At 74.3% G+C, this 51,959-nt stretch carries 41 protein-coding genes and 2 pseudogenes; 15 read left to right on the forward strand and 28 right to left on the reverse strand.

The genetic code is table 11. The annotated features are described in order from the left end of the window. The coding region (locus IR158_RS01150; protein WP_291808403.1) for an aminoacyl--tRNA ligase-related protein at positions 1 to 859 on the reverse strand (859 nt) is incomplete at its 3' end. Positions 860 to 977: 118 nt separating this feature from the next. On the opposite strand from IR158_RS01150, the gene IR158_RS01155 reads away from it, so the two are divergent. Next, positions 978 to 2,117, forward strand: coding sequence for a diacylglycerol kinase family protein (locus IR158_RS01155; protein WP_291808406.1), 1,140 nt, complete (start codon positions 978 to 980; stop codon positions 2,115 to 2,117). A gap of 55 nt (positions 2,118 to 2,172) precedes the next feature. On the opposite strand, the gene pheA is transcribed toward IR158_RS01155, so the two are convergent. After that, positions 2,173 to 3,123: a prephenate dehydratase gene (gene pheA / locus IR158_RS01160; RefSeq protein WP_291808489.1), complete on the reverse strand. Its 951-nt coding sequence runs from the start codon at positions 3,121 to 3,123 to the stop codon at positions 2,173 to 2,175. 139 nt (positions 3,124 to 3,262) lie between these two features. Between pheA and IR158_RS01165 the strand changes: the two genes are divergently transcribed. Then, the gene (locus IR158_RS01165; RefSeq protein WP_291808409.1) at positions 3,263 to 5,647 is read left to right on the forward strand and encodes a hypothetical protein; all 2,385 of its coding nucleotides are present in this window, start codon (positions 3,263 to 3,265) and stop codon (positions 5,645 to 5,647) included. Here IR158_RS01165 and IR158_RS01170 read toward each other — a convergent pair. Both IR158_RS01170 and IR158_RS01175 read right to left on the reverse strand, forming a co-directional pair. After that, positions 5,604 to 6,476, reverse strand: coding sequence for a glycosyltransferase family 2 protein (locus tag IR158_RS01170; RefSeq protein ID WP_291808412.1), 873 nt, complete (start codon positions 6,474 to 6,476; stop codon positions 5,604 to 5,606). The two genes, IR158_RS01165 and IR158_RS01170, sit on opposite strands and share 44 nt — an antisense overlap. 70 nt (positions 6,477 to 6,546) lie before the next feature. After that, the gene (locus tag IR158_RS01175; RefSeq protein WP_291808415.1) at positions 6,547 to 7,371 is read right to left on the reverse strand and encodes a DUF5926 family protein; all 825 of its coding nucleotides are present in this window, start codon (positions 7,369 to 7,371) and stop codon (positions 6,547 to 6,549) included. A 76-nt stretch (positions 7,372 to 7,447) separates the two neighbouring features. Here IR158_RS01175 and pgm point away from each other — a divergent pair, with 76 nt between their 5' ends. Beyond that, positions 7,448 to 9,133, forward strand: coding sequence for a phosphoglucomutase (alpha-D-glucose-1,6-bisphosphate-dependent) (pgm, locus tag IR158_RS01180; protein WP_291808417.1), 1,686 nt, complete (start codon positions 7,448 to 7,450; stop codon positions 9,131 to 9,133). 391 nt (positions 9,134 to 9,524) lie between these two features. Here pgm and IR158_RS01185 read toward each other — a convergent pair whose 3' ends face one another. From IR158_RS01185 to IR158_RS01195, 3 genes are read right to left on the reverse strand one after another with little or no spacing between them, the layout of a single operon-like run. Further along, complete coding sequence (locus IR158_RS01185; protein ID WP_291808419.1) at positions 9,525 to 10,901, reverse strand: UDP-glucose/GDP-mannose dehydrogenase family protein; 1,377 nt, start codon at positions 10,899 to 10,901, stop codon at positions 9,525 to 9,527. A gap of 24 nt (positions 10,902 to 10,925) precedes the next feature. Continuing rightward, on the reverse strand, positions 10,926 to 12,521 hold the full coding sequence (locus IR158_RS01190; RefSeq protein WP_291808423.1) for a glycoside hydrolase family 26 protein: 1,596 nt from the start codon (positions 12,519 to 12,521) through the stop codon (positions 10,926 to 10,928). Further along, positions 12,514 to 14,061 (reverse strand): glycosyltransferase family 2 protein, encoded by a 1,548-nt coding sequence (locus tag IR158_RS01195; RefSeq protein WP_291808425.1) that lies wholly within the window; start codon positions 14,059 to 14,061, stop codon positions 12,514 to 12,516. Before IR158_RS01195 ends, IR158_RS01190 begins: the two co-directional genes overlap by 8 nt. A gap of 596 nt (positions 14,062 to 14,657) precedes the next feature. Between IR158_RS01195 and IR158_RS01200 the strand changes: the two genes are divergently transcribed. From IR158_RS01200 to IR158_RS01210, 3 genes and pseudogenes are all read left to right on the forward strand, one after another. Then, the gene (locus IR158_RS01200) at positions 14,658 to 16,004 is read left to right on the forward strand and encodes an MFS transporter (protein WP_291808426.1); all 1,347 of its coding nucleotides are present in this window, start codon (positions 14,658 to 14,660) and stop codon (positions 16,002 to 16,004) included. 87 nt (positions 16,005 to 16,091) lie between these two features. Then, positions 16,092 to 16,325, forward strand: a pseudogene (locus tag IR158_RS01205) (hypothetical protein); the annotation flags it as partial. Positions 16,326 to 16,468: 143 nt separating this feature from the next. Continuing rightward, positions 16,469 to 17,680, forward strand: a complete 1,212-nt coding sequence (locus tag IR158_RS01210) for a Fic family protein (RefSeq protein WP_291808427.1) — start codon at positions 16,469 to 16,471, stop codon at positions 17,678 to 17,680. A gap of 28 nt (positions 17,681 to 17,708) precedes the next feature. Here IR158_RS01210 and IR158_RS01215 read toward each other — a convergent pair whose 3' ends face one another. The 3 genes from IR158_RS01215 to IR158_RS01225 all read right to left on the reverse strand — a co-directional run bounded on the left by IR158_RS01215 (position 17,709) and on the right by IR158_RS01225 (position 19,989). After that, the gene (locus tag IR158_RS01215) at positions 17,709 to 18,992 is read right to left on the reverse strand and encodes an MFS transporter (protein WP_291808429.1); all 1,284 of its coding nucleotides are present in this window, start codon (positions 18,990 to 18,992) and stop codon (positions 17,709 to 17,711) included. Between the two features lie 74 nt (positions 18,993 to 19,066). Beyond that, the gene (locus IR158_RS01220; RefSeq protein WP_291808431.1) at positions 19,067 to 19,567 is read right to left on the reverse strand and encodes a gluconokinase; all 501 of its coding nucleotides are present in this window, start codon (positions 19,565 to 19,567) and stop codon (positions 19,067 to 19,069) included. Positions 19,568 to 19,644: 77 nt separating this feature from the next. Continuing rightward, positions 19,645 to 19,989 (reverse strand): YtxH domain-containing protein, encoded by a 345-nt coding sequence (locus IR158_RS01225; protein WP_291808433.1) that lies wholly within the window; start codon positions 19,987 to 19,989, stop codon positions 19,645 to 19,647. Positions 19,990 to 20,246: 257 nt separating this feature from the next. Here IR158_RS01225 and IR158_RS01230 point away from each other — a divergent pair, with 257 nt between their 5' ends. After that, positions 20,247 to 21,638 carry an APC family permease gene (locus tag IR158_RS01230; protein ID WP_291808434.1) on the forward strand — a complete coding sequence of 464 codons (1,392 nt, stop codon included), beginning with the start codon at positions 20,247 to 20,249 and terminating at the stop codon, positions 21,636 to 21,638. 25 nt (positions 21,639 to 21,663) lie between these two features. Further along, the gene (locus IR158_RS01235) at positions 21,664 to 23,394 is read left to right on the forward strand and encodes a sodium:proton antiporter (protein ID WP_291808436.1); all 1,731 of its coding nucleotides are present in this window, start codon (positions 21,664 to 21,666) and stop codon (positions 23,392 to 23,394) included. A gap of 20 nt (positions 23,395 to 23,414) precedes the next feature. Here the strand turns inward: IR158_RS01235 and IR158_RS01240 are convergent, their stop codons facing one another. From IR158_RS01240 to IR158_RS01275, 8 genes are all read right to left on the reverse strand, one after another. Next, on the reverse strand, positions 23,415 to 23,732 hold the full coding sequence (locus IR158_RS01240; RefSeq protein ID WP_291808438.1) for a hypothetical protein: 318 nt from the start codon (positions 23,730 to 23,732) through the stop codon (positions 23,415 to 23,417). A 234-nt stretch (positions 23,733 to 23,966) separates the two neighbouring features. Continuing rightward, positions 23,967 to 25,799 (reverse strand): M15 family metallopeptidase, encoded by a 1,833-nt coding sequence (locus IR158_RS01245; protein ID WP_291808440.1) that lies wholly within the window; start codon positions 25,797 to 25,799, stop codon positions 23,967 to 23,969. After that, positions 25,796 to 29,641, reverse strand: a complete 3,846-nt coding sequence (locus IR158_RS01250) for a S8 family serine peptidase (protein WP_291808441.1) — start codon at positions 29,639 to 29,641, stop codon at positions 25,796 to 25,798. The genes IR158_RS01245 and IR158_RS01250 overlap by 4 nt, the downstream gene beginning before the upstream one ends. A gap of 9 nt (positions 29,642 to 29,650) precedes the next feature. Next, on the reverse strand, positions 29,651 to 30,112 hold the full coding sequence (locus IR158_RS01255; protein WP_291808442.1) for a PASTA domain-containing protein: 462 nt from the start codon (positions 30,110 to 30,112) through the stop codon (positions 29,651 to 29,653). After that, positions 30,112 to 30,684: a hypothetical protein gene (locus tag IR158_RS01260; protein ID WP_291808444.1), complete on the reverse strand. Its 573-nt coding sequence runs from the start codon at positions 30,682 to 30,684 to the stop codon at positions 30,112 to 30,114. Before IR158_RS01260 ends, IR158_RS01255 begins: the two co-directional genes overlap by 1 nt. Continuing rightward, entirely contained in the window at positions 30,681 to 31,208 is a 528-nt protein-coding gene (locus tag IR158_RS01265; protein ID WP_291808447.1) for a hypothetical protein, read from the reverse strand. Before IR158_RS01265 ends, IR158_RS01260 begins: the two co-directional genes overlap by 4 nt. Further along, positions 31,205 to 32,134 carry a hypothetical protein gene (locus tag IR158_RS01270; RefSeq protein ID WP_291808449.1) on the reverse strand — a complete coding sequence of 310 codons (930 nt, stop codon included), beginning with the start codon at positions 32,132 to 32,134 and terminating at the stop codon, positions 31,205 to 31,207. Before IR158_RS01270 ends, IR158_RS01265 begins: the two co-directional genes overlap by 4 nt. 67 nt (positions 32,135 to 32,201) lie before the next feature. Further along, positions 32,202 to 32,975, reverse strand: coding sequence for a BTAD domain-containing putative transcriptional regulator (locus IR158_RS01275; protein ID WP_291808452.1), 774 nt, complete (start codon positions 32,973 to 32,975; stop codon positions 32,202 to 32,204). 156 nt (positions 32,976 to 33,131) lie between these two features. Here IR158_RS01275 and IR158_RS01280 point away from each other — a divergent pair, with 156 nt between their 5' ends. Further along, positions 33,132 to 33,368 (forward strand): hypothetical protein, encoded by a 237-nt coding sequence (locus tag IR158_RS01280; protein ID WP_291808455.1) that lies wholly within the window; start codon positions 33,132 to 33,134, stop codon positions 33,366 to 33,368. Between the two features lie 242 nt (positions 33,369 to 33,610). On the opposite strand, the gene IR158_RS01285 is transcribed toward IR158_RS01280, so the two are convergent. Continuing rightward, positions 33,611 to 35,974: an excinuclease ABC subunit UvrA gene (locus tag IR158_RS01285; protein WP_291808458.1), complete on the reverse strand. Its 2,364-nt coding sequence runs from the start codon at positions 35,972 to 35,974 to the stop codon at positions 33,611 to 33,613. A 173-nt stretch (positions 35,975 to 36,147) separates the two neighbouring features. Here IR158_RS01285 and IR158_RS01290 point away from each other — a divergent pair, with 173 nt between their 5' ends. Both IR158_RS01290 and IR158_RS01295 read left to right on the forward strand, forming a co-directional pair. Next, a complete protein-coding gene (locus tag IR158_RS01290; protein WP_291808461.1) occupies positions 36,148 to 38,259 on the forward strand; it encodes a SpoIIE family protein phosphatase in 2,112 nt (703 codons plus the stop codon). Between the two features lie 86 nt (positions 38,260 to 38,345). Continuing rightward, a complete protein-coding gene (locus IR158_RS01295) occupies positions 38,346 to 39,278 on the forward strand; it encodes a VOC family protein (protein WP_291808464.1) in 933 nt (310 codons plus the stop codon). A gap of 148 nt (positions 39,279 to 39,426) precedes the next feature. Here IR158_RS01295 and IR158_RS01300 read toward each other — a convergent pair whose 3' ends face one another. Together IR158_RS01300 and IR158_RS01305 are read right to left on the reverse strand one after the other, a co-directional pair. After that, positions 39,427 to 40,404 carry a bile acid:sodium symporter family protein gene (locus IR158_RS01300; protein WP_291808466.1) on the reverse strand — a complete coding sequence of 326 codons (978 nt, stop codon included), beginning with the start codon at positions 40,402 to 40,404 and terminating at the stop codon, positions 39,427 to 39,429. Positions 40,405 to 40,564: 160 nt separating this feature from the next. Beyond that, positions 40,565 to 41,086, reverse strand: coding sequence for a TrmH family RNA methyltransferase (locus IR158_RS01305; protein ID WP_291808467.1), 522 nt, complete (start codon positions 41,084 to 41,086; stop codon positions 40,565 to 40,567). Between the two features lie 250 nt (positions 41,087 to 41,336). On the opposite strand from IR158_RS01305, the gene IR158_RS01310 reads away from it, so the two are divergent. Further along, a complete protein-coding gene (locus IR158_RS01310; protein ID WP_291808470.1) occupies positions 41,337 to 42,380 on the forward strand; it encodes a 5'-3' exonuclease H3TH domain-containing protein in 1,044 nt (347 codons plus the stop codon). A 15-nt stretch (positions 42,381 to 42,395) separates the two neighbouring features. Here IR158_RS01310 and IR158_RS01315 read toward each other — a convergent pair whose 3' ends face one another. Then, positions 42,396 to 42,764 carry a VOC family protein gene (locus IR158_RS01315; RefSeq protein ID WP_291808472.1) on the reverse strand — a complete coding sequence of 123 codons (369 nt, stop codon included), beginning with the start codon at positions 42,762 to 42,764 and terminating at the stop codon, positions 42,396 to 42,398. Between the two features lie 322 nt (positions 42,765 to 43,086). Here IR158_RS01315 and IR158_RS01320 point away from each other — a divergent pair, with 322 nt between their 5' ends. Further along, the gene (locus IR158_RS01320) at positions 43,087 to 44,475 is read left to right on the forward strand and encodes an MFS transporter (protein WP_291808474.1); all 1,389 of its coding nucleotides are present in this window, start codon (positions 43,087 to 43,089) and stop codon (positions 44,473 to 44,475) included. Positions 44,476 to 44,657: 182 nt separating this feature from the next. Here IR158_RS01320 and IR158_RS01325 read toward each other — a convergent pair whose 3' ends face one another. The 3 genes from IR158_RS01325 to IR158_RS01335 all read right to left on the reverse strand — a co-directional run bounded on the left by IR158_RS01325 (position 44,658) and on the right by IR158_RS01335 (position 47,165). After that, entirely contained in the window at positions 44,658 to 45,317 is a 660-nt protein-coding gene (locus IR158_RS01325; protein ID WP_291808475.1) for an HIRAN domain-containing protein, read from the reverse strand. Next, complete coding sequence (locus IR158_RS01330; protein WP_291808476.1) at positions 45,295 to 46,230, reverse strand: hypothetical protein; 936 nt, start codon at positions 46,228 to 46,230, stop codon at positions 45,295 to 45,297. Before IR158_RS01330 ends, IR158_RS01325 begins: the two co-directional genes overlap by 23 nt. 260 nt (positions 46,231 to 46,490) lie before the next feature. After that, positions 46,491 to 47,165 carry a TetR family transcriptional regulator gene (locus tag IR158_RS01335; protein WP_291808478.1) on the reverse strand — a complete coding sequence of 225 codons (675 nt, stop codon included), beginning with the start codon at positions 47,163 to 47,165 and terminating at the stop codon, positions 46,491 to 46,493. Positions 47,166 to 47,282: 117 nt separating this feature from the next. Here IR158_RS01335 and IR158_RS01340 point away from each other — a divergent pair, with 117 nt between their 5' ends. Together IR158_RS01340 and IR158_RS01345 are read left to right on the forward strand one after the other, a co-directional pair. After that, the gene (locus tag IR158_RS01340; protein WP_291808481.1) at positions 47,283 to 48,761 is read left to right on the forward strand and encodes a DHA2 family efflux MFS transporter permease subunit; all 1,479 of its coding nucleotides are present in this window, start codon (positions 47,283 to 47,285) and stop codon (positions 48,759 to 48,761) included. A 196-nt stretch (positions 48,762 to 48,957) separates the two neighbouring features. Further along, entirely contained in the window at positions 48,958 to 49,158 is a 201-nt protein-coding gene (locus tag IR158_RS01345) for a hypothetical protein (RefSeq protein ID WP_291808484.1), read from the forward strand. 90 nt (positions 49,159 to 49,248) lie between these two features. On the opposite strand, the gene IR158_RS01350 is transcribed toward IR158_RS01345, so the two are convergent. The 3 genes and pseudogenes from IR158_RS01350 to IR158_RS01360 form a co-directional block, all read right to left on the reverse strand. Beyond that, positions 49,249 to 50,154 carry a siderophore-interacting protein gene (locus tag IR158_RS01350; protein WP_291808491.1) on the reverse strand — a complete coding sequence of 302 codons (906 nt, stop codon included), beginning with the start codon at positions 50,152 to 50,154 and terminating at the stop codon, positions 49,249 to 49,251. 125 nt (positions 50,155 to 50,279) lie between these two features. After that, positions 50,280 to 51,620 carry an LCP family protein gene (locus IR158_RS01355; protein WP_291808487.1) on the reverse strand — a complete coding sequence of 447 codons (1,341 nt, stop codon included), beginning with the start codon at positions 51,618 to 51,620 and terminating at the stop codon, positions 50,280 to 50,282. A gap of 115 nt (positions 51,621 to 51,735) precedes the next feature. Further along, positions 51,736 to 51,959, reverse strand: a pseudogene (locus tag IR158_RS01360) (hypothetical protein); the annotation flags it as partial.

A 51,959-nucleotide genomic window follows, 5' to 3' on the forward strand; every position in this document is an offset into this window, starting at 1 on the left:
CGACCTTGTGGAACTGGTGCACGCGGATGATGCCGCGGGTGTCCTTGCCGTACGACCCCGCCTCGCGCCGGTAGCAGGCGCTCCAGCCCGCGTACCGCAGCGGGCCGTCCGACAGGTCGAGGATCTCCCCCGAGTGGTAGCCGGCGAGCGCGACCTCGCTGGTCCCGACGAGGTACAGGTCGTCCGCCTCGAGCCGGTAGATCTCGTCGGCGTGCGCACCCAGGAACCCGGTGCCCGCCATGATCTCCGGCTTCACGAGCGTCGGGGTGATCGTCGGCGTGAAGCCGTTGCGCAGCGCGAGGTCCATCGCGGCGTTCAGCAGCGCGAGCTCGAGACGCGCCCCGATGCCCGTGAGGAAGTAGAACCGTGCACCGGAGACCTTGGCGCCGCGCGGGGTGTCGATCGCGCGCAGGCCCTCGCCGAGCTCCAGGTGGTCCTTGACGACGAAGTCCGGCCCGTACTCGGCCGCGAGGTCGCGGGGGGTGCCGACGTGCTCGAGGACCACGTAGTCGTCCTCGCCGCCGCTGGGGACGCCGTCCTCGATGACGTTGCCGATGCGGCGCGACAGCTCGGTGGCACGGGCCTCCGCCTGCTCGGCGTCACCCTGCAGCGCCTTGACCCGGGCGGCCAGCTCCTTGGTGTGCGCGAGCAGCGCCTGCTTCTCGTCGCCGGACGCCTGCGCGACCTGCTTGCCGAGGGACTTCTGCTCCGCCCGCAGCGTCTCGAACTCCGTCAGGGCCGAGCGCCGCAGCGCGTCGGCGTCGAGCACCTCGTCGACGAGGTGGGGGTCCTCACCGCGCGCCACCTGGCTGGCACGCACGACGTCGGGTTCCTGGCGCAGGAGCTGCAGATCGATCACCCCCCGACCCTACCGACCTCGCCCAGCGCATTCCCCCCGACGCCGCCGTCGGCCACCCCGGTGTGACGTGCGTCCGTCCGACCTGCGGGAAGGACCGCGCACCCGTAGATTGCGCCGCATGTCATGGGTCGAGTGGGTCGCGCTGGTCGCCGTCGTCCTGGCGCTCGTCGCCGTCGGGCTGGGCCTGTGGGTCTGGCGTCAGCAGCAGCGGCTCCACGCGCAGATCGCGCACCCCGCGCCCGCGCCGACGGCGGACGCCGAGCGCGCCCGCGGGAAGCTCGTGGCGTTCGTCGCCAACCCCTCCAAGCCCGACGTCGCCGAGCTGCGCGCAGCCGTCCGCAAAGCGGCCTCCGAGCAGTACCTGCCCGAGCCGATGTGGCTCGAGACGACGGTCGAGGACCCCGGCGTGGGCCAGGCGCGGCAGGCCGTGGAGGCCGGTGCGGACCTCGTGGTGGCCGTCGGCGGCGACGGCACCGTCCGTGCGGTCGCCGAGGCCCTCGCCGGCACCGGGGTGCCGATGGGGCTCATGCCGCTGGGCACCGGCAACCTGCTGGCGCGCAACCTCGACATCCCCCTGAACGACCCGCTGGCCGCGATGCAGCTCGCGCTCGACGGCAAGGACCAGCCGATCGACGTCGGGTGGCTCAAGGTCACGCGGTGGGAGTCGCAGGTCGACGACGACATCGCCGAGGCTGCGGACTCCCTGCCCGCCGACACGGACTTCCCCCGCGACCACATCTTCCTCGTCATCGCCGGCCTCGGGTTCGACGCCGCGATGGTCGCGGACACCGACAACGACCTCAAGGCCCGGGTCGGCTGGATTGCCTACTTCGTGGCCGGGGTGCGGCACCTGCACGGCCGCCGGCTGCGCGTCGACCTGACCCTCGACGACAAGGCCGCGCAGCACCTGCGCGCCCGCAGCGTGCTCATCGGCAACTGCGGCAAGCTGCCCGGCGGCATCACGCTGCTGCCCGACGCGATCATCGACGACGGCGTCCTCGACATCGCCGCGATCGACACCCGCGGCGGCATCGCCGGGTGGGCGCAGCTCTTCGGTGAGGTGGTGCTGCAGGGCGTCGGCGTGCGCAACGAGCTGCCCGCCAAGATCGGCCGCATCGACCACGCCCGCGCCCGCACGGTGCGGGTGGCCGTGCCGGGCGGTGAGCACGTGCAGGTCGACGGCGACATCGTCGGCCGCGCGAGCGAGATCACCGCCCGGGTCGACCCCGGCGCGCTCGTCGTGCGCGTCGCACCCTGAGCCCTGCCGCCCGGACGCCGCGGCCGCCTCCCGGTGGCGGGAGGCCGGGCCGCGGTCAGGCCGGGTCGCCGCCGCGCAGCCGGTCGAGCCACGCCCGCGCCTCGACGAAGTCCTGGTCCGACGTGCCCACGTGCACCAGCGGCGCGACCGCGTCGGCCCGCGGGTACGACCCGAGGAACCGCACGTACGGGCACCGGCGGTGCAGCCCCATGAGCACCTCACCCACGCGCTCGTCGGTGACGTGCCCCTCGGCGTCGATGGAGAACGAGTAGCGGCCCAGCGCGTCGCCGATGGGACGCGACTCGATGCGGGAGAGGTTCACGCCCCGCACCGCGAACTGCTCGAGCATCGCGAGCAGCGCACCGGCCTCGTTGTCCGGCAGGTGCACGACGAGCGTCGTCTTGTCCGCGCCCGTGGGTGCGGGGACCGGACCCGGCGGGCCGACGACGACGAACCGCGTCAGCGCCGACGGGTTGTCCGCGACCCGCTCGGCCAGCGGCTGCAGCCCGTACGTGGCGACGGCCGCAGGGGGGACGAGCGCGGCGTCGAACGCGAGCGCCCGTACCGCCGCCAGGTCCCCCGCCGCCTCCGCGAGCAGGGCCGCCGGGGCGGTGTTGCTCGTCGCGGGGACGTGCACGACGTCCGGCAGGTGGGCCGCGAGCCACCGGCGGCACTGCACCCACGCGTGCGGGTGCGCCGCGATGCGTCGGACGTCGGCGAGGTCCACGCCCGCCGGGGCGACGAGCGTGAACTGCACCGGCACGAGGACCTCGCGCTCGATGACCAGCGGCGAGCCCGCCGCCAGCGAGTCGAGCGTGGCGGTCACCCCGCCCTCGACGGTCGACTCGATCGCGACGACCGCACGGTCCGCCGTGCCGGCCCGGACTGCGGCGATCGCGGAACCCACGTCCGTCTGCGGCAGGTACACGGCCTCGTCGGGCGGCGCGACCTGACGCAGCGCCGCCTCCGTGAACGTGCCCGCAGGCCCCAGGTACGCGTAGCGCAGCACGGCGATCGACCCTCCCACCCGCGGGCGCGACGGCCCGTCGTCTCCTGCCCCGCGCGGCACCGGAGGGGTCCGGGGACGCGGTGCGACCGCGCGCGCGGCTCCGTCGAGCCTAGTCGGCGCCCTCTACCCTGGTGGGGTGCCCCGGTCCCTGCGCGCGCTCGCCGCTGCCCTGCTCGCCGCTCTCGCGGTGCTGCTGGGGAGCCCGGCGCAGGCCCTCGACCCGCCCGTCGCCGAGCCCGTGCCCGGCCCCGTGGTCCTCATCGGCGTCACGGGCCTGCGCTGGGACGACGTCGGGTCGCTCACGACGCCCGCGCTGTGGGGGCTGTCGCGCGAGGGCGCGGTGGGGGACGTCGCGACGCGCTCCGTGCGCGCGCGGGGCTGCCCCGCCGACGGGTGGCTCGCCGTCTCCGCGGGCAACCGTGCCGCCGACCTCCTCGCGGACGACAAGAAGTGCCGCACGCTGCGCGACCCGGGCGAGTCGGGCGAGATCCCCGGCTGGGACGACTACCTCGCGGGGGCACGGTCCGAGTCGTACGGCGCACGGCCCGGCATGCTGGGCGACCTGCTGGCGCGCACCGGCACCACCGCCACCGGCATCGGACCGGGCGCCGCCGTCGCGCTCGCGGGGTCCGACGGCGTGCCCGTCGGCGAGCACCTGCGCGTCCCCTCCGAGCAGCGCGGGCTCGCGCAGGCGGTGCGTGCCGCCGCCGAGGACTCCGAGCTGCTCGTGGTGGACGCCGGCGTGATCCGCGACCCCGGGCACGCGACCGTCCCGCGCCTGCCGTCCACGACGCCGAGCACGGTCCCCGAACCCGACGACGTCGCGCCCCCCGGCATGGGAGGCGCCGACGACGACCTGCCCGGGTCGGCGGCCATCGTCGAGCCGACGCGCGCGCAGCAGGCGGTCAACGTCGACGCCCGCATCGACGCCGTGCTGGACGGACTGTCGCGGTACGACGCCACGGTCCTCGTCGTGTCACTGGCCGACTCCGGCCGCTCCGCCCTGCAGGTCGCGGTCGCCACCGGCCCGCGGCCGCTCGGTCCGGGGTTCGCGGAGAGCCTGCTCACGTCGGGCTCGACCCGGCAGCCGGGCGTCGTGCAGGTCACCGACGTCACCCCGACGCTGCTGTCCCTGCTGCTGCTCGAGGACGAGGCACCCGCGCTGCCCGGCGCGCAGATCGTGCCGGTGCCCGGCCCCGCGACCGGCGGCGCGCGCGTGGCCCTGCTGCTCGACGTGCAGCAGGAGGCGAGCGCGATCGGGCTGGTGTACGGCTCGTTCTCGGCACGGCTCGTCCTGGCGCAGGCCGCGCTCTTCGTCGCCGCGGCCATCATCCTGGTCGCACGCGGCCGCGCCGACCGCGCTCCCCTGCGCCCCGCGCTGCGGGTCCTGAAGATCTGGGCGCTCGCGCTGGCGGCCGCGCCCGTCGCGTCGTTCCTCACCGGCCTCGTGCCGTGGTGGCGCGCGGACCGCCAGGTCGCGGCGTTCTGGGCCGTGCTCCTCGCGTGGATCGCCGTCATCACCGGCGCGGCGCTCGCGGGTCCGTGGCGCCGCCACGTGCTCGGCCCGGCGGGCGTCGTCGCGGGCGTCACGGTCGTGACCCTGGCCCTCGACGCCGTGACCGGCTCGACCCTCGTCATCGACTCCCCCATGGGCGCCCACCGGATCCTCGCCGCCCGGTTCTACGGCATGAGCAACCAGGCGTTCGCCCTGATCACGGCCGGCGGCGTGCTGCTCGCAGTGGTGGTCGCCGACACGTTGCTGCGCGCCGGACGGCGCAGGCTCGCCGTCGCGTCGGTGCTCGCCATCGGCGTCGTGCTCGTCGTGGTCGACGGGGCTCCCGCGTGGGGCGCGGACTTCGGTGGTCCGCCCGCGATCATCCTGGCGTTCGCCATGCTCGCGGTCGCCGTCAGCGGGCGGCGGGTGTCGTGGCGGCTCGTGCTCGTCGTCGGAGCCGTCGGCGTGGCCGTCGTCCTGGGGTTCGCCCTGCTCGACTGGATGCGTCCCGCCGCGGACCGCACGCACCTCGGCCGGTTCCTCGCCACCGTCCTCGACGGCGGCCTGTGGGACGTCGTGTGGCGCAAGCTCTCGGTGAACCTGCGCGTGCTGACGTCGTGGCGCTACCTGGTCCTCGCGATCGGCGGCGTCGCGCTGACGTGGCTCGTGCTCGCGGGCCCGCGCGCGCGCCGCGGCGGGCTGCTCGGCGCGGGCTCACCGCTCGCCGGCCTGCAGCGCGAGGTCCCGCTGCTGCGGCCCGCGGTCGCTGCGACGGGTGCAGCGCTGGCGGTCGGCTTCCTCATGAACGACTCGGGGATCGTCGTCCCGGCCACGGGCATCGCGCTCGCCGTGCCGTGCCTGGTCGCCGCGTCGGCGCAGTGGCGGCTGGGCGCGCGCACCGACGACGACACGGGTGGCGGCGACACCGACGCGGGTCATCCCCACGAGGGCGACCCGGACGCGGGGGACCCCGACGCGGACGTCAGCGACCCGGGCGCTGCTCCTGCGGCGACATCGTCTGCCTGACGCTCGACGCCGCAGCGCGCGCGCGACGGGCGTTCACCGCGAGCTGCACGTCCCGGTACTGGGCCGCCCGGTGCAGCTGGCCCTTGAGGTCGGTGCCCGACGGCCGGTGCCGCAGCTCGCACGGCACCTCCAGGACCCGGAACCCCAGGCGCAGCAGGTCGATCGTCATGCCGGCCTCGACGCCCCAGCCACGGGCGAGCGGCGTCGCGGCCTCGAACGCCTCACGCGTCAGGCAGCGCATGCCGGACAGCGGCTGCGTGGGCGTCCACCCGGTCATCGACGCGATGGCGCGGCGCGCGGCACCGACGACCAGCCCGCGCCCCCCGGCACCGGGCTGCGGCGGCAGCAGCGCGATCGTCAGGTCCGCGATGCCGTCCATGACGGGCGGCACGAGCGGCGCGGTGTTGACCGCCGTGTCGGCCAGGTCGCCGTCGATGAACAGCAGGTGGCGCGGCGGCCGGTCCGGGGCGTCGCGCATGGCGACGACGGCGGCACCCGTCTCCATCGCCGCGGCCTTGCCGCGGTTGTGCGAGTGCCGGACCACGACGGCGCCCGCCTCGCGTGCCACGTGCTGCGTGCTGTCCTCCGACCCGTCGTCGACGACGAGCACGAGGTCCACGTGCGGGATCGCGCGCGCCGAGCGCACGGTCGCGGCGATCCGGCGGGACTCGTCCTTGGCCGGGATGATGACGGCGACGCGCTGGCGCTGCTTGTTGCCACGGGCGGCACGCGCAGCGCGGTCGGCGGTCGCGACGGACGCGCTCGAGGAACCTGCGTCCGGGGTCGCGTCCGCCACCTGTCGAACGGCCTCGCTACCCGTGGGTGTCACGGTGCCCACCTTATCGACCGCAGGTGACAGGTCGCCTACCGGCCGGCGCGGCGACACCCGGACGGTGCCGTCAGCGCAACGTGACCTGCCGCGCGACCAGACCGGCGCGGGCCCGGCGGGCGTTCGCGTCCAGCGGCGTCTCGTCGGCCATCGCGGCCTCGAGGCGCGGCACGAAGTCGGCGAGGGGCTTCTCGATGTCGTCGGCCTCGGAGCCACGTGCCAGCTCCCACACCGGCACGACGATGCCGGCGGCACGGAAGTAGCCGATGAACTTGGCGTCGTCGAAGCCGGACTCGCGCTTCCCGTGCAGGCGCGACAGGCCGTCGAGGACGACCTGCTCGTCGGCGGGCTGGGCCCAGCGCAGGTACTCGCGGGAGCCCATGCGGCACCAGTACGCGGACTCGGCGGCGGCGAGGCGGCGCGTGTCGATGATGCCGGCGTCGGCCTCCTCGAGGGCGGCCTGCAGGTCGGGGGTGACGTCGGTGCTCGGGTCGAGCCAGTAGGCGAAGCTCTCCTGGACCGTGACCTCGAACGGCACGGACAGGTCGAGCACGTCCTGCAGGCGCGGACCCGGCGTGGGCAGGCCGATGGTCTCGATCGCGGTGCCCGGCTCGGCGTCCAGCGCGAGCAGCAGCGCGGTCGCGACGTCGCGGCTCGCGTCACCGGAGCTGGTGCCGGTCTGCAGCGCGACGAGCACCACGCCGTCGGTGCGGTGCAGCGCGGCCCAGCTGTTGGGCAGCACGGTGGTGACGACGACGTCGCGTGCGCCGTGCTCGGCGGTGGTGCGAGCGGTCGCGGTCGCGGCGGGCACCAGCTCGCGCAGCGCGACCCAGTCGGGCTCACCGGGGAGCCCCTCGAACGGGCGCAGCACGAAGTCGGGCGTGTTCTTGGCCATGCCCGCACCCTACCGACCCGCGAGACGTGCGGCCGACCGCGTGCGCCGTAGGGGTCGACTGCGGAAGGATCACCCCATGGATCCGCGCGCCGGCACCCTCGCCCAGCCTTCCGACCTCGTCGACCTCGACGCCCTGCTCTCCGCGTACCACGACCGCCAGCCCGACCTCGACGACCCCGCCCAGCGCGTCGTGTTCGGCACCTCCGGTCACCGCGGCTCCTCGCTCGACGGCGCGTTCAACGAGGCGCACATCGTCGCCATCACCGCCGCGATCGTCGAGTACCGGCGCGGTCAGGGGACCGACGGCCCGCTGTTCATCGGCCGCGACACGCACGCGCTGTCCGGACCGTCGTTCACCACGGCGCTGGAGGTGCTGGCGGCCGCGGGCGTCGAGGTGCACGTCGACGCCCGTGACTCGTGGACGCCGACGCCCGCGGTGTCGCTCGCGATCCTCACGCACAACGGCGCGGCGACGGGTGCGGGCGTCCGGACGCAGGGCCCCGGCCTGGCCGACGGGATCGTCGTGACGCCGTCGCACAACCCGCCGCGGGACGGCGGCTTCAAGTACAACCCGCCGCACGGCGGCCCCGCGGGGTCGGACGCGACCGGCTGGATCGCCGACCGTGCCAACGAGATCCTGCGGACCGGGTGGCGCAACGTGCCGCGGGTGAGCATCGAGCAGGCCCTCGCGGCGGACACGACCCGCCGGCACGACTACCTGACGTCGTACGTCGACGACCTGGCCAACGTGGTCGACCTCGACGCGATCCGCTCGGCGGGCGTGCGCATCGGCGCCGACCCCCTCGGCGGCGCGTCGGTCGAGTACTGGGGTGCGATCAGCGAGCGCTACGGGCTCGACCTGACGGTCGTGAACCCGCACGTCGACCCGCGCTGGGCGTTCATGACGCTCGACTGGGACGGCAAGATCCGCATGGACTGCTCGTCGCCGTACGCGATGGCGTCGCTCCTGGAGCGCATGCAGCCCGGCGCGGACGGCCGCGCGCCGTTCGACATCGCGACCGGCAACGACGCGGACGCCGACCGCCACGGCATCGTCACGCCCGACGCGGGCCTCATGAACCCCAACCACTACCTCGCCGTCGCGATCGCCTACCTGTACGGCGGCGCGCGGCCGGGATGGCCCGCCGGCACGGCGATCGGCAAGACGCTCGTGTCGTCCTCGCTGATCGACCGGGTCGCGGCGTCGCTGGACCGCCGGCTGCTGGAGGTGCCGGTCGGCTTCAAGTGGTTCGTGCCCGGCCTCATCGACGGGTCCGTCGGGTTCGGTGGCGAGGAGTCGGCCGGCGCGTCGTTCCTGCGCACCGACGGCACGGTGTGGACGACCGACAAGGACGGCATCGTGCCGGCGCTGCTCGCCTCGGAGATCCTCGCGACCACGGGCAAGAGCCCGTCGCAGCACCACGCGGAGCTCGTCGACCGCTTCGGGCGCTCCTACTACGCGCGCGTCGACGCGGCGGCCACGCGCGAGCAGAAGGCCACGCTCGCGGCCCTGTCGCCGGAGCAGGTCACCGCGACCGAGCTGGCCGGTGAGCCCATCACCGCCAAGCTGACGAAGGCGCCGGGCAACGACGCGGCGATCGGCGGGCTCAAGGTGACCACCGAGAACGCGTGGTTCGCGGCGCGCCCGTCGGGCACCGAGGACGTCTACAAGATCTACGCCGAGTCCTTCGTCTCCCCCGAGCACCTGGCCCAGGTGCAGGAGGCGGCCAAGGACGTCGTCGCCCAGGCCCTCCAGTCCTGACCCCACCCCACCCCGCCCCGCCGTGAGAGTGCAATCCAGCTCGTCCTGACGCAACTGGATCGCACTCTCACGCTCATGGGGGGTGGCGGCCCCACCCCGGGTCGTGAGAGTGCAATCCAGTCACTTTCACCACCCCCCTTGCGGTCGTGAGAGTGCAATCCAGTCGCTTTCACGCCCCTGGGCGCGGACTGGATTGCACTCTCACGCCTCTCCGGGGAGGGCGCGGACTGGATTGCACTCTCACGCCTCTCCGGGGAGGGCGCGGACTGGATTGCACTCTCACACCTCTCCGGGGAGGGCCCGGACTGGATTGCACTCTCACGCCTCTCCGGGGAGGGCGCGGACTGGATTGCACTCTCACGACCCGGGGTGGGGCCGGGGGGTGGAGCGGTCAGGCCGTGAGGCGGCCCAGGCCCGTGAACTCCCAGCCGGCTGCGCGCCACCGGTCGGCCGCCAGCTTGCCGCGCGCGTCGATGACGCGCGGGGTGCGGGTGAGGCCCGCGAGGCGCTGCGGGTCTGCCTCGACGAACTGCTTCCACTCCGTGAGGACGAGCAGCACGTCGGACCCCTCGACGGCCTCGTCGACGCTCGTGCCGTAGCCCAGCGTCGGGAAGGCGCGACGCGCGGTGTCGCCCGCCTCGGGGTCGTAGACCGTGACCTGCGCACCGCGCAGGTGCAGGGCCGCGGCCACGTTGAGCGCCGGCGAGTCGCGCACGTCGTCCGTCAGCGGCTTGAACGCCGCCCCGAGGACACCGATGCGCTTGTTGAGCACCGAGCCGCCGCAGGCCTCCAGGGCCATGTCGATGACGCGCTCACGCTGACCCATGTTGATCTCGTCGACCTGCTGCAGCAGCGCGGCCGCGCGGCTGGCGCCCAGCTCGGACGACCGGTGCATGAGGGCACGGATGTCCTTGGGCAGGCAGCCGCCACCGAAGCCCAGGCCGGCGTCGAGGAACTGCCGGCCGATGCGGACGTCGTGACCGAGCGCGTCGGCCAGGACCGTGACGTCGGCGCCGGCGGCCTCGCAGACACCCGCGATCGCGTTGATGAACGAGATCTTGGTGGCGAGGAACGCGTTGGCGCTGACCTTGACGAGCTCGGCGGTCGGCAGGTCCGTCACGACGACGGGTGAGCCCTCGGCGATCGGGGCCGCGTACACGGCGCGCATGACCGCCTCGGACCGCTCCGAGACGCCGCCGAGCACGATGCGGTCGGGGTGCAGGGTGTCGCCCACCGCCTTGCCCTCGCGCAGGAACTCGGGGTTCCACAGCAGCTCGGCGTCGATCCCGGCCGGGACCGTCGCGGCGACCAGCTCGCGCAGCCGCGCGGCCGTGCCGACCGGGACGGTCGACTTGCCGACGATGACGGCGTCCTTGGTGAGGTGCTGGGCGATGACGCGGGTCGCGTCCTCGACGTACGCGAGGTTCGCGGCGTGCGACGTGCGCTGCTGCGGGGTGCCGACGCACACGAAGTGCACGTCGGCGCCCGCGACGGCGGACGCGGCGTCGGTCGTGAACCGCAGGCGGCCGGTGGCCAGGGTCTTCTCCAGCAGCTCGGGCAGCCCGGGCTCGAAGAACGGGACCTTGCCGGCGGCGAGGGCGTCGACCTTGGCCTGGTCGACGTCCACGCCGACCACGTCGAAGCCGAGCTCGGCCATCGCGACGGCGTGCGTCGCGCCGAGGTAGCCGGTGCCGAAGACCGTGATCCTGATGTCCTGCGGGGCGGCGGCCCCGGCGGTACGGGCGGCGGTGGTGCGCTTGGTGCTCATGGGTCTCTTCTTCGTGTGAGGTGGTCAGGAGCCGGTGCCGAAGCCGGCGGAGGAGCGGCGGATGCCGTCGACGAAGGCGCGCTGCGAGTCCTCGCGCGAGGTGATCCGCCAGTCGTTGGTGACGCGCTGGCCACCGCTGATCGTCGTGACCGTGTGGTGGAACCAGGCGAACCCGACCACGTCGGCGTTCTGCGGTCTGGCCAGGGCCTCGAACAGGTCGGTGACCCACGCGGGCTTGTCGCCGCCACCGGTCTCGGACGCCCCGATCTCCGCCAGGAGGATCGGCTTGTCCGTGATGGCGCGCAGCTGCTCCAAGGACCGGTCGAACGTCCACGAGAAGGTGGGCGTCTGGTCCGCGTCGTACGGCGGGCGGTAGTAGCCCGACAGGCCGACCCAGTCGACGTACTCGTCACCGGGGTACAGGCTGCGCGTGTACTCCAGCGGCTGGTTCAGCTTGGGCAGGTTGTTGACGACGTTCGGCGCCCACACCCACAGCACGTGCTCGTTGGCGCCTTCCGCCTCGAAGATGTCGTGGACGTGCCGCCACATCCGCACGAAGTCGCCGCGGTTGTTGCCGTTGACCTGCTCGCCGTTCGTGCCCTGCTCGGCCCACGGGTACCAGCCGCCGTTCATCTCGTGGTTCAGGCGGATCGCGACCGGCAGGCCCAGCGCGGCGACGTCGCGTGCGTACTGGCGCAGGTAGTCGTCGAACGCGCCGTCGATGATGCGCGGCAGCGAGTACTCCGGCTCGGTCGGCTGGCCGTTGCTCGCCGCCATGGGCCGCGACTCCCAGGTCACCATGGGCAGGACGCCCTTGGTCCAGGACCGGGTGACGGCGTCCGGACGGAACGGGCTGTCCCAGCCCTGGAAGTACCCGCCGAGGTCCGGCTGGGCGCCGACGACGCTGGTGACCTCGTCGAACTCCGACCACGAGAACGGCGACTGCGCGGTGTAGAGGCCGAAGTACCGGTGCGTCGGGTGCACGATCGCGTCCCGGGGCGGTGCGGTCGGACGGACTGGCTTGGCGGCCTCGGCACGGGCGGCCGCCGCCTGCCGTGCGAACTCGACCTGCGCCTGGGCGACGGCCGCGCGGATGGCGGCGCCCTCCGCCTCGCCCCTCGCCGCGGCCAGCTGCCGCTCGAGCGCGGCCTTCTGCTGGGAGCGGGCCTGGGCGGCAGCCCTGTCGGCGGCGGCCTTCTGCCGGCCCTTGGCGGCGGCGGCAGCCTTCTCGGCCGCAGCCTTCGCCTTGCCCTGGTCCTGCGCCGCCGCCTTGTCGGCCGCGGCCTTCTCCTGGGCTGCGGCCTTCGCGGCGGCGGCCTTCTGCGTGCCGGACCGTGCGCCGGCGGCCCGCTCGGCCGCCGCCTTCTCCTGCGAGGTGCGCAGGTTCTCGATCTCGTCGTCACGGTCGGCGAGGATCGCCTCGAGGTCGGCCTTGTCCCGCAGGAGCTGCTTCTCGGCCGCCGTCCTCAACGGGCCGGGGGTGGCGCCGGACGGCGAGAGCCAGACGACACCGGTGATGACGCCCAGTGCGAGGGCAAGGACGAACGCCGACAGCTTGCCGACGACGCCGAGGTGGCCGTTCAGGGTCCACCAGTGCTTTCCGAGCGTGCGCTCAGACATAGACCACCGCCATGAGGGCGAACATGAGGAGACCGATCAGGTAGGGGACGAGGACGAGGGGGTTGCGCCGGCGTGGCGTCGCGGGCGCGGCCGGTGCCTGGGTGCGGACACGGCGGGCGGTGCGCAGGGCGACCCGGCCCGCGGGTGCGGTGCCGTCCTGCTCCGCGGCGCGCGACGTGGACGGCCCGGCCTGCGTCGGCACGAGCGACCGGTCCACGACGTCGACGGGCGCCGTGCGCGCAGGAGTGCTCGCGAGCTGCTCCATGAGGTCGACGTCGCCGGCGTCCTGCTGCCCGGCGGTGTAGGCCCCGGCGCGCGTGCCCCAGCCGGCCACGTGCGCCATCCGGAAGAACCCGATGAGGCGGATCGGCATGAGGAACAGCGTCGAGGTGATGATGAAGACGGGCAGGCGGAAGAAGTCCGACGGCTTCTCCTGCAGGTGGCGGATCTGCCGGATCGCCATGGACAGCACCGACGACACGACCATCAGGCCGATGACCCAGGCCAGACCCTGCATGCCGGTCGTGGTCTGCAGGATCGCCTGGTACAGGTTGATCCCCGTGCCGGAGATCCCGCGGTACACCCAGCCGGCGATGGTCCCGAAGAGCAGGAACGGCAGGATGATGTCGACGAGGAAGAAGATCGCCAGGACCGGCGCGTGGCCGAGCATCCAGGGCAGCATGCGCAGGGTGTTGTACTGGCTGCCGCGCGACCAGCGCAGCTGCTGCTTGTAGAGCTTCCTCAGCTCGAGCGGGGCGTCGGTGTAGACCAGGCTCGTGTGCTGGTAGACCGTGCGGTAGCCGGCCTTGAGCGTCAGGTTGGTCAGGGTGCGGTCGTCGGAGACCTCGAGGAAGACGCCGAGGAACTTCTCGGTCATGAACTTGTCCATGACCTGCATGAGGATGTGCCGGCGGAACGCGATGGTGCGGCCGGGGAGGCAGCCGACCTGGCCCAGCACGGACTGCGCGGGCATCGAGTACAGCGCCCGGGTGTTCTCGAGCCAGTCCGCCCAGCGGGTGATCCAGGAACGGTTGGGCTCGAGGATGCGCTGCCGGGTCGTGACGCCGCCGACGGACGCGTCGGCGAACGGCTTGACCAGCTCGGCGAGCGCGCCGTCCGTCCAGACGGTGTCGGAGTCGACGAGGACGGTGACGTCCCCGCGCGACATCTGGGTGCCGATCTTGACGGCGTTGCGCTTGCCGGGGATCGGCGTGTGCACGCGCTGCACGACGGGGCCGAACTCGTCGCACACGGCCTCGAGCCCCGGGTTGGGCGCGCCGTTGATGACGACGATGACCTCGTCGGGCTGCTGGTCGACGATGCGGCGCAGGACGTCGCGGAACAGGTCGAGCGGCTCGTCGACCACGGGGACGACGACGCTGGTGCTGATGTCGTAGGGGGCGGTGACCGGGCGGTAGCGCCGCGACAGCACCACCTTGAGGAGCCACAGAGCCCACACGACGGTCGAGAAGACGGCGAACAGGTAGATCTCGTTCTGCGCCTCGAACATGTGCCGTAGCTGGAGGATGAAGATGAACATGGGTCTCCTGTGCAGACCTTCGGACGTGGGGAGCTGGCCGACCTCGTCGACGTTGCAGCGGGGGACACCCGGGCAGCGCCCGGCTACCGGCCCAGGGGCCGAGGGCCGCGGGAGCTGTGGCGCCGGGGCGGGTGCGACCCGCCTCCGTCGTGCGCCGGTGCTGATGCGCCGCTGGTCTGCGGCGCGTCGTCGGTGGCTCTACCTTGCAGCCCGGCCCGGCCGTTGAGAACCACTTCAGACCTTCCGGATCGAAACGACGGATCGGACATATGTCCAGGTCGCTGGGGTACAAATCCGACGCGCCCGCAGGTCACCGCAGGAATTGCAGCCCGATGACGACGCCGCAGGTCAGCGAAAGATGTGACGTTAATCTCACCAAATGCGGATGAACTGGACGTCCGTTCAGAAGTCCGTTTCGCCCCGGCTCAACACATCTTCTCCTGAAAAGCACGCGGTGTCGTTGCTGAGTGATTCAGGCGCTTTTGGGCGGCCCTTGTTGGCCCCCGGTGGAGACGCCGGGCCGACGCACCCCGCGGACCGACGCCCGATGCGCACCTCGGGCGGACGATGTCCGTCGCGGATGCGACAGTGGAGCCATGCTCCAGCCCTACCGGGACGTCCTCGCGCGTCCTGGCGCACTCGCGTTCTCGGCCACCGGCCTCGTCGCCCGACTGCCCATGTCGATGGTCGGCATCGGCATCGTCCTCATGGTCTCGGCGCTGTACGACTCGTACGGCCTGGCCGGGCGCGTGTCCGCGGCGGTCGTGATCGCCCAGGCCGTCGGCGGACCGCAGCTCGCGCGCCTCGTCGACCGGCACGGCCAGGCGCGTGTCATGCGTCCGGCGATCGTCCTGTCGGCCCTGAGCCTGGTCGCGCTCGTCGTCGCCGCGTCGCTGCGCGCCCCCACCGCCTGGCTCTACGTGACCGCCGTGCTGGTCGGGGCGACCATCGGGTCGTTCGGGTCGCTCGTGCGGGCACGGTGGAACCACGCGCTCGGCGACGACCCGCGCCGTGTGCACACGGCGTACTCGCTGGAGTCCGCGGCCGACGAGCTCGTCTTCGTCGTCGGACCCGTCGCGGCGACGGTCCTGGCGACGAGCGTGTCACCCGTCGCAGGGCTGATCGTCCCGGTCGTCGCGATGGTCGTCGGAGGGCTCGCGTTCCTCTCGCTGCGCGACACCGAGCCGCCCACGGCGCCCGCGCACGAGCCGCGCCCGCGCGGCAGCGTGCTGCTGCGGCCCGCCATGATCGGCATCGTCCTGGTCTTCGTCGCCATCGGGGCGATCTTCGGTGCCACCGACGTCGCGACCGTCGCGTTCGCCGAGGAGTCCGGGCGCAAGGAGCTCGCGGGCGTGATCCTCGCCGTCTTCGCGCTCGGGTCCCTCATCTCCGGGCTGCTCTACGGCGCGCGGCACTGGGTCTCGCCGCTGCACCGGCGGTTCGCCATCGGCGTCGTCGCGCTGGCCCTGGGGGTCTGCGTCTTCTTCCTCGCGCAGTCCCTGTGGGTGCTCGCCGCGGCGATGTTCGTCGTCGGGTTCGCGATCGCGCCGTCCATCATCAACGGCAACGCGCTCGTCGCCGAGGTCGTGCCCCCCGGCCGGCTCACCGAGGGCCTGACCTGGGTCGGGACCGGCCTGAGCATCGGCGTCGCCGCCGGGTCGTCCGTCGCGGGCAGCCGCATCGACGCCGCCGGGTCGCACGCGGGGTTCCTGGTCGTGGTCGTCTCCGGTGTCGCCGCGCTCGTCGCGACGCTCGCCGCACTGCCCGCGCTGCGCCGCCACGCGACGCGACGCACCGACGCGCCCGCCACGTCGCGGGCCGCGGCACGGGACGCCCGCTCGATCGAGGACGAGCCGCCCAGCGCGACCGCGGGCGCGGCCGTCGCGGCGTGCGAGCTCGCGACCGACCGCACCACCGGCCCCCGCGGCGACAGCACCGACTGACGCTGCGGGTGCGCGGCCGTACGCCACGGCACACGATGCGGTGCACCCGCACCCGCACCCGTCACCGGACCCGACGCAGGTCCGCCCGCCCTGCGGCAGGCGTTCGCCCACGACGGCCCGGCGCTGATCGACCTGGTGACGGACCCCCGAGCACGGTCGATCCCGCCGAAGATCACGCGCAAGCAGGTCACGGGGTTCACCGCGGCGATGAGGACGGAGGTCCTCGGCGGCGGGCTCGGCGAGGTCGTGGCGACGGCGCGGTCGAACCTGCGCAACGTGCCGCGGCCGTGGTCTATCGATAAGCATATGTTGATTTGCTAATCTTCACGCGACGACGACGTACCGATCCGTGAGGAGCACCGCCCGTGGGCCGCTGGGAGCGCGTGACCGTGCAGCCCGACTTCCAGGGCCTCACCCGACGCGAGAGGACCGGTGGTACCTACCTCAGGTACCACCCCGATCCCATGCCGACCGAGCGGAGCGTGGTGAGCCCTGACGTGAGCGAGCTCGTCACGGACGCGTCCACGGCCGTGGCCACCCTGGGACAGCGCCTGCGCGGCAGGCCGGTGCCTCTGCTGTTCGCGACGCTTCTGCGCTCCGAGTCGCTCGCCTCCTCGTGGATCGAGGGCTTGCGCGAGACCCCACGCAACGTCATGGCGGCCCGGCTCGCCGATGTCGAGGGCACGCCCGGCACGGCACGGGACGTGCTGAGGAACATCGATGCGATGGCGTCGGGGATCGCCGCGCTGCGGAGCGCGACCTGGACCCATGAGGACATCCACGCGATCCATGCGACGCTCCTGCCGCGCGAGTCGCAGGGCCGGTACCGCACCGACCAGGTGTACGTCGGAGGGCGGACGCCGCTCACCGTGTCGTACGTCGCACCGCCGCACGACGAGGTGCCCGACCTCATGGCGGACCTGCTCCGTTACGTGGCGACGACGGGCGACCCCCCGCTCGTGGCCGCTCTCCTCGTCCACGCGCAGTTCGAGACCATCCACCCCTACGAGGACGGCAACGGCCGCACGGGCCGGGCACTCTTCCACGCCGTCCTCGCACGTGCAGGGCTCGTCGACCAGGGCGTCCTGCCGCTCTCCCTCGTCCTGCGCGACGACGTCGAGGCGTACGTCGCCGCCCTCACCGCGTACCGGCCAGGTGCGAGCGGTGCGGGTACCGCGGCGGAGGCCAGGCATGCGTACCTGCGCACGATGCTCGACATGGTGACCGACGCCGCGCGGATCGCGGGCGACATGATCGACGAGGTGGCGGCGGTCCACGCGCGGTGGACGCCGTATGTCGAGCGGCTGCGGACCGACTCCAGCGTCCACCGGCTCCTCGACCTGCTGGTCGAGCAGCCGGTCGTCACCCCAGGTCTCGTGCAGGACCGCCTCGGGGTGTCCCGCGTGACCGCCAACACCGCGCTCACCGAGCTGGTCCGGGTCGGCGTCGTCCAGCGCGCCGGGCACCGCTTCAAGCGGCAGCACGTCTACCAGGCGGGCGACGTCCTGGCACTGATGGACGCGTACGTCCCCGGCCCTGCGACCGTCACCTTGCCGCCACCGCCCGCGGTCCCGAGACGTCGGTACGGCGGCGAACGGTGCGGCCACCTGCTCCCGCGCAGACACGTCCCCTGCACGCTTCCGCTGGGGCACCCTGGCCCGCACCGGGCGCCCTGACCCGGGCGACCCAGCCCGGCACCCCCCGTCAGGGCGTCGGGTGGCGCGCGTCGTAGTCCCAGAACGTGCGCTGCGCCCGCACCAGAACCCACAGCAGCACGACGCACGCGGCCCCGCCGATCACCGCCGCACCACCCTCGCCCACGCGCGTCGACAGGGCGCCGAGCACCAGCTCGCCCAGGCGCGGGCCGCCCGCGACGACGACGACGAACACGCCCTGCAGGCGGCCGCGCATGTGGTCGGGGGTCGCGGTCTGCAGGATGGTCTGCCGGAACACCGACGAGACCGCGTCCGACGCCCCGGCCAGCGCGAGCGTCACCACCGCGAGCGCCAGCGCGACCGGCAGCACGCCGTCGGGCGTCGTGCGGCCGGCGGTGACGAGGACGGCCCCGAAGGCGACGATCGACAGGCCCCACGCTGTGATCGCGCCGGCGATGACGCGTCCCTGCCAGCGCACGCGCGCCAGACCACCGGAGAACAGGCCCGCGAGGATGCCGCCGGCGGCGATCGCAGCGGTCAGGACGCCCGTGGTCGTCTCGCCGCCGCCGAGGTAGAGGACACCCACGGCGGGGAACAGCACGCGCGGCATGGCGGTCACCATCGCGACGACGTCCACGAGGAACGTCATCCGCACGTTCGGCTGCGTGCCGAGGTAGCGCAGGCCGTCGACCACGGACCCCAGGCCGAGGCGCCGGCGGCGGTCGTCGGACGGCTCGGGCGGGACGGGCGGGAGCCGCAGCAGCGCCGCGAGCGCGAACGTGAACAGCACGGCGTCCACGGCGTACGCCCACACGTACCCGATGCCCGCCACGAGGGCGGCCCCGGTCAGCGGGCCCACCGTCAGCGCGACGTTCCAGCCCATGGTCTGCAGCGCGTTGGCCGCGGGCATGAGGCGCGCCTCGAGCAGCCGCGGGATGATCGCCGACCGCGCGGGCGAGTTCACGGCACCCGCGGCCGACTGCACCGCCACGAGGGCGTACAGCACGCCCACGTGCTCGTTGCCGACCGTGGCCTGCGCGACGAGCGCGAGCACGGCCACCCAGGACACGACGGACGCGACGACGGCGACCTTCCGGCGGTCGTAGTGGTCGACGAGCGCACCGCCGTACAGGCCGAACACGATCAGCGGCACGAGCGCGCAGATCCCGAGCACGCCGACGGCCAGCGTGGACGCGGTCAGCGCGTAGACCTGCAGCCCCACCGCGACGACGGTCAGCTGCGACCCCAGGTTCGCGACCGACAGGCCCAGCCACAGGCGGCGGAACGCGGGGCTGACCCGCACCGGGGTCAGGTCGACGAGCAGCGAACGCACCGCAGCACCCTACGTTGCTCGGGGCAACCGCCCGCGGGCGGGAACGGCCTGCGGGCCCGGGGCGGCCGGGGCCGTCAGACGAGCGCGGCGAGCGCGTCCGCGACGACGCGGTCGGCCGGACCCGCGACGGGCACGACCACGCCGTCCTCGTCCGGGCCGAGGGGCTCGAGGGTCGCGAGCTGGGACTCGAGCAGGCTCGGGGGCATCCAGTGACCGCTGCGGAGCGTGATCCGCTCGCGCAGGGCGTCGGCGGGCACGTCGAGCAGCACGAAGCGCACGCGCCCGTGCGCCTCGCTCAGCACGTCGCGGTAGGCACGGCGCAGCGCGGAGCACGCGACCACCGTGGAGGTGCCGGCCGCCGCGTGGGCGCTCATGGCGTCGCGCACGATCTGCAGCCAGGGCCACCGGTCGTCGTCGTCGAGGGGGGTCCCGGCGGTCATCTTGGCGACGTTGACCTCCGGGTGCAGGTCGTCACCCTCGAGGAACGGGCGGGCGAGCCGGTCGGCCACCGCCTGCCCCACGGTCGACTTGCCGGTTCCCGACACACCCATGACCACCACGTGCTCGACGTCCACGCGCCTACCCTGCCATCCCCGGAGCCCGGGGCCGGCCGGGACCCGGCGCACGCGCGGGGTCCCGGCCGGCGGGTGCGTCAGGCGCGACGGGTCTCCGGGTTGGCGTCGTCGGCGTCGACCAGCGGGCCGTCGGTCGGCTCCCACGACGACGTGTCGTACGACCGCTCGCCGTCCGACTCGTCCGACGAGCCGGAGAACCTCGACTTCGCCGTCGACACCGCCTTGTCCTTCAGGGCGCCGCCCTGCGTCTTCGCGAACTCCGTGGTCGCCCGCTCGGCGTCGTGGACGTAGCCCTGCACGCGGGGGTCGTTCCACGTGTCCGACGCCCAGGTCTTGATCTTCTCGAACTGCTGACGGCCGGCGCGGGTACCCAGCAGGTAGCCGACCCCGGCGCCGAGCACGAACGTGAGCTTGCCCTTCATGGGTGTCCTCCTTCGCACCGGCCGCTGCGGACCGGTGGTCGTGTGGTCGTACGAGGGCGGGCGGGCGGACCGGTGCGGCAGCGGGTCGTCGCCCCACCGGGCCACGTCGCCGGAGGCACCGAGCGTAGGGCCGCGACGGTCCGCCCGCGCGGTGAGCGCCGTGGGCGCCGGGCCCCGGCCTCGACGCGCGGCGACGGCAGGGCGGCGCAAGACTGACGAGCAGACCGGCCGCCCGGCCGGCTGACCCGGAGGCTGCCATGGTCGCCACCTCGCCCGCCCCCACCCCGGCGCTCAAGCGCTCGGTCGGCCGCCGGATGCTGCTGGTCTTCGTCATCGGCGACATCCTCGGCGCCGGCATCTACGCGCTCACCGGCAAGGTCGCCGGACAGGTCGGCGGTGCCATCTGGATCCCGTTCGTCCTCGCGTTCGGGCTCGCGGCGCTGACGGCCACCGCGTACGCCGAGCTCGTCGGCCGCTACCCCCGCGCCGCCGGGGCCGCGGTGTACGCGCAGCGCGCGTTCGGGCGGCCCTTCGTGACGTTCCTCGTGGCGTTCGCCGTGCTCATGAGCGGCATCACGAGCGCGAGCGCGGCGGCACGGGCCTTCGGCGGTGACTACCTGGCCGAGCTGGTCACCGTCCCCACGCTCGTCGCCGCCTGGGTCTTCGTGCTGGTCATCGCCGTGGTCAACGCCGTCGGCGTCTCGGAGTCCGTGCGCGTGAACCTCGCGCTGACGGTGATCGAGGTGACGGGCCTCGCCGTGATCCTCGTCATCGGCGCGCGCGCGTTCCTGTCCGGCGAGGGCGACCCGGGCAGGGCCATGACGCTCAGCAGCGACGGACCGGTGTGGATGGCCGTGCTGGGCGGCACCGCCCTGGCCTTCTACGCCCTGCTCGGGTTCGAGGACTCCGTCAACCTGGCCGAGGAGTGCCAGCACCCGCGCAGCGACTTCCCGCGCGCGCTGTTCGGCGGCATCCTCGTCGCCGGCGTGATCTACCTCGCGGTCGCGTTCACGACGTCGATGCTGGTGGACACCGCGACGCTCGCCGAGTCCACCGGCCCGCTGCTGGAGGTGGTGCGGGTCGCGGGCCTGGTGTTCCCGCCGTGGCTGTTCGCGGTCATCGCGCTCGTCGCGGTGTCGAACACCGCGCTCATCAACATGATCATGGCGTCCCGCGTGGTCTACGGGATGTCGCGCGAGGGCATCGTGCCGGGGTGGCTGGGCCGCGTGGACCGCCGCCGCCGGACGCCCTGGGTGGCGATCGCCTTCACGACCGTCGTCGCGCTCACCCTCGTCAGCACGGGCGACCTGTCGGGCCTCGCGGACACCACCGTGCTGCTCCTGCTGCTCGTCTTCGCCGTGGTCAACGTCTCGGTGCTCGTGCTGCGGCGACGCCCGGAGGACCGCGACGCCCGGATCGACGGCGACGGCCCGCGCGGCTTCCGGGCACCTACGTGGGCGCCCGTCCTGGGTGCGGTCGTGTCGCTCGTCCTGGCGTCCCCGCTCACGGGACGGTCGTTCGACGTGTACGCGCGCGCCGGGCTGCTGCTCGGCATCGGCGTCGTGCTGTACGTCGTCAACCGGCTGTTCGTCGGACCCGCCCGGCAGGCGGAGGCGATCGACGCCTCCGCCGCGACCGAGTCGTCCTGACCAGGGCCCTGCCGTGAGGTGATGCATGGACGACCCGGTCGTGTTCGCCGTCCTCGCCGTCCTGGTGATCGTGGCCGTCACGTCGTTCGCCCCCCGTGTGGGGGTCGCCGCGCCGCTGCTGCTCGTGCTCATCGGCATGGGTGTGAGCCTGCTGCCGTTCGTTCCGGCGATCGAGGTCGAGCCCGAGCTGATCCTCGCCGTCGTGCTGCCGCCCCTGCTGTACTCGTCGGCCACCAACATGCCGACCATGGACTTCCGGCGGGACCTGCGGACGATCTCCGCGTTCTCCGTCGTGCTGGTGGTGGTGTCCGCGGTCGTCGTCGGGTTCGTCCTGGACGGGCTCGTGCCGGGGATGGGCCTGGCGACCGGCATCGCGGTCGGCGCCGTCGTCAGCCCCACCGACGCGGTCGCGACGTCGATCGTCCGCAAGGCCGGCGTCTCACCGCGCATCGTCACCGTGCTGGAGGGCGAGTCGCTGCTCAACGACGCGTCCGCGCTGGTGCTGCTGCGCTCGGCGATCGTCGCGACGGCCGGCACGGTGTCGCTGTGGGGCGTCGCCGGGGACTTCGTGTACGCCGTGGTCGTCGCGGTCCTCGTCGGGTACGTCGTGGGACGCCTGCACGTCTGGGCACGCGGCCACCTGAGCCAGACGACGTCGAACGTCGCGCTGTCGTTCGTCGTGCCGTTCGTGGCGTTCCTGCCCGCGGAGCACCTGGGCGCCTCGGGGCTCGTCGCGGCGGTGACCGCGGGACTGGTCACCGGGTCGGCCGCGCCGCGCGCGCTGCGGGCCCGGGACCGCGTCACCGAGCACGCGGTGTGGCGCACGATCGAGCTGCTGCTCGAGGGTGCGGTGTTCCTCGTCATGGGCCTCGAGGTGTTCGCCCTGGTGGAGGACGTGGAGCACGCGCACGGCAGCGTGTGGACGGCTCTCGGGCTCGGCGCGGTCACCGCGACGCTCGTCGTCGCGCTGCGGTCCGTGTTCGTCGCGTGGTCGGTGTGGGAGCTCTCGCGCCGGGCCGACCGCACCCCGCAGGTGCGGGACTGGTTGACGCACGCCCAGGCGCGCCTGGACGCGGGCGAGGCGGTGTCACCACCGGCCGCCGGGCGGCGCGGCCGCGCCGGGCGCAAGCCCGCGCAGGGCCCCGAGGCACGCAGGCGCGTGCGCCGGCGCATCGCCGACATCGACTACCTGACGGCCGAGCGGTTCGGGCCGCGCGAGGGGGTCGTGCTGGTCTGGGCGGGCATGCGGGGCGTCGTGACGCTGGCAGCGGCGCAGTCCCTGCCGTCGGACACCCCCCAGCGGTCGCTCCTCGTCCTGGTCGCGTTCGTCGTCGCGGCCGGCACGCTGCTCGTCCAGGGCGCCACGCTGCCGTGGGTCGTGCGACGCCTGGACCTGACCGGCCGCGAGGAGGACGACGGCGAGGCGCTCGCCGCGCTGCACGGTGAGCTGCGGCGGGCCGCGGTCGAACGCCTCGACGACCCGCGCCTGCGGCAGCCCGACGGCACGCCGTACCCGCCGTCCGCGATCGAGCAGGTGCGCGAGCGGGTGATCGCGCTCGACACGGCGGCCGAGGAGGATGCCGAGCTGGCCGCGCGCGACCGGGCCACCGACCTGCGGCTGCAGGTGCTCGTCCTGCAGGCACAGCGTGCCGAGCTGCTGCACCTGCGCGACCTCGGCACGTACCCGTCGGCGGCGCTGGGGCGCGCGCTGGCGGAGCTCGACGCCGTGCAGATCGGGCTCGAGCTGCGGTCGTGACCGGCGCCCGGCTCCCGGCGTCAGAGGCCCGGGCGGGGCAGGTCGGCGAGCCAGGCGCGCACGGTCGCCTCGGCGCCGTGCAGGAGCTCCAGCACCGACGCCTGCGCGGCTGGGTCGTCGTGCAGGAGCCCGGCGACGACGCCCACGGCGGCGGCCGTCGTCAGCAGCGCGAGCGCCACGTCGCGGACGACGTGCCCGCGGCGGGCGGTGCCGTGCCGTGCCGTGGTGCCGCCGGAGCGCGTGTGCTGCGGCGGGCGCACCCACCCGGGGTCACGCGCGTGGTGCGCGGTCGCACGCCGGGGACGGCCCTGTCCGCGGCGGTCGACGATGGTCGCCATCCGGGCAAAATAGACAGATCACCCACGGGGCGCACCCCTCCCACGGCGAGTTGCCTGCAGACTCACCTGGACGAGTGACCTGCTCGACACGTCCGCCGAGCTCGCCCCGAACGGTGACGTGTGGTCCGGGTCCGCCGTGCGCGACGACCGCGCGTCACCCGACCCGGACCCGCGTCCGCTGCCGTAACGGCACCCTGCCGCCACGGCACCAGCGACGGGCGGGCCCGCCGACGCTCACGGCGGCGTCGGGACCGTCGCCGGGTCGATGCCCGCGGCGAGCTCCGCGGGCGTCGCGTCGACCTGGAAGTGCATCGAGTCGTGCGACGTGCGCCACCGGCCGCCCCACGCCCACACCCGGTGCCCCTCGCGCGTGCGGACCGCCTCGACCGCCGCGACCTGCTCGGGAGTGAGGACCGTGTCGGCGGTGCCGGCCGCGACCTCGGCGGCGCGCTGCTCGACCGTCGCGGCCGTCGCGAACCGGACCGGTGCGGTCGTCCGCAGCCGGTGCGGGTTCCACGCCGGGTCCACGTCGACCGCCGTTCCGTAGCTGTGCAGCGAGGCCACGGTCGTGCCGGCGATGCTGCGGCACGTGTAGGCCCACGTGCGACGGGCCCGGTAGCCGGTGGCGCGCAGCGCGGCGTCGAGCGCGGCGTACGCGTCGACCGCGAGCGGGTTGACGGGTGTGGTGTGGCTCAGCACCCGCACGCGCACCATGAGCGCGTCGGCGCAGCGGTACGCGGCCCACGCGGCGCGCAGCTCGGCCGTCGTGCGGGCCCGGCCCGCGGCCGGGGGCGGGCCGGGCGGCACGGGCGCAGGGGGTGCAGGGGCGGGGGGTGCAGGCGCCGGGACGGGCGGTCCGGGCCTGCCGGGCAGCGGGCGTCCCGCGGCGTCGACGACGTCGGCTCCGGCGTCCGCGAGCAGCCGCCACCCGAACGTCCGGGGGATCAGGCCGTGCTCGACCGTCGTCTCCTCCACCCGGTACCAGCGGCGCACCGCCACCGGGACGACGGACGCCAGGGCCGCCGCGAACGCCGTCGCGTGCCCGGTCACCTGAGGGTGCCGGTGCCAGAGCACCCGCAGCGCGGACGCGGGCGGCGTCCCGGTGCCGTCGCGGGCCACGTGCCGGGCTGCCCACGCACGGACCTGCGTCGGCGTGCCGTACGTCGTGTCGAACAGGTGGATCTCGTCGGGGTCGGCGCCGGCGGCGAGCACCCGCTCGACCGCCGCGCCGCCCCCGGAGTGCGCGGTCAGGACGAGTCGTCCGCGGGTCAGGCCGGGCAGGCCCGTGGCCGACGCCAGCTCACGCACGGCCACCTGCACCAGGTCGTCCAACGCGCCGGGACGTGCCAGCGCGGGGAAGTCGAAGCCGTCGCCGCCGGCACCACCGAACCATCGACCCCGTGGCAGCACGGCCAGCGTGGCGGTGGCGCGGCCGGGGGTGCCGGTGACGGGGTCCTGCCAGTCGAGGCCGGCGATCCGCTCCTTGTCCGCGAGGCGCATCGCGGCGCGCTGCCCGGAGTACCCGTGCAGGTGCACGACGACGTCGACGCGGGTCGCCCCTGCGGGCAGCGCCGTCCAGCGCAGCACGAGGTCGGGCGGGGCGCCGCCGTGCGCGCGCAGGAGGGCGACCGTCGCGACCTCGCGGCGGCCCGCCGCCGCACCGACCGCGGGCACGGGTCCGGGTGGCGACGGCGCGGGTGGCGGCGGCCCGGGTGGCGCGGGTGGGACCGGCCGCGGCGGCACACGCCCCGGCGCGGCCGCCGCGTCGAGCGCCGCCCACGTGCGCGGTCCGACGACGCCGTCGTGGTCCGCTGGGGTCGTCGGCATCGCCACCACCTGGAAGGCGCGCACGGCCGCGGCGGTTCGGGGGCCGAGGACGCAGTCCTCGGTCAGCGGCGTGCCGGGCACGGCCAGCGCGTTGAGCCGACGCTGCACGTCGCGCACGGCGGGGTGCACGGCCCCGGTCCGCAGCAGCCGCGGGCGCCCCTCCGGGGGCACCGGCACGTCCGGGCAGGGGCCGACCGCCTCGGCCGGCAGCACCTGCGTCGTCGCCAGGTCGCCGGTCACGGCAGCGACCTCGGTCCGGCGATCTGGCTGCCGAGGCCGCCCCACGTCCGCTCGATCCACCAGTAGCCGCGCGCGTCGACGGCCACGGCGTTCGTCGCCCGGGCGTCCATGTTGACCTCCAGCCAGTCGGTGACGAAGGAGCGGGAGCCGGCCGCGAGGCGGCGCCCGAAGGCGGTGGCGATGTCGTCGCCGCCACGGCTGTCGCACGGCGCGGCCGCGCCGTAGCCCAGGAGCGCGGCCAGGGGCCCTCCCCTGCCGGTGAGCAGCGTGGCCCACTCGAGGCCCGGCCCGGTCGGCGGCGAGGTCGACACGTCGACGTGCAGGACCGAGCACCCCGCGAGCACCAGGACGTCGACGTCCATGGGTGAGCGCCACCCCAGCGCGGCGGGGCCGATCCACTGGACGTACGTCCCGCGCTCGGGGCACTGCTTCGACTCGGTGTCGATCGCCAGCCTCCCCGAGCGCAGGCCGTGCCCGGAGTAGTAGACGAGGTCCGCCGGGCTGCGGACGAGCCGCGCGACCGGCGCCGGTGGCGTCCAGCCCGGCCGGGGTGCCAGCCGCGCGTCGAGCACCTCGACGCCGCCCGCGCGCAGGAGCGCCATCGCGTCCGGTGCCTCGCGCGCCGCGGAGCCGGTGGACGTGCCCGCGGCGGCCGTCGTCGGCTGGTCGGCGGCGCCGCGCGGTGCCCAGCCGAGCGCCGTCCGCAGGGCCGCGTCGCTCGTGCCCCCGGCACGGACCACCGTCGCCACCTCGGGGCGCGCGCGCTCCACCTGCAACAGCGGCCCGACGTCCGGCAGCGCGACCGCGCGCGTGTACCGGCTGCGTCCGGGGTGCGCGGCCTCGGGCGCCAGCCGCGTCAGCTCGACCGGCACGGGCACGAGCACCGTCGCGGCGCCGGCGGCACGGTTGGGCGGGCGCGTGGCCAGCGTGACCACGACGGTCCCGGGCATGGTGGCGACCGGCATGCCGGACGCCGTCACCTCGAGGTCGACGGTCGCGGTGTCGAGGCCGACGACCTCGTCCCACGTCAGCGCGCGCCCGAACCCGTCGGTGGTGAGGCGGAGCGCTGCCGTGACGACGGCCGGACCGCCGGGCACGGGCACCGCGACCGCGTCGAGCTGCTCCCACGTGTGCGGCCCGACCTTCGCGTCGTGCTCGCGGGGCTGTCCGGGCATCGTCACCCGCTGGAGCTCCACGACGGCGTCCGCCGTCCGGCCACCGAGGACGCAGTCCTCGACGAGCGGCGTGCCCGGCAGGGCCGGCGCACCGGCGGCGACCCGGTGCCGCGAGAACGCGTTGAGCTTGCGCTGCACCTCCCGCACCGCGGGGTGCACCGCGCCACGCACCAGGACACGCGGCCGGTCGCGGGGCAGCACGACGACGTCCGGGCAGCGGCCCGGCACGCTCTCCGCGTCACCGGGCGTGCCCCCGCGCAGGACCAGGACGTGAGCGGGCACCCGCCCGTCGCGCCCGACGACGTGGACGGGCTCGCGACGCCGGGTGGACCCCGCGGCGGTGCGGACCCCGTAGCCGCCGGGCAGCGGGACGAGCCGCGGGTCGACGACCAGGCTGAGCCCGGCGTGCGGCACACCGGCGGGCCGCACGACGACGACGTCCCCGACGGCGAGCGGGCGGGCCAGCACGGCCGTCGGCGCGGCGACGATCTGCAGCACACCGTCCCCGCGGTCCCCGGGGACCCCGCCGTGCACCCACGCGTCGAAGAGGTCGGCCGCGTCGCCGGGCGGCGCCGTGACACCGAGCGCGTGGAGCGCCTCGCGGTGCCACCACGGCGACGTCGCGGCCGCCGGCCCGTACGGCTCGGTGAGCGGCGCCGGTCCGAACGACGCGAGGCCGGGAGGCGTGGACGGCCCCCCGGCGGGCAGGTCGTCCGCGAGCAGGTCGTCCGAGCCGCCGCAGCAGTCACCGGACGCCGGGGCGGCGAGGGCCTCGGCGTCCGGCCACGGGTCAAGGCCGGGGCCGCCGGGGTCGGGCAGCGTGCCGTCAGCCACGTCGAGGTCCACGGCTGCGCCGTCGAGGGCTGACACGTCGGGGTGGGTCATGGCGTCCTCCTCGGACGGGCCGGTGGAACGGGGACCGCGCCGCGCGACATCGGTCGCGCGCACGGCGGCACGGGTCAGGGCGACCGCCCGCGCCGGGTCGAGGTACCCGGCGCCGAGACGCCCGGGCGGTACGTCGGGCCCGGGCCGCTCGCACGAGGCGAGCAGCAGCGCACGGGTCTCGGACACCAGCAGCGGCCGTCCCGCCGCCTCGAACATGAGCGCGACGGTCCCCGTGACGTGCGGCGCCGCCATGCTGGTGCCCGACATGCGGGTCGTGCGGGCACCCGGCGCGTCGCCGCGCGGCGTCGACCGGGCGCCGAGCACCGCCACGCCCGGCGCCGCCAGGTCGGGCTTGCCGCGACCGTCGCGCGTCGGCCCGTCGCTGGAGAAGGAGGCGGGGGGCCGTGCCGGGTCGTGCGCGTCGTAGGCGCCGACCGCCAGCGTGAGGTAGCCGTTGCAGATGCTGCCGAGCGTCACGCGTGGGTCGGCGTCGGCGTCCTGGAACCGCGTCTGGCACCCGGTGCAGCCGCTGTCGCGCTCGATCCACGCGTGCACCCGCCCGTCGACGACGTCCTGCGCGGTGAGCACGACGTCCCACGCGCGGACCGTGGGGTCGGGCTCGACGACCGCACGCCACTGGTGGTCACCGTTGCCCGGGTCGCGCTCCCGGTGCCGCACGCGCGCGACCTCACGGCCGGCGACGACGACGCGGCCGGACGCGCCCGGCGCCACCACGGCGCCGTGCCGCCCGTCGTCGCTGACGAGCTCGATGCGCAGCCGGTCCCGCCCGGGGTACCAGACGTCGATCTCGTTGGGCGTGCGGTCCCGCGGGTCGACCGCGATGCGCAGCGTGCGGCTGTCGCCCGCCCGCAGCAGGACGCCGGCGTGCGCGCGCCGGTCGTGGTAGTTGCCGCAGCTCTGCACGACGGCCGTCCCCGGCCGGGTCGCCAGGACCGTGTCCAGCGCCGACTCCACGAGCGAGCGCCCCGTGTGCTCGCCCGCGTGACGCCCGAGGCTGAGGTTCAGGACGCAGGGGCGGTCGCCCGCCACGTCGAGCACGAGCCGGACGGCCTCGAGCAGCTCGCTGCTCGAGCCGAGGGGCACGCCGGGCGTCGCCTGCCGCCCCAGGTTGACCGCGACGACCGCTGCGTCCGGCGCCAGACCCGCCACGATCGACGACGTGTGCGTGCCGTGCGCGCCACCGCCCGCGTCGAGGTCCGCCGGGTGGTACCCCAGCGCCCGGTACGGGTCGGTCGTGGCCAGCGCCCGCTCGATCCGCTCCCGCCCGAGCAGCCGCCCGTACCCGTACGGCTGCGGTGGCGCATCGCGTGCACCGGGTCCGGCCGGCCGCTGGTCCCACAGGGCCAGCAGGCGCGTCGTGCCGTCCGGTGCGCGCAGCGCCGGGTGCGCGACGTCGAAGCCCCAGTCGAGCACCCCCACCACCACGCCTGCGCCGGTGGGCGCCGCCGGGCCGTCGGGGACCGGTCCGGCGGCGTCACCGGGCAGGGCGTGCGCAGCGGCGAGCAGCGCCAGCTCCTCGGGCGACGACGGCTCGTGCAGCTCCGGCCCGTACGCCCGTGGCGCCTTCTCGCTGAGCGTGGCGTCGTCGTCGTGGACGGCCAGGAGGTCGGACCTGCGCACGCGCGCGCTGACGACGTCGCCGAACGACGCGACGACGCGCACGCCGGCGGGAGGCCGCCGCGGGTCACGGACCCGCAGCAGGACGGCGACCTCCTCGTGCGGCGGGCCCGCCTCGAGCAGGTCCTCGAGCGCGGGGTCCACGATCCCGGGCTACGTCGCCGAGGACGAGGACGCGCCGCCGCCCCGCCCTGCTCCCGCCGGCGGCTTGGTCGCCTTGAGGAGGTCCGCCACGCCCCGCTGGATCGTCGCCGTCCGCTCGTCGATGGTCCCCGTCCGCTGGTCGATCGACGCCACGTGCCCGTCGAGCGACGTCAGCCGCTCGTCGAGCCGCGAGACGAGCGCGCCGACGTCCACGGCGCCGGGTGGCAGCCCGGCCGAGACCCGCAGCACCAGCCGGCCACGCTCGGGCAGCACCTCGCCCGCCACCGGCAGCGTCGCGACGACCTCGTCCTTCGGGGCCTGCGAGTAGACGCGGACCTCCTGGACCGTCAGACGGAACGGCTCGAGCGCCGTGCGTGCGGCCTCGATCTGCGCGCCGACGACGTCGGGCACCTGCCACTGCGACGTACCCGCGGCCTGAGCGCCTCCGAGCACGAGCGCCGGGGCGGCCATCACTTCTTCCCCAGCACGCTGAGCATCAGCACCATCCCGAGCGGGTCACCGAACGGCCCGCGTGCGGCCGTGGACGCGTCCGGCGAGGTCGGCGGCTGCATGAGGAGCATGAGCGGCAGCAGCGTCGCGATCTGGTTGTCGGACGCGGTGACGACCTTGACCTCCTTGCCCTCGATGGTCGCCGTCTCCGTGCTCTGGCTGATCATCGGCAGGATGGCCGAGAGCATCTTGGTGGACTGCAGGTCCGCCTGGAGCGCGGTGGTGCTGCGCTTGCGGCCGTCGGCCTCCTTGCGGAGCCCGGTGGCCAGGCGGTCCTGACCTGTCGACAGGGTCGCGGTCTGCGACTGCAGCGTGCGGACCGCAGCACTGAGCGTCTCGATCTTCTGGTCCAGGCTCCGTGCCGTCTGCTGCACCTGCCCCTGGCTCGCCGGCTTGGGACCCGACTGGGGCACGAAGCTGCTCTGCCGCGGGGGCGTGCGCACGGTGCCCGTGCGACGCCGGCGGCGCTCGTCCATCTCGGCGTCGTCGAAGCCCTCCAGCAGGGCGTCGAGGTCGTCGCTGTACCCGTTCATGCGTTCTCCTCCTGGTTCACGACGACAGGACCGCCGCCGACCTGCGGCACCCGGTGGTCCCGGAGCCGGACGTGCGCACGCACCGCGGGGACGACCCACGCCGTGAACTCCTCGGGGTCGGGTGCCAGCGCACCCGGCCGGCCGCGACCACGGCACCAGCGGCACCCCGGGTCCTCGCCCCAGCACGCGGAGCAGGCCCCGACGGCGGCGGCGAACCGGTCGCAGCGCTCACCCGTGCGGGCGACCTCGGCGCGCAGCTCCCCGACACGCGCGGTGAGCCGGGCGACCAGGTCCTCGGCGGCGGCCAGGCCGGCGACGACGTCGTCCATGCCCCCGGTGTCGTCGGCGCCGTCGTCGGGACCGCCGTCCGCGGCGATCGCCGCCTCCAGCTGCGTCTGGCGCTGCTCGAGCAGCGCGGCCAGCACCCCGGCCGGCCCGTCGGCGCCCGGTGCGGCCGCGGGCCCGTCACCGGCGAGCCGGGAGCGGACGAGCTCGAGCACGGGGTCGACCGTCGGCGCGCTCACCACGCACCCCCGGCCACCAGTGCCGCGTCGACCTCGTCGAGCAGGTCGAGCACGGTCACCTCGTCGACCTCCCACGTGTCGTCCAGCTCGACGTCCTCGCCGACGTCGTCGAGGTCGAGGACACCGACCTCGTCGAGCTCGACGACGTCCTCGTCGTCACCCCACGCGTCGACGAACGCCTCGTCGTCGGCCCACGCGTCGTCGGCCCACGCGTCGTCGGCCCACGCGTCGTCGGACTCGCCGTCCGACGCAGCGGCGGCGGCGAGCAGCGCGAGCAGGCGCGCCGCCCTCAGGTCGGGGTCCTCGTCCTGCGCCGCGGCGTCGTCGAGCGCGTCGGCCCAGTCCTCGGTCTCGCGTGCCAGCGCACCGAGCAGCCCGGCGACCTGGCTCGCGGGGACCGCCGTCCCGCCCACCGGCACGGCCGGGTTCGTGCCGCGTGCCAGCGCGGCCAGCGCCGCCGTCACCTCAGGGCGGCGCATCACGCCGCCGAGCGCGGCGGCCGGGCCGCCCGCCCCGCCGAGCGCGGTGAGCAGCGACGCCGCACCGCCCCCGGGTCCGCGCCCGGTCAACCCGCCGGCGGCGCCGACGACGGAGCCGATGGCCCGCCCCGCGGTCCGTGCGGGGCCCCGCCGCTGCCCGGCGAGCACCGACCCGGTGCCGCCGACCAGCGCCCCGCCGAGGGCACCCCACGGGCCCAGGGCGCTGCCGCCGGCAGCACCCGCGAGCGCACCCTTGCCGAAGCGTGCGACGTGCGGGGCCACGGACGCGAGCGCCCTGCCGAGCCCTCCGAAGAGCTCCTCGTACTCCGCCGGCCCGACACCCTCGCCGAGGGCGGACTCGAACGCGGACTCCAGCTCGGAGTCGCTCAGGGAGGACCACCGGTCGTCGAGCATCTCGCGCAGGTGGGGGAACTGGGTGTCGGTCATGGCCGTCGCCGTCCGTCGCTGGGTCACCGGGCGGTCCTACCGTGCGCCGGGACCCGTCACCGCCGCGTCAACGCCGCGTAGGCCCACCCGTCGTCGCGGCGGCGGGCCCGCGTCCGCGCGGCATCTCGCGCGCCGCCGCCCGCATCACCTGCTGCAGCTGCTCGCCGGGCGACCGCCCGAGGCTGTCCGCGAGCAGGACGCGGTACAGCCCGTACTGGCGGCGCGCCTCCGACGGGTTGCCCTCGGCGAGGTGCGCACGGATGAGCGTGGCCTGCGCGCTCTCCCGCAGCGGCTCGGCGGCCACGGCCGCCTGCGCGGCGTCGATGGCTTCGGCGTGGCGGCCTGCCGCGGACAGCCGCACCGCGAGCGACTCGAGCGCGTGCATGCGCAGCTGCCGCAGGCGCTCGCGTTCGAAGAGCAGCCAGTCCTCGTCCCAGTCCGGCAGCAGGTCACCCACGAGCGTCCCGGGCAGCAGGTCCGGCTCCGCCACCGAGCCGTCCCCGTTGACGAGGCGGAGCGCCTGCGCGAGCAGCCGGTGCAGGTCGACGTCGACGCCGCGGTGCAGCTCCAGGTACGGGCCGCGGGCCACGAGCACGCCGTACCGGTTGAGCTTCCACAGCGCGGTCCGCAGGCTCGCGCGCGCACGTTCCTCGGTCGAGTCCGCCCACAGGCTGAACGCGACGTTCTGCCGCAGCCGCGAGCGCTCCTGCACCGCGAGGAACGCCAGCACCCGCTGCGAGTGCGGCGGGATGCACGCCAGCTCGCCGCCGACGCGCAGCTCGAACCCCTCCAGCAGGCGCAGCTCGGTCAGGGGCGCCCCCTGCGGCGTCGTCGTCGACATGGCGCTCCCCTCCCCCCTGGACCAGCCCCACCGTCCTAGCGCACGGGCGTCGTGCGGCCGTCAACGCCGCATCACCGGCCCCCGGTCCCCGGCGGTGACGCCGCGGCGACGGCCGGAGGACGCGGCGACCACGGGCGCGTGGCAACGTCCCGCTCGATGAGCACCGACCGAGCGCAGCCCGCGCCGCGCACCGCGATGGTCGTCGTCGTGCGCGCGTGGAGTCAGCACGGCACCATCGCCGCACGGCTGGTCCTCGACCCCGAGGGCGGGCCGCGCCGCACGCGGTCCGTCGTCGTGGGTTCGCTCGACGACCTGTGCGCGGCGCTCGCCCGGGAGCTCACTGCCGCGCTCGACCCCGGTGCACCCGAGGGCACGGCCGAGCACGGGCCCTGACGCCATGACGCCTCCCCACGACGGACGACCGGGACGGGCCCGACGGGCCACGGCCGCGTCGTCACGGCGGCGCCACGCCCGTCCGGCGGGATGCCGCCGCTGTCCGGTTTGTCACGTTAGGTGGGGGGTGGGGGCCGGTCAAGGACGAAACCGCGCGCCCCTGGGCGGCGGAAGCGCGGGCGTGCCGGGCGCGGCACGGCACCGGTGCGCGCGCAGGGCCCGGGCACCCGCCCGGACGGCGCTCAGGCCTGCACGTACTGCGCCAGGTGCCGGCCCGTGAGCGTCGAGCGCTCGGCGACGAGGTCCGCCGGCGTGCCCTCGAAGACCACCCGCCCGCCGTCGTGCCCGGCGCCGGGGCCGAGGTCGATGATCCAGTCGGCGTGCGCCATGACGGCCTGGTGGTGCTCGATCACGACGACGGACTTGCCGGCGTCGACGAGGCGGTCGAGCAGCCCCAGCAGGTTCTGCACGTCGGCCAGGTGCAGGCCCGTCGTCGGCTCGTCGAGCACGTAGACGCCGCCCTTGTCGCCCAGGTGCGTCGCCAGCTTGAGACGCTGGCGCTCGCCGCCGGACAGCGTCGTGAGCGGCTGGCCGAGCGTGACGTACCCCAGCCCGACGTCGACGAGGCGCTGCAGGATCGCGTGCGCCGCGGGGATGCGGGACTCCCCGGCGGAGAAGAACTCCTCGGCCACGGTCGCGGGCATCGCGAGCACCTCGCTGATGTCCCGCCCGCCGAGCTCGTACTCCAGCACCTCGGCCATGAAGCGACGGCCCTCGCAGACCTCGCACGTGGTGGAGACCCCGGCCATCATCCCCAGGTCGGTGTAGACGACGCCCGCGCCGTTGCAGACGGGGCACGCCCCCTCGGAGTTGGCGCTGAAGAGCGCGGGCTTCACGCCGTTGGCCTTGGCGAACGCCTTGCGGATCGGCTCGAGCAGGCCCGTGTACGTCGCCGGGTTGGACCGCCGCGACCCCTTGATCGCCCCCTGGTCGATCGTGACGACCCCGTCGCGGGGGGCCAGCGAGCCGTGGATGAGGGAGCTCTTGCCGGACCCGGCGACACCCGTGACGACCACCAGCACGCCGAGGGGCACGTCGACGTCCACGTCCTGGAGGTTGTGCGTGGTGGCGCCGCGGATCTCGATCGCGCCCGTCGGGGTGCGGATCTCGGGCTTGAGCGCGGCGCGGTCGTCGAGGTGGCGGCCGGTCAGCGTGCCGCTGGCCCGCAGCCCCTCGACGGTCCCCTCGTACACGACCTCGCCGCCCGCGGTCCCCGCACCCGGGCCCAGGTCGACCACGTGGTCGGCGATCGCGATCGCCTCCGGCTTGTGCTCGACGACGAGCACCGTGTTGCCCTTGTCCCGCAGCCGCAGCAGCAGGTCGTTCATGCGCGCGATGTCGTGCGGGTGCAGCCCCACGGTCGGCTCGTCGAAGACGTACGTGATGTCGGTGAGGGACGACCCGAGGTGCCGGATCATCTTGGTCCGCTGCGCCTCGCCGCCGGACAGCGTGCCGGACGGCCGGTCGAGCGACAGGTACCCCAGCCCGATCTCGACGAACGAGTCGAGCGTCCCGCGCAGCACCGTCAGCAGCGGCGCGACGGACGGCTCGTCGAGCGCCCGCACCCAGTCGGCGAGGTCCGTGATCTGCATCGCGCAGACGTCGGCGATGTTCAGCCCGCCGATGCGGGAGGCGCGTGCCCCCTCGTTGAGGCGCGTGCCGCCGCACTCCGGGCACGTCTGGAAGGTGATGGCCCGCTCGACGAAGGCGCGGATGTGCGGCTGCATCGCGTCGACGTCCTTCGCGAGGAACGACTTCTGGATCTTGGGGATCAGGCCCTCGTAGGTGACGTTGATGCCCTCGACCTTGATCTTCGTCGGCTCCTTGTACAGGAGCGCATGCAGCTCCTTCTCGGTGAAGTCCCGGATCGGCTTGTCGGCGTCGAAGAAGCCGGAGCCGCGGAAGATGCGCCCGTACCAGCCGTCCATCGTGTAGCCGGGGACGGTCAGCGCGCCGTCCTCGAGCGACTTCGCGTCGTCATACAGCGCCGTGAGGTCGAAGTCGTTGACCTTGCCCATGCCCTCGCAGCGCGGGCACATGCCGCCGATCTGCTCGAACGACACCTTCTCGGCGCGCTTGTGCCCGCGGTCGACCGAGATCGCGCCGCTGGCACGGACGGTCGGCACGTTGAACGAGTACGCCTGCGGCGAGCCGATGTGCGGGTCCCCCAGCCGGCTGAACAGGATCCGCAGCATCGCGTTCGCGTCCGTCACGGTGCCGACGGTCGAGCGCGAGTTGGCGCCCATGCGCTCCTGGTCGACGATGATCGCGGTCGTCAGACCCTCGAGCACGTCCACGTCGGGGCGCGCCAGCGTCGGCATGAAGCCCTGGACGAACGCGCTGTAGGTCTCGTTGATGAGCCGCTGCGACTCCGCCGCGATCGTGCCGAACACCAGCGAGCTCTTGCCGGACCCGGACACCCCGGTGAACACCGTGAGCCGCCGTTTCGGCAGGTCGATGCTGACGTCGCGCAGGTTGTTCTCCCGCGCCCCGTGCACGCGGAGGAGGTCGTGGCTGTCGGCCGGGACGCCGGGTGTCGGGCTCATCTGTCCTCCAGGGCCGGGAGCGGGGCGCTGCTCAGCGTAGGACCGCCCTCCGACGCCGCGGCTTCCTCGTTCCTGACCGGCTGCGTACCCGGCTCCTCGCGCCGCCTCGCCTCGCCGCCCGCCCCGCTGCGTGGCACGCTCCCTGGACGGACGCCCCGGCGTGAGGAGAGCACGTGCACGGACCGACGGACGACGCGATCGGCGAGAAGGGTCCCCTCGACGCGCACGCAGCACGCCTGTCCCTGCTCGACTCGGCGGCGCAGGCGGCCGGGCTCGGCACCTTCCAGTGGGACCTGACCACGGGCACCCTGCAGTGGGACGCGACGGTCCTGGAGGCCTTCGGCTACGACGAGGAGACCTTCAGCGGGACGATCGACGCCTTCGACGCCCGGTTGCACCCCCGGGACGCCGCCTCGGTGTCCGCCGCGCTGGAGTCCGCCATCTCCACGTGCGGCGTGTACGAGGCCGAGTTCCGCGTGCTGCAGCCCGACGGCACGGTGCGGTGGCTCGCCGCGCGCGGGCGTGCGCTGGCGGGGCCGTCCGGGCAGGCCGCCCACCTCATCGGCGTCACGACCGACACCACGGCGCTGCGCGAACGGGACCTGCACGTCCAGCAGATCCTCGAGGACATGTCGACCGGCTACTTCTGGCTCGACGCGGACTGGCGGTTCGGGTACGTCAACGCGGAGGCCGAGCTCATCCTGGCGCGCACCCGCGCGGAGCTGCTGGGCGGTGTGATCTGGGACCTCTTCCCCGCCGCGGTCGGCACCTCGTTCGAGGAGCACTACCGCGGTGTCGCACGCACCGGGGAGTCCCAGGTGTTCGACGCCTACTACCCCGCCCCTCTCGACTCCTGGTACGAGGTCCGGGCGAACGCCGAGCGCGGCGGCGTCGCCGTCTACTTCACGGACGTCACCGCGCGGCGCCGGGCCCTCGACCTGGCGGAGCAGGGACGCGCGCGCTCGGACCTCCTCGCGCGGGTCGCCGGCGTGCTGGCCGACGCCGTCGACCCGGTCCAGGCGCTCGACGCCGCACTGCCGCACCTGGTCCCGGAGGTCGCCGACTTCGCCATCGCGAGCCTCCTGGAGGAGGGCCCGGGGCCCTGGCGCACACGGCTGCACGACGTGGCGGCCCGGCACGCGGACCCGCACATGCAGCCGGTGCTCGACGAGTACCGGGCGCTGCGGGTTCCCGCGCTGTCCCGCACGTCCCTGATCGCCGAGGTGCTCACGACGTCACGCCCTGCGATGCGGTACGGCGCGCCGTCGCTGGAGGACATCGTGGAGCCGGGTCCGGTGCGCGACCTGCTGGGCCGGCTGGCACCCGAGACGCTCATGGTCCTGCCGCTGCGCGGGCGCGGGCACACCCGCGGCGTCGTCACGCTGGCACGCGGCGCCGACCGCGAGGGCTTCACGGACGCCGACGTGACCGCGCTGCGCGACGTGACGGCCCAGATGGGCCTCGCGCTGGACAACGCGCACCTGCACACGGCCCGGCGCAACATCGCCGAGGAGCTGCAGCGCAGCCTGCTCACCGAGCTCCCGGAGCCGGACCACCTGCAGCTCGTCGCGCGCTACGTGCCCGCGTCGACCGGCACGCAGATCGGTGGTGACTGGTACGACGCGTTCCTGCTGCGTGACGGCTGCACGTGCCTGGTCATCGGGGACGTCACGGGCCACGACCTGCAGGCCGCGGTGAAGATGGCGCAGATCCGCAACGTCCTGCGCGGCGGTGCGCACGCGGTCGTGCAGCCGCCCGCGGCGATCCTGTCGGCGTTCGACTGGGCTGCGCAGGACCTGGCGATCGGGGGGTTCAGCACGGCGGTCCTCGCGCGGCTCGAGCAGCCCCCGGAGCTGGCCGCGCAGGGTGTGCGCGTCCTGCGGTGGTCGAACGCGGGCCACCTGCCGCCGCTGCTGGTGCAGCCCGACGGCCGCGCGGAGCTGCTGCGCCGGCCGAGCGACCTGCTGCTCGGGCTGCGCAAGCACACCGAGCGGCACGACCACACGGTGGTCGTCGAGCCGGGTGCCACCGTGCTGCTCTACACGGACGGCCTGGTCGAGCGTCGTGGCGAGCGTCTCCAGGTCAGCCTGGAGCGGCTGCGCGCGTGCTGCGAGCGGCTGGCGCACCTGCCCCTGGAGGAGTTCTGCGACGCCGTGGTGGACGAGCTCGGGCCGTCGCACGACGACGACGTGGCGATGCTGGCCGTGCGCGCCTTCCCGCAGGACGAGCCGCGTCCGCCCGAGGCAGGTCCCGAGCACCTGGCGGGAGAGCAGCCGGCGTGGTGATCCCGGGCCGATCGGGATTGGTTGACGGTTCAAGTAACCTGCCGTAGTCTGTGGTTGTCACGACAACTACAGGTCCGGAGATGACGATGACCACGCCGACCGCGCACCACGCCCCCACCGACGAGGCCGTCCTGGCCCCCACCACGTCGATGGACGCCGTCACGCTGCACGTCGGCGACCTCGAGGGGATGTCGACGTACTACGCCAACGCCATCGCGCTCGAGCCGCTCGAGGAGCGCACCCGCGGGCGCCAGGTCCACCGCGTGCTCGGCCGCGGCACCACGCCCATGCTGCGCCTCGTCCACACCCCCGACCTGCCGGCGGTCGACCCGCGCCAGGCCGGCCTGTTCCACACCGCGTTCCTCTTCGACGACGCCACGAGCCTGTCCGCGACCGTCTACCGCGCCGCCCAGGACCCGCGCAGCCGGTTCGTCGGGTCCAGCGACCACCTCGTCTCCGAGGCGTTCTACTTCACGGACCCCGAGGGCAACGGCATCGAGCTGTACACGGACCGGGACCGGGACCTGTGGCTGCACCGCGACGGCAACCTCGTCATGGGCAGCGAGTACCTCGACCCGAACGCGTACCTGCGCACGCACCTGTCGCAGGAGGCCGTCGACGCCGGGCCCGCGCTCGCCGGGCGCGTCGGCCACGTGCACCTGCAGGTCGGTGACATCGCGACGGCGGAGTCCTTCTACCTCGACGCCCTGGGCTTCTCGGCCACCGTGCGCGGCTACCCCGGCGCGCTGTTCGCGTCGGCGGGCGGCTACCACCACCACGTCGCGATGAACACGTGGAACAGCAAGGGCGTCGGGCCGCGCGCCTCGACGCTCGGCCTCGGTGACGTCGCGGTCACGGTCCCCGGGCGCGAGGACCTCGACGCGCTCGCGGCCCGCCTGCGCGCCCGGGGCCTGGCGTTCGCCGACGACGGCCGCGCGATCACGGTGCGCGACCCGTGGGACACCCAGGTCACGGTCTCGGTGCCGGGCACCACCACGGACGACCTCCTGACCCGCTGACCCTCCAACCCTCCTCCGACCCGGCGAACTCCACCTTCGGCGGCTTCTGGGGCCTCAGAAGCCGCCGAAGGACGAGTTGGCCGCCGGTGTGGGGTGTGTCGGGGGACCGGGCAGAGGTCGGACGGGGCAGGGGTCGGACCGGGCAGGGTCAGGACGGGTCGGGGGTGGTCCTCGCCAGGCGGCGGGCCAGGATCGCCGTCACGACGATCTGCAGCTGGTGGAACGCGATGACCGGCAGCGCGACGCTCGCCGCGACCGCGGGCGCGAACAGCACCGCCGCCATCGGCAGGCCCGTGGCCGCCGACTTCTTCGACCCGCACATCAGCAGCGCGATGCGGTCCGGGCGGTCCAGGCCGAGCCAGCCGCCGACGGTCCAGGTCACGCCGAGCATGGCGGCCAGCACGACCCCGCACACGACCAGCAGGACCGCCAGCGACCCGACCGTCAGCTCGTCCCACGCACCGGCGGACTGCGCCTCGCTCACGGACGTGAACACGACCAGCAGGATCGTGGCGCGGTCGGTGACGCGCGTCAGGCCGCCGTGCCGCCGCAGCCACCCCCCGATCCAGGGCTGCACGCACTGCCCGACGACGAACGGCAGCAGCAGCTGCAGCAGGATGCCGCCCACGGCACCGCCGTCGAGCCCCGCACCCGTCGCCCCCAGCAGCACCGCCACCAGCAGCGGCGTGACCAGCACCCCCAGGACGTTGGAGATCGTCGCGCCCGTGATGGCGCCGGCCACGTTGCCGCGGGCGATGGACGTCATGACGACCGACGACTGCACGGTCGACGGCAGCACCGACAGGTAGAGCAGACCGCGCCGCAGGTCGGGCGCCAGGACGGCGTCGGGTAGCAGCTGAACGGCCAGGCCCAGCAGCGGGAACAGCACGTACGTCGCACCGAGCAGCGTGCCCTGCAACCGGAAGCGCCGCAGACCGTCGACGACCTCCCGCGTGGGCATCCGCGCCCCGTACAGGAAGAACAGCACGACGATCGCCACGGTGCGGACCGTGTCGAGCGCCGCACCGACGCCGTCGGGGACCGGGACGAGCAGCGCCAGCGCGAGGACGCCGAGGATCATCGCGGTCAGCGGGTCGACCCACCGCAGCCAGGCCGGCGCCCTCATGCGTGACGACGAGGGATGAGGGCGCCCGGGTTCACGCGCTCATCCTCCCCCACGGCCACGCCTCCCCGGCACCCTCCCGCACGGTGACGCGGACCACCTCCCCAGCGCCCCCGGGCCGGTCAGGCCCCTGCGGGTCCCCCCGGGGAGCATGTCGGAGCGGTCACAGCAGGCCCGCGAGCCGGTAGAGCACGAGCGACCCGGCGACGGCGACGTTGAGGCTCGCGCCCGCACCGACCATCGGGATCTCGACGACGACGTCCAGCAGGTCGAGGGCCTCCGGGGGGATGCCGGTCTGCTCGTGCCCGAGCACGACGACCGTGCGTCGGCGCGCGGCGGGCAGGTCACCGAGCCGCACGGCCTCCTCCGCGAGCTCGACCCCGACGACCGCCGACCCGGCGGCCCGCTGCTTGGTGAGCCACGAGACCCGGTTCCCCGTCCAGTGGACGCACGCCGGCCGCCGCAGCGTGTTGCCGCGTTCGAGCGCCTCGGGCACCCAGGGCAGCCGCGGCACGGCGAGGCACGCGCCGACGGCGTCGCACGTGCGCAGCAGCGTGCCGAGGTTCGCGCCGTGCAGCGGCCACAGCGGGGCGACGACCAGGTGGTCCCAGCACGGGTGCGGGCGACGACGACGTTGCTGCCGCAGGTCCTCGCGGGTGCGGACGCGCACCTGCGGGCCGGTCACGGGTGGACGAGGGCGAGCCCTCCGGTGAGATGCGTCATGTGAGCGGTGCTTCGCGGCGCACCGGGGCCGTCGACGGGCCGCTGAGCGGCGGACGTCCCGGCCGACCGGCCGGGGGCCACAGGCTAGGGCGAGCGGGGCGTCGGCGTCCACGCCCTCGGACGACGCGCGTACGCTCGACGACGGCAGCGCCCGGCACGTGCCGGCCTGCCGTCGTCCCCGAGAAAGGACCCGAGCGGCACCCGCTCGACCCATGACGAAGACCCTGCTGGCCGTCGACGGCAACTCCCTGATCCACCGCTCGTTCCACGCGCTCCTCGGCTCGCAGCTGCACACGCGCGACGGCCGGCCGACGTGGGCCGTCAAGGGCGCGCTGTCGCAGATCCTCGGCGCCGTCGACCGCGTCGCCGCCGACGCCGTCGTCATCGGTTTCGACGACGCGGCCGGCAACCACCGCAAGGCCGCGCACCCGCACTACAAGGCGCACCGGGCCCCGAAGCCGGACGACCTGGTCACGCAGCTCGCGCTCGCGGTCGACGTGTTCTGGTCCGCGGGCCTGCACGTCGTCATCCCGGACGGCCTGGAGGCCGACGACGTGCTGGCGTCCGCCGCCGCGACCGCGACGGCCGCCGGGTGGCACACCGTCGTGTGCACCTCCGACCGCGACGCCTTCGCCCTGGTCACGGAGACGACGTCGGCGCTGCGGATCATCAACGGCGGCGTCGAGGCCTCCCCCGTGCTGACCCCGGCCCGGCTGCGCACCATGCTGGGCATCGACCCGTGGCAGTACCGGCAGTACGCGGCCATGCGCGGGGACGCGTCGGACAACCTCACGGGCATCCGCGGGATCGGTGAGAAGACGGGCGTCGCGCTGCTCGACGCGTTCGGGTCCGTCGAGGCCGCGTTCGCGGACGTCGACACCAACGGTGGCGCCCGCGTCGCCGAGGTCGTCGGCAAGGCGTGCGTCAAGAAGCTCTCCGACCCGGACGGGCGGGCGGCCTTCTGGCAGAACGTCGAGCTCATGACGATGCACACCGACGTGGACCTGGGGATCGACCTCGGTGCGACCTCCGGGCCCGGGCTGCTGCCCGTGGACCGCGCGACGCTGCACGACGCGCTGGCCGCGGTCGAGATGCACTCGCTGCAGTGGCTCGCGGCGCGGGTGCTCGCGGGGGCGTCGGGCGACGGGCACGTGGCGGCACCGGTGGTGCCCGCAGCCGCAGCACCGGCGCCGGTCCCGGCGGCGGTCGGCCCGGCGGTCGGCCCGGCGGTCGAGGACGAGCTGACGCTCTTCTGACCGCTCCTGTCAGCCTTACCGCGCGGGCAGCTGCTGCACCGACCACTCGTTGCCGTCCGGGTCCGCGAACCCGGTGAACCTCCCCCACTCGAGCTCCTGCACGGGCGGCGCGTCGACGCCGTTCCCCCGGAGGAACGCGTACGCCGCGTCGGCGTCGTCGACCACGACCTGCAGCCCCTTGACCGAGCCCGGCGCGGCGTCGGTCAGACCCTTCCCCACCGCGATCGAGCACGCCGAACCCGGTGGTGTGAGCTGGACGAACCGCAGATCCTCGTTGACCTCCCTGTCGTGGTCCACCACGAATCCGACCTGCTGCGAGTAGAACGCCACTGCCCGGTCCACGTCGCTGACCGGGAGGATCACGAGCTCGAGCCGGAACTCCATCGGTCCACCCCCCTGACGGGCCACCGGCCCCACGCCGGTGGCGTTGCCGCCATCCTCCCGCCGACCACCGACACGCGCGCCGACGCCAGGATGCCCGGCACCGTCGGCGTCGGGCCCGAGCCGGCCGTCCTCCGCCCGCCGAAGCCCCCGGAGTCCACGCGTCGAGACGCAGCCTCGGCGAGACCGGGCTCAGACCTCGCAGGGGCGGGTGGGAGACCACTCAGCCCGGTCTCGCGACCAGACCGTCCCACCTGGTGGTCGCGGTCCGGCGGGACGCCGCACCGCGGCTGCGTCGGAGGGGACGCCGCACTAGCGTCGCCGCATGGCCGCGCGCGCACCGGTCCCGCAGGGGCGTCTCGCCGCCGCGATGCTGGCCGGGGCGCTCGTGCTCGTGGAGTTCCTGGCCGGCATGCAGCGGTACCTGTCGCAGACGGTCCTGCCGCTCGTCGCCGCCGAGCTCGACGGCGCCCACCTGTACGGGCCGCTCGACGCCGCCGCGCAGGCGCCGATGTTCCTCATGATGCCGGTCGGTGCGTGGCTGCTGTCCCGCTACCGGGTCGGCCGGCTCATGGTCGTGCTCACGCTCGTGACGGTCGCGGGGGCGGTGCTGTGCGCCACGGCGGTGACCATGGAGGCGTTCGTCATCGGCACCGCCGTGCGCGCTCTCGCCGCAGGGGCGCTGGCCACCATCGGCATGGGCGCCATCAGCCGGGGGCTGCCACCGCGCTACCGCCAGCTCGTGCTGGCCGCGATGTCGGGCGTCTGGGTGTTCTCCTCGGTCCTCGGGCCCGTGTACGCGGTCGCCGCGACGGCGGCGTTCGGCTGGCGCTGGGCGATGGTGCTCTACCTGCCGCTGCTGCTCGTGGCCCGCGCGATGGTGGCCCGCTCCATGCCCGAGCGCACCGAGCCGGTCGCACCGGAGCCCGCCCCGTGGGCGTGGTCGATCGTGCTGGCGACGGGGTCCGCCGTGCTCGCGCTGCCCCTCGGCGCGTGGTCCGCCGTGGCCCTGGTCGTGGGCGGCGGCCTGATGCTGCGCTCCTCCGTCGCGGTCCTGCCGGCGGGCACGCTCGGCGCGACGAGCGGCCGACGGGCCGCCCTGACCGCGCTCATGGCGACGGCGGCGGTGTACTTCGGCGCCACGATGGTCCTGTCCGTCGTCGCGCACGACGCGTTCGGCCTGGACGCCGAGCGGTTCGGGCTCGTCATCGGTGCGTCGGGGTTCATGTGGGCGGTGACCGGCCTGTGGACGGGGTCGCACCCGGCGGGCGACGACGGCGCGTTCCGACGCCGGATGGTCGGCGGCGGGGCCGCGATCACCGCGGGCGTCGTCGGCCTGCTCGCCACCACCGTGGCGGCCGACGGGCCGGGTGCGGCGTTCGTCGGGCTGCTGGTCGCCGCCGGGGTGACCGGAGCGGGCATGGGGCTGCTCTACCCGGACCTGCTGGGCCGCTGCCTGGCCCACCCCGACGTCGACGACGGCATCTCGGAGGACCGGATGGCCGCCGCCGTGGTGGTGGCCGAGTCCGTCGGGCTCGCGGTGGCCACCACGGCCGCGTACGCCTGGCTCGGCACGGGGCTCGGGCTCGCCGACGCCCCGCTGCTGCGCGCCCAGGTGCTGTACGCGGTGCTGACGGCGCTCGCGGTGCTCATGGTGGTGCGCCTCACGCTGGCCGGTCGCGTCGCCGCCGCTCGGGCCCCGACCGCGGCGTGAGGGTCCCGGGCCCGCGATCCGGCGCAATCCGGACGACTCCCGGCAGCCCATCACCGAGCTGACCTTCCCCAAGCAGCTCGTGGAGATCAAGGTCGTCGCGGTCGTCCCCGAGTGACGGGACCGCACCCCGTCTGACATCGACCGAGCCCGGTCGGCCCTCGCGCCGGCCGGGCTCGGTCAGGTCAAATCTCGTAGCGCCCACTCAGGCGCACGAGCAGACGCATATGCAGGCCCGCTGCCGCTGGGTTAACACGTTCCACGACCAACTCGTAGTCGTGGGTGATGATGTTGTGGACGTAGTCGAGGAGGGGCCCCGGCACGTAGCCGAGCCTCCCTCCGTCCTGGGTTACCAGCAGAGCCCGATCGTCGACCGGGTTGTCGGCCTCCAGGCGCAACGAAAGCCGATCGCCGGGTGCCAGGCGGTCGATAGCTGCCCGCTCGACATCTGTCAGATGACGAACACCGTGCACGAGGAAAACGAGGCTCGTGTCGCCAGGCTGGGGCAGCGGGGTTAGCTCGTACGTGTCACCTGTGCGCCCGCCACCTGAGACGGCCAATACCTCGAGGGGCCCGGCCTCTCGCGTCAGCCCGAGATGTTTGAGCGTCTCAGGACGCTCCGGTCGACGCGGATCGATGACCCGCTCGGCGAAGATCGGAAAGAGGACGTCACTCTCCCTCGTACGGCCCATCGGGAGACCGGGCAGTGCTCGAGTAGCAGTGGGCGCGTACTCGAAGGTGTAGAGATGACCGTCGAACGACAAGGTTCCGACTGTCTCGAAGCGGCGGGTGGTGGGGTCCTGGCGGCTGACAAGCAGCTGATCAGTCCTCAGCAGAGTTGCCATCGCACAACCTCCTCCGGTTCTCGAGCACAACGTTGATCATGAACCTAGTCGCAGCGTCCGACATCCGTCCCTCTGGCGCCTTCATCGCCTCACGCACCGAGTGCTCGTCGAGCAACGCGATCCGCTCGAGCCACACGGTCGCCCCCGATCTCGCCACCGCGTCGAGCGCTAGGCCGACAAGCCGCTGCTTGCTCGGTGTGAAGTGGTTCGCCCGACCCTTGCGTGCGAAGGCCGCGGGATCCTTGACCATCCGGTTCTGCTCGGTCATCCCCGCTCCGAGCGCGCTCCCGTGATCATAGGTGGGCGCGAGGAGGCGCCGACCCGTGACGTCCTCCTCCAGAAGCGCCCAGTTGCCGGGGTGCCTGTCGGAGTTGCCGACGAGCGCATCGAGGAGGAGGTACCCGGCGAAGAAGTCGAAAGACGCCTCTAGTCCAGCTCGTTGATCGTCCACGGACAGGGGGGGAGGCAGCACGTCACTCAGCAGCTGCTCGACAGCGTCGAGCGTGTATCCGTGGTCGCGCCGCATCAGCCCTACGCGCGCACCCTCAGCGGACACCGCTGGCATCCGCTCGTAGCCGTCGATCTCGGGAAGGTAGGTCCGGCCTGTGTTGAGGCTGTGACCCTCCGGCGCGACGTTGTGCGAGATCAGACCGAGCTCACCGTCACATGCGGCGAATCTGCACTCGGCGGCAGGGATGCCCAAGGCTCTGGCCAGACGCGAGACGACAACCTCGGCGCAGTCGGTAAGCGCCAGGTCGGAACCATCACCGGTCTGCTGTCGGCCCTTCCAAAGCCACTGCTCATGCCGGGGCGAGTCGGCGAGACGCGCCACCCACCGCTTGTTCGGGTCACGGCCCCCCGGCTCGTCACGGATGACCGCCCACTCAGAAACATCGGTCACCGCCGCGTCCACGATGTAATCAGCGCCTCGCGCAGGGTCCCGGTCGACCTCGGAACCAGTTCCCGCAGTGCTCGCCGTCGCTGACGAGGGCGGGGACACACCGTCACCTGCAGGCATGGGCACACGCTAGTGCGCCGACTGCGTCGTTCCGCCGCAGGCACGGCCCGCATCCGTTCGATACGGGGCGCAGGTGGCCGCTGTCGGAGAGGCGTTCACCGCGGACCCTCACGTCCACCACGCCACCACCGCACGACCGCACCACCAGTCCGCACCTAGGCCCGGGCACCGCCGCTGAAGTGGTCGACGAGCCCTGAGCGCACCTGTTCGTAGAGCGAGCGGACCGTGACCGTCTCGCCCCGCTCGGCGCGGCGCGCCCACTCGTCGTACGCCAGGCGCACGGCGGTGCCGATGGCGGTGACGACGGTGCGGGCACGGAGCTCGTCGAAGTCGTCGCTGGCGTGCAGGACGAGGGTGGTGAGCTCCTGCAGCTGCTCGTCCTCACGGGCCAGCGCGTGGGCCAGAAGGTCCGGGTCGGCCAGGACGAGGCGGCGCGCCCGCAGGACGCGCGCGTGGCTCGCGGGCGGCTGCGCGTCGAAGGCGTCGATCTGCGCCAGGTAGGCCCCCTCGATCGCGCGGACGACGGTCTGCGCCCCCTGGTCGACGGCGCGCACGCTCGCGACGAGGCGCTCCGTCGAGTCGTCGTCGACGAACAGCGCGTTCTCCTTCGTCCCCGCGTGGCGGTAGAAGGTGCGCGGGGCGATGCCGGCGGCCTCGGCGATCGCCTCGACGCTCGTGGCAGGGACGCCCTGGCGCTCGAAGAGGTCGAGCGCGGCGTCGGTGATCGCGCGACGGGTCTCACGACGGCGCTGCTCGCGGAGGCCGCAGTCGGCGTCGGGCGTGCCGAGGTCCGCGTGGCGGTCGTGCTGCTGGTCGTCCGCGTCGGGCATCCGCACATCCTCGCACCCACGCGAGACGATTCTGGCAGTCACTGCCATATGATCGTCAGCCGGACGAGCGCGGAACCTCGGGCAGTCCGCGCACCCACCCCCGACAGAGAGCCCCCGATGACGCTCGAGCACGACCTCCGGACCGCCCCGCACGCCGCCGACGGGACCCCCGCGATCCGCACCCGCCCCGTGATCGCGCTCCTCGTGGTCTCCGCCTTCGTCGTCATCCTCAACGAGACGATCATGGGCGTCGCCCTCCCCCGGCTCATGGTCGACCTCGACGTCACCGCCGCGACCGCGCAGTGGCTGACCACCGGGTTCCTGCTGACCATGGCGATCGTCATCCCGTGCACCGGCTACCTGCTGGCCCGGTTCCCGCTGCGGGGGCTCTTCTTCACGGCGATGTCGCTGTTCTCCGCGGGCACCCTGATCGCGGCGCTCGCCCCGGGCTTCGAGGTGCTGCTGGCCGCGCGCGTCGTCCAGGCGTCGGGCACCGCGATCATGCTGCCGCTGCTGTTCACCACCGTGCTCAACGTCGTCCCGGCCACCCACCGCGGACGCATGATGGGCGTCATCTCGATCGTCATCGCCGTCGCCCCCGCGATCGGCCCGACGGTCTCCGGGGCCATCCTGTCGACCCTGGACTGGCGCTGGATGTTCTGGATCGTGCTCCCCATCGCGCTGCTCGCCATCGCGCTGGGCGCCGTGTGGGTGCGCGACGTCACCGAGACCTCACCCGCGACATTCGACCCGCTCTCGGCGCTGCTCGCCGCGGTCGGCTTCGGCGGCCTCATCTACGGCCTGAGCCTCGTCGGCGAGTCGGCGTCCGGGCACGCGCCCGTGGTGCCCGGGATCCCCGTCGCGGTCGGCGTCGCCGCGCTCGTCGTGTTCGTGCGTCGTCAGCTGGTGCTGCAGCGGACCGACGCCGCCTTCCTCGACCTGCGCACCTTCACCTCGCGGGCCTTCAGCCTCGCCGTCGTGCTCGTCGTCGTCGTGATGTCCGCGCTGTTCGGCTCGCTCATCCTGCTGCCGCTGTACCTGCAGCAGGTGCTGGCGCTGGAGACCCTGACCGTCGGCCTGATGCTGCTGCCCGGCGGCATCCTCATGGGTGTCATCGCCCCGGTGGTCGGCGCGCTCTTCGACCGCTACGGGCCGCGGCCGCTGGTCCTGCCCGGCATGGCTGTCGCGGCTGCCGCCCTGTGGGGCATGACGACGTTCGGCGTGGACACGCGGATCGGGTGGATCGTGGCCGTGCACATGACCCTCAACCTGGGCCTCGGGTTCGTCTTCACGCCGCTGCTGACGTCCGCGCTCGGGTCGCTGCCGCGCGCCCTGTACTCCCACGGCAGCGCCATCACGAACACGCTGCAGCAGGTCGCCGGTGCCGCGGGTACGGCCCTGTTCGTCACCCTGATGTCCGTCGGCACCGCCGGTGCCCTCACGGACGGTGAGAGCCCCGCTGCGGCGATGGCGGTCGGCGTGCACGACGCGTTCGTCGTCGGAGCGGTCATCGCCAGCGTCGCTGTCGCGCTCACGCTGTTCGTGCGCGCACCCGCTGCAGCCGAGGGTGAGGGTCCCGTGGTGGTCGGGCACTAGGACGGCCACCCGGGCCACCGGCGACGGCCGAGACCACGGCTGCCCGGACCTGCTGGTTGGGGCCTGTGGAGGTGTGGCTGGCGCGCGACGAGGAGGTGCAGCGGGTCGACCGGCACGGTCCTTGACACGATGCGTTTCACGCTGGGTGACTCGACCCATCTCGGCCGCCGGCCCGAGGAGACCTCAGGGGAACCCCATGCGTCAGCGTCGCACCGTCGTCATCGCCCTCGGCACCGTCCTGCTCGCCGCCCTGTCGTGGCCGACCGCCCAGGCCGTGCCCTACACCGAGCCGCACGTCAGCGTGATCAACCCGTACACGAAGTCGAACGGGGCCGTCATCAACCCGTTCACGAGGACGAACGGGGTCGTCATCAACCCGTACACCCAGTCGCATTGAGGCTTCGGCGCCGAGTCGTCCGCGCCGAGCCGTCCGCACCGAGCCCGCCGCACGGCGCCGTCGCGACGCCGCCGACGGCGGGGCGCCGAGTCAGTTCGCCTCGCAGCGCCCCTGCCGCCAGTACCCCATGAACGCGACGGCCTTGCGGTCGACGCCGCACTCGCCGACCAGGTGGCGGCGCAGCGTCTTGATGACACCGGCCTCGCCCGCGAGCCACGCGTAGAGGTGCGCCTCGGCGGCCAGCGGGGCGCCGGTCGTGTAGTCGATCGGAACCTCCCACAGCATGCCGGCGTCGATGTCGACGTCCTCGAGCTCGGCGTCGGGTGCGGGCGCCTGGCCGGGCAGCAGGCGCGCGGCGGCGGCCTGGACGCCGGGGACCAGGAGGTCGCCGTGGGCGCGGCCGTCGCGGCCCAGCCAGTGCACGTGCACACCCTCGGGGGCGTCGAGGTCGAGGCGGTCGTCGGACCACGGCATCTCGATGAGGACCTCGCCGCGCGCGTCGCGCGGCAGGCGCTCGACGATGCCGGCGATGGCGGGCAGCGCGGTCTCGTCACCGGCGATCAGGAGACGGTCCGTGCGGGCGGGCGGCACGAAGTCGACGCCGCCGTGCGGGCCGACGTGGTCGGCGTTCGGTCCCATGACGACGAGGTCGTCGCCGACCTGCGCGGTCGACGCCCAGCGGGACGCCGGGCCGGTGTCGCCGTGCAGGACGATGTCGACGTCCAGCTCACGCGGGTGCGGGCGCACGCCGCGCGCGGTGTAGGTGCGCATGGGGTGGCGGCGGTCGTCGGGGAGCGCGCGCCACGAGCCGTACCAGTCGCCCGTGCGCTCCATGTCGATGAGGTCCGCGTACGGCGAGCCGGCGACCGGCAGGAAGAACTTGATGCGCTGGTCGAACCCGTTGTCCGCGAAGCGGTCCAGGTCGTCGCCCGTGAAGGTGACGCGCAGGAGGCTGGGACACAGCCGCTGCAGCGCGGCGACGCGCACGTGGAACATGCGGAACGGGGACGCCGCAGGAGCGGTCGTCTCGACGGTCGTCGCGGTGTCGACGGTCACGGGGGCCTCGGTCACGGCGTAAGCATAAGGTGAGGCTTACCTGATTCCGCAAGCCCCTGCGGCCGTCAGCTTGGGCAGACCCCGGGCAGCAGCTCGTCCCCGAGCGGGTCGGAGCCCGTGCCGGCCCCGTCGCCGGGTGCACCCGGCACGTCGGCGGACCCGCCGTCCCCCGCGTCGCCGCCCGTCGCGCCACCGGTCGCGCCACCCGCCCCGACGTCCCCCGTCGCCCCGTCCGCCGACCCGCCACCCGTCCCGCCCTCGCCCGCACCGGGTGCCGGCGTGGCCGCCACGAGGGCCTCGGGCGGGGTGTCCGTCGCGAGCCGCTGCCAGATCTCGTCCGCGGCGGACGTCCACTCCACGCGGTTGGGGTCGCTCGACGCCGCCACCACGGGCACCTCGGTGAAGACGATCCGGGAACGGTCCAGACCGCGCAGCGAGTACCCGAAGGCCGCGAGCCGCACCGGGTCCGCCAGCTGGGGGTCGGCCCGCAGCGACCCGAGCACGGCCCGCGCGACGCGGTACAGCTCGTCCGCGTCCCCGAGCACGTCCTTGCCGAGCAGCTCGCTCACGGCCGCCTGCACGAACGCCTGCTGCCGCGTGATGCGCGTCAGGTCGCTACCCATCTCCAGCCCCATCCCGGTGCCCGACCGCACCCGCAGGAAGCCGATGGCCTGGCGCCCGTCCAGGCGCTGGTCCCCGGCCGCCAGGTGCAGGTCCCCGTACCTCGGGTCCTCGTCGACGGGCTCCGGCAGGCACATGCGCACTCCGTCGAGCGCGTCGACGACGTCGATCACGCCCGTCATCCGCACCACCAGGTGGTGGGTGACCGGCACGTTCGTCAGCGCCTGGACGGTGCCGATCGTGCACGCGGCGGCATGGTCGACGCTCCCGTCCTCGCCCGCCCCGATCGAGAACGCCTCGTTGAACATCGTGAACCGCGGCCGCGACCGGCCGCCGTCCGGCAGCTGGCACTCGGGGACCTGGACCAGCGAGTCCCGCGGGATCGAGACGACCTCGGCCCACGTCCGGTCGCCCGACACGTGCACGAGCATCGTCGAGTCCGACCGCATGCCCTCGGCCGCGCCCGCGAGCGCCGTGTTCTCCTCGTCACGCAGGTCGGTGCCCATGACGAGGATGTTCATGGCCGCGCCCGCGAAGGGGTCGTCGGGCGCGTGCGACGTCGCGACGGGCGAGGGCGCGTAGATCACCAGGTCCTCGGCGCTGCTCACGTCCATCTGGCCGCGCAGGTCGAGGTAGACGGCGCCGGCGGCGGACGCGAACGTCGTGAGCACCGCGGTCAGGACGATCGCCGGTCCGCGTGCGGCGGTGACGGGCACGCGCGCGTGCCGTGGCCCGGGGTCAGGCACGCGCGCGTGCCGTGGTCCGGGGCGGGCGTCGGCGGTCACGGACGTGACGCTAGGCCGCGGCGCCTCGCGTGCGGGGCCGGTCGTGGGGGCGGAGCGTGAAGGTGTCGCGGAGGGTGGATGTCGAGCGGCCGCGACGGCCGACCGCGGGCGCCGCTCAGTCCTCCCAGGGAGGCGTCTCGTCGAGCCTCGCGTAGTACTTCGCCAGGTGGCTGCGGACACGGTCGCGGTCCTTGCCCGGCAGGTCGACGCCCCCGCGGGAGCCCTGCATGACGGCGGCCGCGGCGAACACGCCGCGGGGCACGGCGACCAGGTCACCGTCGACCACGTCGGCGATCAGCAGCTTGTACGCCGTGAAGTTCTCCTTCCTGTCCGCGTCGT

This window comes from Cellulomonas sp., assembly GCF_015234515.1.
Lineage (GTDB): Bacteria > Actinomycetota > Actinomycetes > Actinomycetales > Cellulomonadaceae > Cellulomonas.

What these genes read in the sequence shown, in the direction of transcription:
- IR158_RS01270 (WP_291808449.1), bottom strand. Translation starts at nt 32,134, where the DNA reads ATGACCGACACCCAGTTCCCCCACCTGCGCGAGATGCTCGACGACCGG.
- IR158_RS01340 (WP_291808481.1), top strand. Translation starts at nt 47,283, where the DNA reads ATGACGCTCGAGCACGACCTCCGGACCGCCCCGCACGCCGCCGACGGG.
- IR158_RS01175 (WP_291808415.1), bottom strand. Translation starts at nt 7,371, where the DNA reads ATGGCCAAGAACACGCCCGACTTCGTGCTGCGCCCGTTCGAGGGGCTC.
- IR158_RS01280 (WP_291808455.1), top strand. Translation starts at nt 33,132, where the DNA reads ATGAGCACCGACCGAGCGCAGCCCGCGCCGCGCACCGCGATGGTCGTC.
- IR158_RS01155 (WP_291808406.1), top strand. Translation starts at nt 978, where the DNA reads ATGTCATGGGTCGAGTGGGTCGCGCTGGTCGCCGTCGTCCTGGCGCTC.
- IR158_RS01350 (WP_291808491.1), bottom strand. Translation starts at nt 50,154, where the DNA reads ATGTTCCACGTGCGCGTCGCCGCGCTGCAGCGGCTGTGTCCCAGCCTC.
- IR158_RS01255 (WP_291808442.1), bottom strand. Translation starts at nt 30,112, where the DNA reads ATGGCCGCCCCGGCGCTCGTGCTCGGAGGCGCTCAGGCCGCGGGTACG.
- IR158_RS01310 (WP_291808470.1), top strand. Translation starts at nt 41,337, where the DNA reads ATGACGAAGACCCTGCTGGCCGTCGACGGCAACTCCCTGATCCACCGC.
- IR158_RS01195 (WP_291808425.1), bottom strand. Translation starts at nt 14,061, where the DNA reads ATGTTCATCTTCATCCTCCAGCTACGGCACATGTTCGAGGCGCAGAAC.
- IR158_RS01320 (WP_291808474.1), top strand. Translation starts at nt 43,087, where the DNA reads ATGGCCGCGCGCGCACCGGTCCCGCAGGGGCGTCTCGCCGCCGCGATG.
- IR158_RS01235 (WP_291808436.1), top strand. Translation starts at nt 21,664, where the DNA reads ATGGACGACCCGGTCGTGTTCGCCGTCCTCGCCGTCCTGGTGATCGTG.
- IR158_RS01200 (WP_291808426.1), top strand. Translation starts at nt 14,658, where the DNA reads ATGCTCCAGCCCTACCGGGACGTCCTCGCGCGTCCTGGCGCACTCGCG.
- IR158_RS01240 (WP_291808438.1), bottom strand. Translation starts at nt 23,732, where the DNA reads ATGGCGACCATCGTCGACCGCCGCGGACAGGGCCGTCCCCGGCGTGCG.
- IR158_RS01185 (WP_291808419.1), bottom strand. Translation starts at nt 10,901, where the DNA reads ATGAGCACCAAGCGCACCACCGCCGCCCGTACCGCCGGGGCCGCCGCC.
- pgm (WP_291808417.1), top strand. Translation starts at nt 7,448, where the DNA reads ATGGATCCGCGCGCCGGCACCCTCGCCCAGCCTTCCGACCTCGTCGAC.
- IR158_RS01230 (WP_291808434.1), top strand. Translation starts at nt 20,247, where the DNA reads ATGGTCGCCACCTCGCCCGCCCCCACCCCGGCGCTCAAGCGCTCGGTC.
- IR158_RS01260 (WP_291808444.1), bottom strand. Translation starts at nt 30,684, where the DNA reads ATGAACGGGTACAGCGACGACCTCGACGCCCTGCTGGAGGGCTTCGAC.
- IR158_RS01345 (WP_291808484.1), top strand. Translation starts at nt 48,958, where the DNA reads ATGCGTCAGCGTCGCACCGTCGTCATCGCCCTCGGCACCGTCCTGCTC.
- IR158_RS01295 (WP_291808464.1), top strand. Translation starts at nt 38,346, where the DNA reads ATGACCACGCCGACCGCGCACCACGCCCCCACCGACGAGGCCGTCCTG.
- IR158_RS01275 (WP_291808452.1), bottom strand. Translation starts at nt 32,975, where the DNA reads ATGTCGACGACGACGCCGCAGGGGGCGCCCCTGACCGAGCTGCGCCTG.
- IR158_RS01190 (WP_291808423.1), bottom strand. Translation starts at nt 12,521, where the DNA reads ATGTCTGAGCGCACGCTCGGAAAGCACTGGTGGACCCTGAACGGCCAC.
- IR158_RS01285 (WP_291808458.1), bottom strand. Translation starts at nt 35,974, where the DNA reads ATGAGCCCGACACCCGGCGTCCCGGCCGACAGCCACGACCTCCTCCGC.
- IR158_RS01210 (WP_291808427.1), top strand. Translation starts at nt 16,469, where the DNA reads ATGCCGACCGAGCGGAGCGTGGTGAGCCCTGACGTGAGCGAGCTCGTC.
- IR158_RS01325 (WP_291808475.1), bottom strand. Translation starts at nt 45,317, where the DNA reads ATGGCAACTCTGCTGAGGACTGATCAGCTGCTTGTCAGCCGCCAGGAC.
- IR158_RS01300 (WP_291808466.1), bottom strand. Translation starts at nt 40,404, where the DNA reads ATGAGGGCGCCGGCCTGGCTGCGGTGGGTCGACCCGCTGACCGCGATG.
- IR158_RS01335 (WP_291808478.1), bottom strand. Translation starts at nt 47,165, where the DNA reads ATGCCCGACGCGGACGACCAGCAGCACGACCGCCACGCGGACCTCGGC.
- IR158_RS01315 (WP_291808472.1), bottom strand. Translation starts at nt 42,764, where the DNA reads ATGGAGTTCCGGCTCGAGCTCGTGATCCTCCCGGTCAGCGACGTGGAC.
- IR158_RS01225 (WP_291808433.1), bottom strand. Translation starts at nt 19,989, where the DNA reads ATGAAGGGCAAGCTCACGTTCGTGCTCGGCGCCGGGGTCGGCTACCTG.